The 57,671-nt window shown below is 40.0% G+C and carries 47 protein-coding genes and 3 pseudogenes (1 of these 50 running past the window's edge); 43 read left to right on the forward strand and 7 right to left on the reverse strand.

Annotation, left to right across the window (positions count from 1 at the left end; translation table 11 throughout):
• The first annotated feature begins 551 nt into the window (after positions 1-551).
• Positions 552-1,691: a chloride channel protein gene (locus tag B9P78_RS01095; RefSeq protein WP_233487636.1), complete on the forward strand. Its 1,140-nt coding sequence runs from the start codon at positions 552-554 to the stop codon at positions 1,689-1,691.
• Positions 1,692-1,862: 171 nt separating this feature from the next.
• On the opposite strand, the gene B9P78_RS01100 is transcribed toward B9P78_RS01095, so the two are convergent.
• Entirely contained in the window at positions 1,863-3,335 is a 1,473-nt protein-coding gene (locus B9P78_RS01100) for a phosphate:AMP phosphotransferase (protein ID WP_094517751.1), read from the reverse strand.
• Between the two features lie 178 nt (positions 3,336-3,513).
• Here B9P78_RS01100 and B9P78_RS01105 point away from each other — a divergent pair, with 178 nt between their 5' ends.
• From B9P78_RS01105 to B9P78_RS01140, 8 genes are all read left to right on the forward strand, one after another.
• Positions 3,514-4,137 carry a carbonic anhydrase gene (locus B9P78_RS01105; protein ID WP_094517752.1) on the forward strand — a complete coding sequence of 208 codons (624 nt, stop codon included), beginning with the start codon at positions 3,514-3,516 and terminating at the stop codon, positions 4,135-4,137.
• Positions 4,138-4,212: 75 nt separating this feature from the next.
• Positions 4,213-4,803 carry a ribonuclease domain-containing protein gene (locus B9P78_RS01110; protein ID WP_094517753.1) on the forward strand — a complete coding sequence of 197 codons (591 nt, stop codon included), beginning with the start codon at positions 4,213-4,215 and terminating at the stop codon, positions 4,801-4,803.
• A gap of 31 nt (positions 4,804-4,834) precedes the next feature.
• A complete protein-coding gene (locus B9P78_RS01115) occupies positions 4,835-5,101 on the forward strand; it encodes a barstar family protein (protein WP_094517754.1) in 267 nt (88 codons plus the stop codon).
• A gap of 59 nt (positions 5,102-5,160) precedes the next feature.
• On the forward strand, positions 5,161-5,976 hold the full coding sequence (locus B9P78_RS01120; protein ID WP_094517755.1) for a hypothetical protein: 816 nt from the start codon (positions 5,161-5,163) through the stop codon (positions 5,974-5,976).
• A 212-nt stretch (positions 5,977-6,188) separates the two neighbouring features.
• Positions 6,189-6,935, forward strand: coding sequence for a TIGR02206 family membrane protein (locus B9P78_RS01125; RefSeq protein WP_094517756.1), 747 nt, complete (start codon positions 6,189-6,191; stop codon positions 6,933-6,935).
• A gap of 171 nt (positions 6,936-7,106) precedes the next feature.
• The gene (locus B9P78_RS01130; RefSeq protein WP_094517757.1) at positions 7,107-8,288 is read left to right on the forward strand and encodes an alpha/beta hydrolase; all 1,182 of its coding nucleotides are present in this window, start codon (positions 7,107-7,109) and stop codon (positions 8,286-8,288) included.
• A 151-nt stretch (positions 8,289-8,439) separates the two neighbouring features.
• Positions 8,440-10,086, forward strand: coding sequence for a DUF975 family protein (locus B9P78_RS01135; protein WP_094517758.1), 1,647 nt, complete (start codon positions 8,440-8,442; stop codon positions 10,084-10,086).
• A gap of 89 nt (positions 10,087-10,175) precedes the next feature.
• Positions 10,176-10,310, forward strand: coding sequence for a YvrJ family protein (locus B9P78_RS01140; RefSeq protein ID WP_199445715.1), 135 nt, complete (start codon positions 10,176-10,178; stop codon positions 10,308-10,310).
• An 82-nt stretch (positions 10,311-10,392) separates the two neighbouring features.
• Here B9P78_RS01140 and uvrC read toward each other — a convergent pair whose 3' ends face one another.
• Positions 10,393-12,261, reverse strand: a complete 1,869-nt coding sequence (uvrC, locus tag B9P78_RS01145; protein WP_094517759.1) for an excinuclease ABC subunit UvrC — start codon at positions 12,259-12,261, stop codon at positions 10,393-10,395.
• A 302-nt stretch (positions 12,262-12,563) separates the two neighbouring features.
• Here uvrC and B9P78_RS01150 point away from each other — a divergent pair, with 302 nt between their 5' ends.
• The 7 genes from B9P78_RS01150 (at position 12,564) to B9P78_RS09935 (ending at position 20,087) form a co-directional block, all read left to right on the forward strand.
• Positions 12,564-13,937 carry a metallophosphoesterase gene (locus B9P78_RS01150; RefSeq protein WP_094517760.1) on the forward strand — a complete coding sequence of 458 codons (1,374 nt, stop codon included), beginning with the start codon at positions 12,564-12,566 and terminating at the stop codon, positions 13,935-13,937.
• A gap of 36 nt (positions 13,938-13,973) precedes the next feature.
• A complete protein-coding gene (locus B9P78_RS01155) occupies positions 13,974-15,344 on the forward strand; it encodes a DEAD/DEAH box helicase (protein WP_094517761.1) in 1,371 nt (456 codons plus the stop codon).
• A gap of 84 nt (positions 15,345-15,428) precedes the next feature.
• Entirely contained in the window at positions 15,429-16,808 is a 1,380-nt protein-coding gene (glmU, locus tag B9P78_RS01160) for a bifunctional UDP-N-acetylglucosamine diphosphorylase/glucosamine-1-phosphate N-acetyltransferase GlmU (RefSeq protein ID WP_094517762.1), read from the forward strand.
• Positions 16,809-16,938: 130 nt separating this feature from the next.
• Complete coding sequence (locus B9P78_RS01165) at positions 16,939-17,946, forward strand: ribose-phosphate diphosphokinase (RefSeq protein WP_094517763.1); 1,008 nt, start codon at positions 16,939-16,941, stop codon at positions 17,944-17,946.
• A gap of 138 nt (positions 17,947-18,084) precedes the next feature.
• Entirely contained in the window at positions 18,085-19,026 is a 942-nt protein-coding gene (locus tag B9P78_RS01170) for an AEC family transporter (RefSeq protein WP_094517764.1), read from the forward strand.
• 142 nt (positions 19,027-19,168) lie between these two features.
• Entirely contained in the window at positions 19,169-19,648 is a 480-nt protein-coding gene (locus B9P78_RS09930) for an AEC family transporter (RefSeq protein WP_233487637.1), read from the forward strand.
• Positions 19,649-19,769: 121 nt separating this feature from the next.
• Positions 19,770-20,087 (forward strand): AEC family transporter, encoded by a 318-nt coding sequence (locus tag B9P78_RS09935; RefSeq protein WP_233487638.1) that lies wholly within the window; start codon positions 19,770-19,772, stop codon positions 20,085-20,087.
• A 115-nt stretch (positions 20,088-20,202) separates the two neighbouring features.
• Here B9P78_RS09935 and B9P78_RS01180 read toward each other — a convergent pair whose 3' ends face one another.
• Entirely contained in the window at positions 20,203-21,159 is a 957-nt protein-coding gene (locus tag B9P78_RS01180; RefSeq protein ID WP_094517765.1) for an L-lactate dehydrogenase, read from the reverse strand.
• Between the two features lie 715 nt (positions 21,160-21,874).
• On the opposite strand from B9P78_RS01180, the gene pth reads away from it, so the two are divergent.
• The 21 genes and pseudogenes from pth to carB all read left to right on the forward strand — a co-directional run bounded on the left by pth (position 21,875) and on the right by carB (position 50,023).
• Positions 21,875-22,438, forward strand: coding sequence for an aminoacyl-tRNA hydrolase (gene pth, locus B9P78_RS01185; protein WP_094517766.1), 564 nt, complete (start codon positions 21,875-21,877; stop codon positions 22,436-22,438).
• Positions 22,439-22,462: 24 nt separating this feature from the next.
• Positions 22,463-26,149, forward strand: coding sequence for a transcription-repair coupling factor (gene mfd, locus B9P78_RS01190; protein ID WP_094517767.1), 3,687 nt, complete (start codon positions 22,463-22,465; stop codon positions 26,147-26,149).
• An 11-nt stretch (positions 26,150-26,160) separates the two neighbouring features.
• The gene (locus tag B9P78_RS01195) at positions 26,161-27,837 is read left to right on the forward strand and encodes a polysaccharide biosynthesis protein (RefSeq protein ID WP_094517768.1); all 1,677 of its coding nucleotides are present in this window, start codon (positions 26,161-26,163) and stop codon (positions 27,835-27,837) included.
• A 97-nt stretch (positions 27,838-27,934) separates the two neighbouring features.
• Complete coding sequence (locus B9P78_RS01200; RefSeq protein ID WP_094517769.1) at positions 27,935-28,213, forward strand: RNA-binding S4 domain-containing protein; 279 nt, start codon at positions 27,935-27,937, stop codon at positions 28,211-28,213.
• A 95-nt stretch (positions 28,214-28,308) separates the two neighbouring features.
• The gene (locus B9P78_RS01205; RefSeq protein ID WP_094517770.1) at positions 28,309-28,758 is read left to right on the forward strand and encodes a septum formation initiator family protein; all 450 of its coding nucleotides are present in this window, start codon (positions 28,309-28,311) and stop codon (positions 28,756-28,758) included.
• A gap of 100 nt (positions 28,759-28,858) precedes the next feature.
• Entirely contained in the window at positions 28,859-29,422 is a 564-nt protein-coding gene (locus tag B9P78_RS01210) for a S1 domain-containing RNA-binding protein (RefSeq protein WP_094517818.1), read from the forward strand.
• Positions 29,423-29,567: 145 nt separating this feature from the next.
• On the forward strand, positions 29,568-31,013 hold the full coding sequence (gene tilS, locus B9P78_RS01215) for a tRNA lysidine(34) synthetase TilS (protein ID WP_094517771.1): 1,446 nt from the start codon (positions 29,568-29,570) through the stop codon (positions 31,011-31,013).
• A gap of 182 nt (positions 31,014-31,195) precedes the next feature.
• Entirely contained in the window at positions 31,196-31,744 is a 549-nt protein-coding gene (hpt, locus tag B9P78_RS01220) for a hypoxanthine phosphoribosyltransferase (protein ID WP_094517772.1), read from the forward strand.
• Between the two features lie 57 nt (positions 31,745-31,801).
• On the forward strand, positions 31,802-33,961 hold the full coding sequence (ftsH, locus tag B9P78_RS01225) for an ATP-dependent zinc metalloprotease FtsH (protein ID WP_094517773.1): 2,160 nt from the start codon (positions 31,802-31,804) through the stop codon (positions 33,959-33,961).
• A gap of 555 nt (positions 33,962-34,516) precedes the next feature.
• A complete protein-coding gene (gene hslO, locus B9P78_RS01230) occupies positions 34,517-35,398 on the forward strand; it encodes an Hsp33 family molecular chaperone HslO (RefSeq protein ID WP_094517774.1) in 882 nt (293 codons plus the stop codon).
• A gap of 129 nt (positions 35,399-35,527) precedes the next feature.
• Positions 35,528-36,457, forward strand: a complete 930-nt coding sequence (locus tag B9P78_RS01235) for a PLP-dependent cysteine synthase family protein (RefSeq protein WP_094517775.1) — start codon at positions 35,528-35,530, stop codon at positions 36,455-36,457.
• A 27-nt stretch (positions 36,458-36,484) separates the two neighbouring features.
• Positions 36,485-36,829, forward strand: coding sequence for an ArsR/SmtB family transcription factor (locus B9P78_RS01240; protein ID WP_369824300.1), 345 nt, complete (start codon positions 36,485-36,487; stop codon positions 36,827-36,829).
• Positions 36,830-37,017: 188 nt separating this feature from the next.
• Positions 37,018-38,558, forward strand: a pseudogene (gene lysS / locus B9P78_RS01245) (lysine--tRNA ligase).
• A gap of 350 nt (positions 38,559-38,908) precedes the next feature.
• Complete coding sequence (gene rpsL, locus B9P78_RS01250; protein WP_094517776.1) at positions 38,909-39,319, forward strand: 30S ribosomal protein S12; 411 nt, start codon at positions 38,909-38,911, stop codon at positions 39,317-39,319.
• A 26-nt stretch (positions 39,320-39,345) separates the two neighbouring features.
• Positions 39,346-39,816, forward strand: a complete 471-nt coding sequence (rpsG, locus tag B9P78_RS01255) for a 30S ribosomal protein S7 (RefSeq protein ID WP_069285390.1) — start codon at positions 39,346-39,348, stop codon at positions 39,814-39,816.
• A 111-nt stretch (positions 39,817-39,927) separates the two neighbouring features.
• Positions 39,928-42,020 (forward strand): annotated as a pseudogene (gene fusA / locus B9P78_RS01260) (elongation factor G).
• A gap of 165 nt (positions 42,021-42,185) precedes the next feature.
• On the forward strand, positions 42,186-43,373 hold the full coding sequence (gene tuf / locus B9P78_RS01265) for an elongation factor Tu (RefSeq protein WP_094517777.1): 1,188 nt from the start codon (positions 42,186-42,188) through the stop codon (positions 43,371-43,373).
• A 366-nt stretch (positions 43,374-43,739) separates the two neighbouring features.
• The gene (locus B9P78_RS01270) at positions 43,740-44,564 is read left to right on the forward strand and encodes a hypothetical protein (RefSeq protein WP_094517778.1); all 825 of its coding nucleotides are present in this window, start codon (positions 43,740-43,742) and stop codon (positions 44,562-44,564) included.
• Positions 44,565-44,578: 14 nt separating this feature from the next.
• Positions 44,579-45,001 (forward strand): hypothetical protein, encoded by a 423-nt coding sequence (locus B9P78_RS01275; protein ID WP_094517779.1) that lies wholly within the window; start codon positions 44,579-44,581, stop codon positions 44,999-45,001.
• A gap of 739 nt (positions 45,002-45,740) precedes the next feature.
• On the forward strand, positions 45,741-46,829 hold the full coding sequence (locus B9P78_RS01280; protein ID WP_094517780.1) for a carbamoyl phosphate synthase small subunit: 1,089 nt from the start codon (positions 45,741-45,743) through the stop codon (positions 46,827-46,829).
• Positions 46,829-50,023, forward strand: a complete 3,195-nt coding sequence (gene carB / locus B9P78_RS01285; protein WP_094517781.1) for a carbamoyl-phosphate synthase large subunit — start codon at positions 46,829-46,831, stop codon at positions 50,021-50,023. The genes B9P78_RS01280 and carB overlap by 1 nt, the downstream gene beginning before the upstream one ends.
• Positions 50,024-50,102: 79 nt before the next feature.
• On the opposite strand, the gene B9P78_RS01290 is transcribed toward carB, so the two are convergent.
• The 4 genes and pseudogenes from B9P78_RS01290 to B9P78_RS01305 all read right to left on the reverse strand — a co-directional run bounded on the left by B9P78_RS01290 (position 50,103) and on the right by B9P78_RS01305 (position 54,225).
• Positions 50,103-50,942, reverse strand: a complete 840-nt coding sequence (locus B9P78_RS01290; RefSeq protein ID WP_094517782.1) for an energy-coupling factor transporter transmembrane protein EcfT — start codon at positions 50,940-50,942, stop codon at positions 50,103-50,105.
• Positions 50,935-52,736 (reverse strand): annotated as a pseudogene (locus B9P78_RS01295) (ABC transporter ATP-binding protein). Before B9P78_RS01295 ends, B9P78_RS01290 begins: the two are co-directional and overlap by 8 nt.
• Positions 52,737-52,744: 8 nt before the next feature.
• On the reverse strand, positions 52,745-53,308 hold the full coding sequence (locus tag B9P78_RS01300) for an ECF-type riboflavin transporter substrate-binding protein (protein WP_094517783.1): 564 nt from the start codon (positions 53,306-53,308) through the stop codon (positions 52,745-52,747).
• A gap of 74 nt (positions 53,309-53,382) precedes the next feature.
• Positions 53,383-54,225, reverse strand: coding sequence for an S-adenosyl-l-methionine hydroxide adenosyltransferase family protein (locus B9P78_RS01305; RefSeq protein ID WP_094517784.1), 843 nt, complete (start codon positions 54,223-54,225; stop codon positions 53,383-53,385).
• A 251-nt stretch (positions 54,226-54,476) separates the two neighbouring features.
• On the opposite strand from B9P78_RS01305, the gene B9P78_RS01310 reads away from it, so the two are divergent.
• From B9P78_RS01310 to rplB, 6 genes are all read left to right on the forward strand, one after another.
• Positions 54,477-54,893: an SseB family protein gene (locus B9P78_RS01310; RefSeq protein WP_094517785.1), complete on the forward strand. Its 417-nt coding sequence runs from the start codon at positions 54,477-54,479 to the stop codon at positions 54,891-54,893.
• A 382-nt stretch (positions 54,894-55,275) separates the two neighbouring features.
• Entirely contained in the window at positions 55,276-55,584 is a 309-nt protein-coding gene (rpsJ, locus tag B9P78_RS01315) for a 30S ribosomal protein S10 (protein ID WP_094517786.1), read from the forward strand.
• 71 nt (positions 55,585-55,655) lie between these two features.
• Positions 55,656-56,291 (forward strand): 50S ribosomal protein L3, encoded by a 636-nt coding sequence (rplC, locus tag B9P78_RS01320; protein WP_094517787.1) that lies wholly within the window; start codon positions 55,656-55,658, stop codon positions 56,289-56,291.
• Positions 56,292-56,314: 23 nt separating this feature from the next.
• Positions 56,315-56,938: a 50S ribosomal protein L4 gene (rplD, locus tag B9P78_RS01325; protein WP_094517788.1), complete on the forward strand. Its 624-nt coding sequence runs from the start codon at positions 56,315-56,317 to the stop codon at positions 56,936-56,938.
• On the forward strand, positions 56,938-57,228 hold the full coding sequence (rplW, locus tag B9P78_RS01330; protein WP_094517789.1) for a 50S ribosomal protein L23: 291 nt from the start codon (positions 56,938-56,940) through the stop codon (positions 57,226-57,228). The genes rplD and rplW overlap by 1 nt, the downstream gene beginning before the upstream one ends.
• Before the next feature lie 24 nt (positions 57,229-57,252).
• Positions 57,253-57,671 carry the 5' portion of a 50S ribosomal protein L2 gene (gene rplB / locus B9P78_RS01335; protein ID WP_094517790.1) on the forward strand. The gene runs 415 nt beyond the window's last position, so 419 of the gene's 834 nt are visible here — the first part of the coding sequence; it begins with the start codon at positions 57,253-57,255; its stop codon lies off the right edge, out of view.

The following is a 57,671-nucleotide window of genomic DNA, read 5'->3' on the forward strand; positions in this document are numbered from 1 at the left end:
AAAGGCGTACACAATTCTTTAAAAGAGTTGTGTACGCCTTTTACTTTGAAAAAATTCTTATAAATTTTGATTGAAATATATCATGGGAACAGGTTAAAGGACTGAAAGTGTAGTTCCTTAGCCGTGAAAGAGGATGTAATCGAGACCTTGGTTCGATTCAAATTGAAAGACCTTGGCTTTCAATGGTCCCACGGCTCACAAGGAACGTACACTGTAAGGACGAAAAATTTTTGATTTTAATTTTTTGTCCCAGCCTTTTTTGTCTAAATTGACAATGCTACCAAAGTATTAGACAATGATTGAAATAAGAGGGGAATGAATGTCTCCCACAGTTCTTGTTCAAACAGTACTTTGCTGATGACTTCTACCACTATTTTTTGTGAGTAGAAGTCATTTTTCATCTAAAAATAGCTTCATATCAAATTTGTGTAATAATGAAGTGATGGGTTGAGAAAGTTTAGGAAGAAGGAGGAAACTAATATGCATATCAATATGAAACGTATGGGAGGAATTGCCTATCTAACGGGGATGAGTGTTTTCATTGGGCTAGCGTGGGTGCCGCTGAAACGCTTTTTGGTAAAGTAATAGTGACGCTATCTGCTTTTCGTTTAGCGTATTTCTATTATCTGGTGCCTTTCTTACCAATTGTGGGGATGTTATTTGTATACATCTTATATAAGTATGGTAAAACGAGTAATAAAGGAATTGCACTACTTTTCTTAGTAGATCAGGGCAAAGAGGATAAAATCCCATTGCGTTTAGTACCATTCGCTTTAATTGGGACCTGGATAACCCATCTATTTGGGGGAAGTGCTGGACGTGAAGGTGTTGCTGTTCAATTAGGTGGGACGATTGCCAACTGGTTTGATCGTACATTTAAATTGGCTCAAAATGCGGGAGATATCATTGTGATTGGGGTAGCTGCAGGTTTTGCTGGTTTGTTTGGTACCCCTATAGCCGGCACCTTTTTCGCTATGGAAGTGCTTGAAAAGGGCAAATTGCGTTATGAAGTGATGATTCCTACTTTTATTGCCGCCTTTGTCTCGAGTAGCACGTCTAAATATTTAGGTTTAAAAACCTTCCAAATGCCGCTACATATTACGTTAGAATTGGACTATTTGCTACTATTAAAATTATTTGTTGTTGGTATTATCTTTGGATTCGTGGGCGCTAGCTTTGCAAGAATCTTGGTGAAGAGCAAACACTTCTTAGCGGAGAAAATACCTAATCAAATGATTCGGATAGGTATAGGAGGCGTAGCGTTGGCCCTATTTATCATTTTTCTTCATGAAGGACGCTATGCTGGTACGGGGAGTAATTTGATTTTAGCAAGTTTTGGTAGCGAAACAGTATATGTTTATGACTGGCTATTAAAATTGTTGCTAACGATTCTAACCGTCGGCATTGGCTTTTGGGGTGGCGAGGTCACACCACTATTCTCAATTGGGGCATCACTTGGTGCGGTTATCGGACATTTAGTGGGGTTGCCGATAAGTTTTGCTGCAGCACTTGGTTACACTAGTGTTTTTGGTAGTGCAACAAATACCTTGATCGCACCAATTTTTATTGGTGGCGAAATTTTTGGTTTTGAATACACACCATATTTTGTCATTACGAGCGCTGTGGCTTATGTGTTTAGCCGCCACCACTCAATTTATCCGTTGCAATTAATCGATAATCAAAATTTATAAGACAACATAAAGAGGCTGGGACAAAACTACTTTTGCGAAAAAAGTAGTTTTGTCCCACTTTCGTTTATTTTTATAAAGATATAGAAAAATACACGCCCACTACTGAACAAAAAAGTTCATAGTTTTGGGCGTGTATTTTTTTGAGAGACCTTTTGTCCCAGCCTCGTTTTTTTATTTTTTCTCTAAAAATGCTTCCATACGTTGAATGAAGTCTTTTAATACTGCAATACGAGCGTGACGTTTGTCTACACCGGAAATCAATTTCCATGGTGCTTCTGGGGTAGATGTTTTAAGGACCATATCGTTCATGGCTTGAACATAGTCATCAAATTTGTCACGATTACGCCAATCTTCGTCGGTGATTTTATATTGTTTGTCAGGATCTTTTTCTCGACCCATAAAACGGTCATATTGGGTGTCTTTATCAATAACAATCAAATATTTTAAAAGGAGGTAATTTTGATCAGTTAAGTTATGTTCCATTTGATTAATTTCATCGTAGGCTTCTTGCCAACGATAGGTTGGCGTAAAGTTTTCAATGCGTTCCACTAAGACACGGCCATACCAGGTTCGATCAAAAATGGTCATGCGTCCCAAACTAGGGAAGTCTCGATAGAAACGCCATAAATAATGATGGCTGGCTTCTTCAGCATTGGGTGCAGAAACGGTAGACACGTCGTAACCTCGTGGATCCATCAAACGTGTTAGGCGTTGATAGTTACCACCCTTACCAGCAGCATCGCTACCTTCATAGGCAACGATGACACCTTTATTCATTTTGTATGCTTTATATAGTAGGTCCGCTGCCCGTTGTTGGAGATTTTCTTTTTCCAATTCATAATCGGTCTCAGATATGCTTGCACTGTGGTCGATTTGACTCAAAGGCGCAACTGCCGTATCTAAACCGGCTAGGAAGTCCTCTTGCGCTGGACGGGTTAAATCCGCTTGTAACCATTTCTCAAGACTGTCGATAGAAATTTTTAAGGCTTCCCTAGATTGATCTTTTTGGCCATCCACATATAGGATATGCCATGGTAAATCGTCGGAATTGGTCTTTTCTAGAATAGTAGAAAAATGTTGATGGAAAGCTTTATAGTTTTCTAGTTGATGTTCATCGTCTTTCGTAGATAGGGCATCATAGTCGGTTTTATCGTGGCTATCCTCGATACGTTTCGCCATCTCATCTTTTGTTTGGTGGATGAAGAATTTTACAACTAGGGTATCATCATCGTGGAGTGCTTTCTCTACAAAGGAAATGTCATTTAATAGATGATCTAAGCGTTTCTCTTTGATGTCTAAATTATGGAAAAGTTCATAGTAGAAAGAGCGGTCGAAGAAAACAATCTGACCGCGTTTTGGTGAGCGCATGAAGAAACGGTATAGATAAGGACGTTTCTCATCCTGTAGAACCGCTTCGTTGAACACCGCTACTTCATAGTGTTTAGGATCGAGTTCGCGCGTTAGGTCTTTTAATAGGAAGCCTTTGCCGCTAGATTCCCAACCATCGATAATGACGAGCATACTCTTATCGGTTTCTTGGAGTTGGCGGTGGAGTTCGGCAAATTTTTCGCCGAGCACCGTGCGACTGGTATTTTGTAATTCTGTTGGAATACTTGTACGCTTGGCAGATTTTTTTGGTAACATGTGTCCACATCCTTTTTATGATAAAAATACCTGCAATTGATTAACATACATTATAAATCATAAATACAAATTTACATAATGATTGTGCTATTTTCGCATGAATAGACTAAAATTTAAAAAAGTACTAGAGTTTTATGATAAAATAATTAGGACGTCAAATGAGGAAAGGAATCGTTTAATGAAAGACTTTAAAAAAGCAATCCAACAATTTCATGATACTGATTTTCATACGCACCAAGAGACTTATGAAGCCTTAGCAAGAACACATTCACCACATACTTTGGTAATAACCTGTGGTGATTCACGCATCAATGTAGAGAGTTTGCTACAAGCGGGGCCAGGTGAGGTATTCCAAATCAGAAACATTGCCAATATTGTCCCTGCCTACGATGATCCAGATCCACTGCCATCGATTCAAGCTGGGTTAGATTTTACGGTAACCTCTCTACAAGTTGAAGATATTATTTTATTAGGCCATATTAACTGTGGTGGGTGTAATACCTGCTTAAATCCGCCAGCAAATATTGACGATATGCCACATTTAAAGCATTGGGTAGCACGTTTGAATCCAGTTAAAGAATCAATCGCATATCAATTAGCTGAAATTGATGATCCAGTGGCACAAAGCGACTTAATGGAGAAAACAAATATCATTGCTCAATATGAACATTTATTGACGCATCCAGTTGTGGCTAATCGCGTAGCTGAAGGAAAATTACGTGTACACGGCTGGCATTTCCACACTGATGAAGGCTTTGTTGAAGCCTATGACCCTGAGACAGAGACATTTGTCAGAATTTAATGTAAAATAGCATTACCGGAACGTCCTTTTGACTAAAAGGGCGTTTTATGTTGAGTAGGAAATGAGGAAGATGTCATGAGCAATCAAAAGACGCCCCAACAAATACTAGAATTATTAAAAAAGCCTAAGAGTCTCGCAGGTTTAGTGATTGTGGTGCTAGGTTTGGTCGCAACACAAGATCCCATGCAATTGTTTGAAAGTTTCACCGACCAAGGTCAAACGACAAGTGAAAGTAGTCAACAAGTCGCAAGTAACCAATCAAACGAAGCAAGCACGAGTGGTCAAAGTGTAACCAGTCAGTCAGTTAGTACAGATACGAGTGGTGTGGTCGTTGAAGAGGGGCAAGCCTATACTAGTCCAGAAGAAGTTGCCGCCTATATTGATCAGTATGATAAATTACCTGTTAATTACATTACAAAAGATGAGGCTGAGGAACTGGGATGGGTCTCAAACCAAGGGAATCTTTGGGAAGTAACCGATCAAATGTCTATCGGTGGTGATCATTTTGGCAACTATGAAGAAGTTTTGCCAACAGATGATGAATACCGAGAAGCGGATGTCAATTATGAGGGAGGTTTTCGTGGATCAGAACGCCTGATTTATTCTGATGATGGGGATATATATTATACAGATGATCACTATGAAACCTTTGAACAGTTGTATTAGCAATTTGGGAAAATATGAAAGGAGCTAGCCAATGTATAGGATTACTATTGATGGACAAGATATTTTTGACCGAACAGATCTACATGATTACCTGGCCTATGCCTTGGACTTTCCAGAATATTATGGGCGAAATCTAGACGCGCTACATGATTTATTGATGAGTCACCAAGAAAAGCTTGAAATTCAAATAATTCACTTTGATGAATTGCATGATCATTTGGGCCATTATGCTGACCGCTTTCTAAAATTATTGTTAGACATTGCAGAAAAGAATGCATTTATCACTGTTCTTCGGTAAGATGAAAATATGATTTACAAAACGTTAAGATATCAAAATATGGAATAAGGAGGGAAGATATGGGCGTAATGCTAACAACAGCTTATCAAGTAGATAGTACTAACCAAGAATTAGCTGTTGAGATTATTAATCAGGCACATAGCATGATACAAGGAAAATTTGAACCATCTTTGTTATCAGATTATCAAGCCCTTGATCAACTAGTACATAAACAATCTATGTTATTTCGTGATGCTATGACGGCTGTCCTGTATTATCGGGTATTACAAGAGGCTATTTACCCCATTCAAGTCAACGGAGGATTGGGACTTTCTGAGGATATTGCACAATCATTAACTTTTTCCGATGCAGCTTTAAAACAAGCAAGAGATTTAGGTAAAGGTTACATCCTGTATAATGCCAACTTTATGGAGGATAACCTTTTGAATATGCACCTCATCAACTGGCAGCGAACAGTTCAAGATCAAAATCCTGTGGCACGTGTCGTGGCCTTCTTGTATGAAATCCAAGCGCCGCTATGGATTAAGGGTGCGATGGTGGCGGAAGATTTTCTTGGTGAAGAGTTAATAAGCTTAAATGCATATAAACAAGTCTTATATGCCAAGGAAGAGAAATTGTTATCCATGACGGATATTACTTTTTCAGCGCGCAAACCTACCAAGTGGGTGGATATTTTCCAAGAATTGGACGCCAAAAAATTCTACGTGACAGGCCTATTCAAACGAGGTTACGCGACAGCAATCGCCGATATGACCTACATGACCCGTCAGAATATCGACTATCACTTTAAGTCAGGTCGTTTTGCTTTTGAACGGGATATGATTGCAACTATTGTCTTGCAAATGGATCGTGAGCAGGCGGCACTTAGTGGGTAAATGCTGCTTATTTATTACAAAATATACAAGGCTTAGAACGGGAAATACCGGTTTTAAGCCTTTTTTGATTGTTAATTTCCTGTAAAGGTGAATTTTACGAATACGACACGTTTCTAAGGTGCTTCTTACTTGTGAAGCATGGAAAAATTTCGTAAGATTAGGAAGGAAAAGACGCACAAAATGGAATTGAAAGGATTATGGTGGAAGTATTCATGGAATCAATGGACAAAAATGCCAGTCGCAAGGCAAAATGGCAGGCTTTGAAAGAAAAATTGTATGTAAACTGTGTAAGTATTGATGCACCCTTTATTAATGCCTTTTCAACAGCCCATATTTTATACTTGGCAGCATTCTTTGCCATCCTGATTGCAATGTTTGTCTTTAGTGATTTCATTGAAACCAATCAAGTAGTGATTGGGCGCGTATTATTTGTCATTAGTATTTTACAACAAATGCTTTTATATTCTTGGTATTACTTTGAAACTAAGTTTGATTTGAAACAGGCTTTGCCATTACATATTTGTCGATTATCTACCATTATGGGGCTAATCTATTTAGTAACAGGTGATCAAATGATTATGCAAGTTCTGTTCTACTTTGGATTATATGCATACTTCTCTTTCTTTATGCCAAGTCGTATTAATAAAATTTACCACGTATCTGGTTTGAGCTACTTCTTAAATCATGTGATTACTATTCTAATTCCTTTCTTTGCTTATTTTATGACGGGCGGGACACCAAGTCTTGAAGGGTTAGCTATTTCATTTGTAGCCTTTATCGTGTATTGGTTTGTGGCTTTATATGTAAATCGAGCTACTGGTGGTAATTACTTCTATATGAAACATCGCCCACTAGCTATTTTAGAAAAAGTACCGGCCTTAACCTATGCGATTGGAAACTTTGTTTTTACTTTAATCCTTTTCTTTCTGGGCTATGGCTTGTTTAACTTACTTGCATAGGTAACCTTATATAATGAAAATCACCTGGAACAGGGCTGTATGCTTGGTTCTGGGTATTTTTTTGCCTGTACGGCAAGTATCACGTGACAATGACGGCAACAAACCGCGAATTTCTTGAATACAAATTTTATATCCAATAGAATATAGAGAGACATAAGAAAGGAATGAATAATGGGCATATTAACAACAGTGGGTCGACAGAGACGGCCAAAAATCCAACCAGATATTCGCTACTGGGAACAAGTGGAAGCCATGAAGCACCGTTACACAAAGAAGGAATTTCCAAATGGTGAGTTCATCATTAAGAAATTGCCTAATTCTGATATCGGGGGGCAATTAGATGAACGTCTGCTAGGATCGATTAAAATTCATCGCGACCCAACACCCTTGATTCAATATTTAAACGATATTATCGAGAAACAATATAACCCCTTTCTCTTCCTATACCGTCGGGTAGTAGGAACGGCCTTAAATCGTGATATTTCAAATGGACGGATTACCATTCGTGAATTTGATTTTCCGATTGAAGAAAGAATGATGCATGCACGTGTCTTTTACCCGGATGAAGTATTACGTGCAGGAAAGCCCGCACCTGTCATTGTGTATTTGCATGGTGGCGGTTTTATTGGTACAACTTTTGATACTATCACCAATACTTGTCGGGGGATTGCCTTTAAAACGGGCGCAATAGTGGTTGCTTTTCCATATAGCTTAGCACCAGAGCACCCTTTTCCATATGCCCTTATCGATGGTCTAGCGATGCTAGGTTGGGTTAAAGATAATGCGGATTTACTGGGTGTAGATCCTGAAAAAATGGCGATTATGGGTGATTCATCTGGCGCCAATATTGCGGCAGCCTTAACGATTTATGATATTCAAGTAGGAAACTACTGGATAAAGGAACAGATATTGTTATATCCAATTGTCAATATGGCGATGAAGGAAACTAGGGACTATAAATGGTCCATTGATGAATATGATATTAAAGACCATGATGAATTGATTACCTTTATCGTGAAATCACTTGGTATAGGGGTCCACTACATTAACAAATTGTATGCTCAAAATGTGGACCTTAAAGATCCCTTGGTATCTCCGCTGTTTGCGCCGGATGCTATTATTAAACAGATGCCCCCAACAATTATTGTGACGGCAGAATATGATTTTCTGCGTTTGGAGTCTGAAGCTTACGCGAAACGTTTGATGACCAATGGCGTGCAGACATCATTTTTCCGCTATCGAGGTTTGGACCATGGTTTTGTTGATAAGATAGGTATCTTTCCGCAATCTGAAGACGCATTAAATGAAATAGGGATGCGTGTGAGAAAAAGATTTGATCTACCTAAAATGTAAAATTAATCCCAATTCGCAAGACTTATGATTTAAGGATGACTGTGCCTTTCATATATAATGTAGACATATGATTGAATGAAGGCATGTGTAGAGGAAAGTTTCCTAGAACTTGGGTACATGTTTATCAATTTATAAAAAAGGGAGTGTAGTTATGAGTTATAAAATTTCAAGAACGGCTTCGAGTATTAATCAAGAAGCCAAAGCAATTCAGAAGGGCAATACCCTTCCAATCGTAGGTGCAATGATAGTAGTTAGTGTTATTTCTGGTTTGATTACCTGGTTAGTTAGTTTGCTAACAGGTACTACAGATACTGAGTCAGCATCTGGCATCATGGTAGCAATCTCAGGGGTGATTTCAATCCTTGTAGCAATTTTTATTTCGCAACCATTAGAATTAGGTTTAAATTGGGCTACTTTACGTTTAGTAGACGAAGATAAATTCAGATTAGGAAATATCTTTGAACCATTCCAACGTAAATACATGCGTAATGTTTGGAATCAATTCTTATATAAATTAGTGATTGCATTCTGGCAATTGCTATTGCTAGCGGTAATTGGTGGTATTGGCTTCTTCTTATTTAGCGCAACTACTGATTTGGCAGCCCTATCTACTTTAGTATCAGGTACAACTGTTTCTGTAGATGGTGCTGGTGGTTTATTGGCAGGAAGTTTCCTAACGTACGGTTTTATTGGCTTATTAATCTTTATTGTATTGATTACATTCATTACATTGCGTTTAATAATGAACAACTACTTAATCTATGATAATGATCGTCTAGCTGGCTTAAAACCATTGAAGGTTTCGAAAACTATGATGAAGGGTAATGTTTGGAAAATATTCTTAATCGGTCTTCAAAATGTTATCGTACCAGTTTTAATTGGTCTAGTTGTCTCAGCAGTCGTAGGATTTGCTTTCTATGCATCGAATTCTGGCGTATTAGCGGGTATTTTGGCAGTCATTGCTGCGATTGCAAACATTGTCTTAGCTTTTGTATACATCGTTCGTCAAAACATCGCGACAGCTTTATTCTATCGTTTATTAACGGATGAACATGGCGCAGATTTAGATGCACAATTCCCAGAATTAGATCTAACACCGGATGCACCAGCAAATGAATATCACACTGAAGCTCGTCCAGCTTTCACTGAAGATGCAGCTGCAATTCATCCTGCAGAAACTGTTGCAACAGGCGTAGCTGCTAACCAAGCAGTAAATGCTGAAGATGCACCAGCGGAAACTGAAACGACTGAAGATACTACTAATGGAGATGCAGTCTTCTCTTTAGCCGATGAAGATAAAGCCGGCACAAGTGATCAAGCGCAAGCAGTAAGTGCATCTTCTGCACTTCGTGGTTCATATGTAGTTGGTCAAGGGGTTGCAGATATTGCACAGCCAGCCACTTTAACATATGCAACAGACCAAGCGGTATCAGTAATTAAAGATAGCTTCACTGTAGAGGCAAATGACTATAACCAAGCAGGCGCCCCAGCCCCAGCTGAACGCATTCAATTAGATGCGAAACCAGCTGCAGAAAGCTCAGCTGTACGTAATAGTTTTGTCATCGGTGGTACACAGGAGGCAGAAGTTGACCCCGAAACGGGAGAGCAATATAAGAAACCTTACAGCATTTCAGGTTATAATACGCCTGAACGCACTGATTTTGGTAAGGTGGAAAATGCTAAAGATGTAATTTTAGCGGCTGACCGTGTAGGCAATGAAGAAGCCGGCATGTTAAATCCGGATGACTTTGATGCTGAAGTTAACTATGATCCAGAAATCGATCCAAACAACAAATAATCACTAAATTAAAGGTGGTAAAATGACTAAGCTTCGGTCTTGTCGTTTTACCACCTTTTTTCGTTCTTCTCTATAGGGAGGTGAAGAACATGGAAACTATGGACGTTTGGATGCAACTGATTGGGAATGTTGGCTTTCCAATTTTTGTGGCAGTCTATTTGATGACGCGCACAGAAAAGAAAATTGATGATCTCATCGCAGCAGTCGAAAAATTAGCCCAGTAAGATAGGTCATACCATCAGCCACACAAAAAGCGCTTGGGACATGTAATTATGTCTTAAGCGCTTTTCTGGTGAATGACACCTGTTATTCACTTTCTTTGGTGACGGCATCAATAGTTTGGTCATCAGTCGTTGATGAGGCCGAAGATGCATCAAGCTCATAAGGATTGTCTTTTTGACCATCCCAAGCAACTTTATGAATTTCGATTGCTACTTTTTCTGGGATAGATAGGGCTTGAATATCGGCAATGCTAGCATCACGTACAGCTTTCATGGTCTTGAAGTGGCGTAGGACTTTGGTTCTTGTCTTAGGACCTACACCATCAATGGCATCCATCTTTGAGGTGAAGGATTGCTTACTTCGCGTCTTACGGTGGAAGGTAATGGCAAAACGATGGACCTCATCTTGAATACGTTGGAGGAGATGAAAAGCTTGCGATCGGGGATCTAGAGGTACAATTTCTAGCGGATCACCAAAAATCATATTCGCCGTTCTATGCTTGTCATCCTTGACCATACCAGCTACTGGGATGGCTAAACCAAGTTCATCTTCCAATACTTCGCGGGCTGCATTTACTTCAATCGCCCCACCATCCATCAAAATTAAATCAGGCATTTGCCCATTTTCTTTTAATAGACGACCATAACGGCGACGGATAACTTCCTGGGTGGTCGCAAATTCATTGGCACCTTCAACAGTTTTAATCTTGAACTTACGATATAAGGATTTGTTGGGACGACCATCTTCATACACAACCATAGCTGAAACAGGATTGGTCCCTTGAATATTGGAATGGTCGAAACTTTCGATAATTTTCAAGTAAGGTAAATTCAAAGCTTCGCTCAATTGTTCGATGGCACCAGTCGTTTTCTGTTGTTTTATGGCTAGCAAACGGAATTTGTCTAAATGTGCGATTTTCGCATTGCGTTCAGCCATCTCGAGCACCTTGTGTTTAGATCCACGTTTGGGCGTAGTTGCCTTGACTTCAATCGTTTCGGATAACAACTTATTATCTAAACCTGCTGGCACCAAGATTTCTTTTGGTTTGGTATGGTTGGCTTGTTGATAGAATTGAACGATATAAGATGTCAATTCCTCTAAGGGTTCAGCATACACGGGAAACAGGGCAGAGTCACGTTTGATAATCGAAAATTGGCGTAACATGAAGACCTGAATGGAGATCCAACCTTTGTCGAAATAATAAGCAAAGACATCACGGTCATTGTATTCTTTACTCATAATATTTTGTGGTTCCACCGTTTGCTCAATGTAGTTGATTTGGTCGCGGAATTCTGCCGCACGTTCGAATTGTAAATCCTCGGAAGCGGCCACCATTTTTTCTTTCAGAACATTCTTAATACTTCTCACGTTTCCGTTTAAAAAACTACGAATTTTCACTTTTTGCGCTTCGTATTCTGCCGGAGATACCTCATGGTCACAGCAACCAATACATTGACCTAGGTGGTAATAAAAGCAGGCGCGTTTTTCATTTTTACCACATTTACGTAAGGGATAGGTCTTTTGTAATAAATCAAGTGTTCCCGTTGCGGCATATACATTTGGATAAGGACCAAAATACTCACCACCATCATCTTCAACAATTGACGTGATAATGATTTGTGGGTCACGTTCATTGGTAATCTTGATATAAGGGTACATTGTCCCATGCTTCAACTTAATGTTGTAGTGGGGTTGGTACTTTTGAATCAGATTAATCTCCAGCAACAAACTTTCTTTATCTGTTTGGGTCACAATATAGTCAAAATGATGAATCTCACTTACTAATTGCGCGGTTTTCCCCGTATGTGAAGACTTGAAATAAGACCGCACCCGGTTCTTAAGATTCTTTGCCTTCCCAATATAGATAATGTCATCGTTGGCATTTTTCATGATATAACAACCCGGTTGGTCGGGCAGTAAGGTTAAGGCATTCTCAATTCGTTCACTGGCCATATCTTGGTCTCCTTTCCGTTCATTTACTAGGACAAATGTCCTTCACAATAGGCTATTATACCACGCTAGCCAGCATTTTGGCAGTGATAAGCCAAGTGGGTAAAAGACAAGCGTATCTTAAACAATAGAAATTCCGAAAAGACGGGAATATATGTATTTGTGTTATAAGGATTAGCCCCGATATGTTAGAATAGAGAACAAAGCAAGCGATAGTCAGTCAAGACCAGTTTGCCCATTTTCATCAACACAGTAGACGGGGTCAAACTGGGGAAGATATTTTCAGTAAACAAGGAGGATCTATGATGGCAAAAAAAGGAGCTTTCAATACATTACTAGGTATGGGGACAATCGTCTTAGGGGCGGCCTATGTGTACGGACAGAACTATTCAGTAGGGACAACGGATTATTTTGTAGAAAATCCGCGATTTGATAATGCTTTGAATGGCTTTACCATTGCCCATTTATCTGACATTCACCTACCCAATCAAATGGTAGATGTAAATGCAATTGTTAAACATGTAACTGAGATTCAACCCGATATCATTGCCTTATCTGGAGACATTATTGAGACAGATGCGACGGGCTTAGAAGAAGCTGAACTGTATACTTTCCTACATGCCTTAACAGATATTGCACCAACATTTGCAACATTTGGTAATCATGACGCGGTTTCACTTCACCAAAACATGCTCATTCGTGCTATGGCCAAAGCGGGTGTGGTGCACTTAAACGACCGCGCGATTACCTATACCTATAAAGGTCAAGCAATTACCTTGATGGGCTTGGACGATAAGGCTAACCGCCATTTCTTAAATGGCGATGCCCTACGTACAGTATCTTTGACCACGGAACAAAAATTACAGCCAAAGATTTTGTTAGCCCACCATCCGGAAGCTTTCTTGCGTTACCACGAAAATATTGATAAATCACCTGATTTAGTGCTTTCAGGGCATGCACATGGTGGACAAATTCGTCTGCCATTTATTGGCGGCCTGTTTGCACCAGGACAAGGCCGTTTCCCTAAATATACGTCGGGTGTATTCTATTTACCAGGTAACCCAGCTAAACAAATGGTAGTATCACGTGGTATAGGCTCATCTTCCTTCCCAATTCGTTTGCATAATCGCCCAGAAATTATTGCCGTACATTTAACAACAGATGTTGACCGGGCTGTTTCAGGTTTGACGGAAGCGATTGATTATGTAGCGGAACAAGAAGGTGCCGTGACAAGTCGTACACTCGAAGAAAAGCATGCTAGCAAGCAGGCGGCACGTGCCCAAGCACATGGCTACTATAGTAAACATGAGGACCTTGATTTAGTAGATGTAGCGAATACCGATAAGGGTGTGACTAATACATCTAGTAAAGCTACAACCGATAGGATAATTGCTGAATTGAATCATGCCAAAGGTGTCGATGCAATGCAGACGCCATCAGTGGCAGCTGTAGCAGAGTATGATGACGATGTAGTCGACCGTACAAGTATTGACCTGCCTAAATATGAAGTAGCCGAGGATAAAGTAACACATGCTTCAGACCTAACAGAGTCTTATATCCTATTAGACCCAGAAACAAAAGAACGCACTGTCGTCGCAGAACGCGTCGATGCAGAGCAAATCTTTTCGGACAATTTGAACGAAGAGATGTTTATTGTGGCAGATCCTAAGAAAAAATAGCTACCACAAAGCAAAAGAGAGAAATTGAGGAACAAGATGAACGAAAATGAAATGCAAGTAAGTGGTATTGTGGAAAAATTTCCAAAAGCTCTACAAGAAAAATGGCTAGCCAATGGTTTTGACCAAGCAACCGATATTCAAACGGCAAGTTTTGACCCAATGTACAATAAGGAAGCGGTTATCGGTTCAGCACCAACTGGTTCAGGAAAGACATTAGCCTATTTGTTGCCAGTCTTAAGTCGTATGGCTGATGAACGTAGCGAAACGGGGAATTTCCGTGGTGGTCTAAAATTAGTCGTTTTAGTGCCATCGCAAGAACTTGCGAGTCAAGTGGGAGACGTCGTCCAAGATTGGGCACGTGCTCTGAATTTTAAATTTACCAAAATCATTGGTGGGGCTAACGTAAAACGTCAGATTGAAAAATTAAAAGATCATCCAGATATTGTGGTGGGGACACCAGGACGAATGATTGAATTGATTGATCAACGTAAAATGAAAGTCCATGAAGTAGAAAGTATCATCATCGATGAAGCCGATGCTTTACTGGATGAAGAGCATATTAAACAGACGAAATCATTAGTGAAGAAGATGCCGGGCCAAGCACAAGTAGCCTTATTCTCAGCAACGGTACCGGATACCTTAGCTGGATTGGCGAAAGATATGTTGCAAGGACCAGCTGTAGAAATTTCTGCAGATACGATTGGCGAAGCATTTGAAAAACAACGAGTAGACGGCTATATTACTGTGCCTGTTCGTAAACGTGATGACATGTTGCGTCGCTTAGCTCAAGTGAAAGGTATGCAAGCCCTAGTCTTTGTGCGTACAATGGCTGAAATTGAACAATTACAACAAAAATTACAATTTAACCATATTGATACAGCATACTTGCATTCAAAAATGGCTGCACAAAATCGCCAGCAAGCAATTAATAAATTCGCTAAGGGCGAGTACACCTACCTATTTACTACCGATGTAGCTGCGCGTGGTTTGGATATTGATGAATTGCCAATGGTGATTCAATACGATTTACCGGCTACACCAGAACAATATTTACATCGAGCTGGACGTACAGGTCGTATGGGCAAATATGGTTTGGTAATTACCTTCGTTAATGATCGTTCATTACGTGAATTGAAGAAAAATACTGGTGACCAGATTGAATTGAAAGCTTTCTATACTTATGGCGGGCAATTGACAGATGTTTCACCAGAAGATCTACCACGTGAAGAAATCGAAGTCACTGACGATAACCATGACGGGGAAACACCACGTCAACACAAACCAAAAGCAAATCCAAGTGTCCATCAAAAAGGGCCAAAGCCCAAAGTACGTAAGAAAAACCGTAGTCGTGATAGCAAAAATAAAGGCTATCGTAAGCACAGTGGACCGAATTCCAACCAAGAGTAATTAGACTAGTCTAGTAAGCTAATCTTGGGTTACAATGAAAAAGGAGTATAAGTTATCAAGAATGTTGAGGAGTGAAGGAAAAAGATGAGCGACCGTTATGCAGTGATTCTAGCAGCTGGAAAAGGGACTCGTATGAAGTCTAAATTATACAAAGTCTTGCATCCAGTTGCGGGTAAAGCGATGGTAGACCATGTATTAACAAGTGTAAACGAGGCTGGTATTGATGAAGTAGTGACAATTGTCGGTCACGGTGCTGAAGCTGTCCAAGAATTATTAGGAGACCGTACAAGCTATACTGTGCAAACTGAACAATTGGGTACAGGCCACGCTGTTCAACAAGCAGCAGACCAATTAGCAGCTAAGCAAGGAACTACTTTGGTGATTTGTGGAGATACACCATTATTTACAGCAGAAACAATTACACGTTTAATTGATGCCCATGAACAATCAGGTTATAAAGCAACAATCCTAACTGCTCCAGCTGATGTACCAACTGGATATGGCCGTATCGTTCGCGGCAAAGATGGCCACGTAATGAAAATTGTGGAAGAAAAAGATGCCAACGATGTGGAAAAATTGATCACTGAAATCAACACAGGTACTTATGTCTTTGACAATGCTTTATTATTTGAAGCTTTGGATAAAGTTGGTAATGACAATGTCCAAGGTGAATACTACTTACCAGACGTGATTGAAATTCTAAAAGAAGATGGCCATGCTGTTGGTGCTTTCCAAATGGATAATCTAGATGAATCACTTGGCGTAAATGACCGTGTTGCCTTAGCACAAGCTAATAAAACAGCTTTCAAACGGATTAATGAAAAACACATGCGTAATGGTGTGACCATCGTTGATCCGGATGCAACATATATTGAAGCAGATGTAGTTATCGGAGCGGATACAGTTATCGAACCGAATGTCTATATCAAAGGGAAAACTGTTATTGGTGAAGATAACCACATCTACGCAGGTACTACCATTCGCGACTCAATTATTGGTAACAACGTCAAAGTACGTTCTTCAGAAATCGAAGAAAGCGAAGTAAAAGACGGGGTAGATATTGGACCAAACGCTCATCTTCGTCCTAACTCAAGTATTGATGAAAATGCACATATTGGTAACTTTGTTGAAATCAAAAAAGCACATATTGGCGCTGGTACAAAAGTAGGACACCTAACTTACATTGGTGATGCTACGTTAGGTAAAAATATCAACGTTTCATGCGGTGTTATTTTCGCTAACTACGATGGTGTGAATAAATATCATTCAACTGTCGGAGACAATTCTTTCATCGGTTCAGATGTAACGATTGTTTCACCAGTGAATATTGCTGAAAATGCCTTCCTAGCAGCTGGTTCAACGATTACAAAAGATGTGCCAAGCAAGGCTCTAGGTATTGCACGTTCACGTCAAGAAAATAAAGATGGTTTCTGGGATCACTTAGCAATATCTAAAAAAGATTAAATTTCACAAGTTTTTTCATTGAATTCACATTTTACCCATAATTATTTCACTAACAAAGCAGGGCTTTCTATGGTAGAATGGGTACGATAAAGAGTGTCTGATCATATCAGTATAGTGGAGGTAAAATATAATGTCAGTAGAAGAAGCCGATTATGGGTTAAAAATCTTTTCGCTAAGTTCAAATCAAGAACTAGCTGGAAAAATTGCAAGTTCTATGGGTGTGCCTTTAGGACAAATTTCAGTGTCACATTTCAGTGATGGTGAAATTAAAATCGCAATTGAGGAATCAATTCGTGGGGACAATGTTTACATTATTCAATCAACATCAGATCCTGTAAATGATAACTTAATGGAATTGTTAATTATGATTGATGCTTGTCGTCGTGCAAGCGCCAAAACAATTAACATTGTGATTCCTTACTTTGGTTATGCACGTCAAGATCGTAAAGCGCAACCACGTGAACCAATTACAGCTAAATTAGTTGCTCGTATGATTGAAAATGCAGGTGCAACTCGTATCTTGGCTTTAGATTTACATGCAGCTCAAATTCAAGGTTTCTTCGAAGTGCCAGTGGATCACTTATATGGTGCACCATTGTTAGCAGAATACTTCTTAAATAACGAGAAATATACTGATTCAGATGTTGTTGTTGTTTCACCAGACCATGGTGGGGTAACACGTGCGCGTAAATTAGCTGAATTCTTAAAGGCACCTATTGCTATCATCGATAAACGTCGTCCAAAAGCAAACGTTGCTGAAGTCATGAATATCGTTGGTAACGTAGAAGGTCGCCATGCGATTATCATCGATGATATGATTGATACTGCAGGTACGATTACACTTGCAGCGAAAGCAATTAAGGATGCTGGTGCATTATCAGTTGTCGCTTGTTGTACACACCCTGTACTTTCAGGTCCAGCTATCCAACGTTTAGGTGATTCAGTCTTAGACGAAGTGATTGTTTCTGACTCAATCTTCCTATCTGAAGATAAGAAAATTGATAAAATTAAACAAGTAACGGTTTCTGAATTAATTGCAGAAGCAATCGTTCGTATCCACGAAAACCGTTCAGTTTCACCATTATTCAACGAAAAATTCAAAGGTGTTCACCACGAAATCGATCGTATTGGTGAATAAGCACTATTGATATAAAATAAGGAGACCAAGACCACTTGCAATTTGTGGTTTTGGTCTTTTCCTTTGCCCATGGGTTTTGTGAATATGCTACAATTGAAGCAATGTTAAGAAAATATACTGTCAACTTGGGGGAATTTCATGTTTGGTTATTTAATGATTGGGTTTAATGCAGTTATGCCCATGGTGATGTACATGTTGCTTGGGCAAATGTTTGCCCGGTCAGGAATGATTCAAGAGTCATCATTCAAAGAGTTTAATAAAGCGATTTTTTCAATACTATTGCCAATTAATTTATTTACGAATATATACATATCTGATTTTAAACAGACCTTTAACGCGTCGACGCTAGCTTTTATTTTGATTACTGCGGCAACACTATATGCCATTTTGGCTTTCGTGATTCCCAAACTTGAGTCAGAACAAACACGTTACGGGGTAATGTTACAAGGATCTGTTCGTTCAAACGCAATTCTTTTTGGCTTACCTTTAGGAACAGCTTTGCTAGGTGAAAGCAATATGGGTATGGTGACCATCACGATTGCCATTATTGTGCCATTTTGGAATATTATGTCCGTTGTTGGTTTCTCCCTATATTCTGATAGCAAGGTGTCCTTTAAACAAATGGGCAAAACGGTTATCACTAATCCCATGGTGATTGCAACGATAATTGGGATTTTGGTTGTGCTATTCAATATTCAATTCCCAGTATTTATTAATACGACATTAACCAATATCAACCGCATGGTGTCACCACTGGCTTTGATGGTCATGGGTGGGACATTCTCATTTAAAGAAATACGAAATTCAGGGAAATCACTTATCTTTACCCTAAGCAATAAATTAATCATCCTACCGTTAATTGCCATTACCTTAGGGGCACTAGTTGGGTTTAGAAATGATGCTATTATCTCAATTTTAATTGCCTTTGCAGGCCCAACGGCAGTATCTTCATATGCACAAGCTGTTGCAGCTGGTGGGGATGGAAAATTAGCCAATCAAATTGTTGTATTTTCAACGATTCTCTCAATGTTTACTCTAGTTGTTTGGATTACCCTTATGAAAGTATTTGGTTTGTTCTAAAAATCAAATATTGTAGGATAAATAAAAACAGATCAAGTGCGTGTCATAGGCGCGACTTGGTCTGTTTTTTGTTTCCCATAGACTATTCATGGCTTGTGCTACAATAGATGTAATATCAGAAAATTTATTTGGGGGGAGTTTTATGTTTGCGTATTTAATGATTGGGTTTAATGCGGTTATGCCCATGCTTGTATACATGTTGATTGGTTTGTTTTTAGCTAAGACGTGGCTGATGCAGCAATCCACTTTCCGTGATATCAATAAGGCACTCTTTGCGATTTTATTACCCATAAATTTATTTACGAATATCTATCGCTCTGATTTCCAACAAGCCTTTAATGGTTATGCCCTAGCCTACATTCTAGGCATTGCTTTAGTAGTATTCTTTATTCTAGCCCTTATGATTCCGCACATTGAAACTGATAGATCGCGATATGGCCTCATGTTACAAGGTTCTGTGCGGTCGAATGCCATTTTATTTGGTCTACCTCTAGGGACAGCCTTATTAGGGGAAAATAATATGGGAATGGTAACCATCATTATTGCGATCATTGTGCCATTCTGGAGTATCATGTCAGTCATTGGTTTCTCGCTATATTCAGATACCAAACTTTCTGTGTAGGATATGGCGAAAACAGTGATGACCAATCCAATGGTCATCGCGACCATCATCGGCGTTATCGCTGTGTTGTTGAATATCCAATTGCCTATATTTCTTGATACTTCTTTGACAAATGTGACCCATGGTTGCTCCGTTAGCCTTGATGGTATTGGGTGGTACCTTCTCAATTGATAATATCAAAGAATCAAAGGCTGTTTTGATATTTACCATAGTTATTAAATTAGTTATTTTCCCTATGATTGCACTGCCTTTAGGTGCCTTCCTAGGTTTTAGAAACGATGCCATTATTTCAATTCTAATCGCCTTTGCTGGACCTACGGAAGTATCCTCATATGCCCAAGCAGTCGCTGCAGGCGCTGATGGAAAATTAGCCAATCAAATCGTTGTTATTTCAACGATTTTATCTATCGTTACGTTGGTATTTGGATTAGTTTATTGAAGGCTTTTGGTTTATTCTAACGACAAGTATGCAAATACAAAATGAAAATTACGATATATCAAAAAGCGTCTGGATTTTAGGTCCAGACGCTTTTTGATTGGTCTAATGAGTGGGTTTAAATGTCTAATTTGCTAAAAGCTGCTTCTAAGGTATCTTTCAATTTAGTTGCAGATAGTTCCATTTGTTGTGTTTCATGTTCATTTAAATCAGCTTCAATAACTGAGCGAACACCTTCACGGTTGATGATTGCAGGTGCACCAATGTAGATGTCTTTTTGGTTGTATTCGCCATCTAGGTATACTGATACTGGTAAGATAGCATCTTCATCGTTCAAGATAGCTTTTAAAATACGAACAAGTGAAACACCGATACCATAATATGTAGCGCCTTTTTTCTCAATAATTTTGTAAGCCTTGTCGCGAACATCATAGAATAGGTTAACTAAAGTTTCTTCATCAACGGCTGAGGTATTTTTCACCCATTCGTGAATGCCTTGACCACCAATGTTTGCATGAGACCATACTGGGAATTCAGTATCACCGTGTTCACCCATGATATAAGCATGGACGTTTCGTGCATCAACATTTAAGTGATGTGCTAATTCTTGACGGAAACGAGCAGAATCTAATGATGTTCCAGAACCAATCACGCGATTAGCAGGGAAACCTGAGAATTTCCATGTAGCATACGTTAAGATATCAACTGGGTTTGTTGCAATCAAGAATATACCATTAAACCCTGATGCAACAATTTGATCTATCATAGATTTGAAAATGCGTAAGTTTTTATCAACCAATTCTAAACGAGTTTCACCAGGTTTTTGTGCAGCACCGGCTGTGATAACAACGACGTCTGCGTCGCCACAGTCAGCATACGTAGCTTTGTAAATCTTTTTAGGGGCAGTGTATGCAAGGGCATCGATTAAATCTAGTACATCACCTTCAACGCGATCTTCTGCTAAATCGATAATTCCTAATTCTCTACCTACACCTTGAATTGTTGCTGCATATGCGAATGCAGATCCTACAGCGCCGTCCCCGATTAAAATAACTTTTTGACCATTTTTTGACATGATACATGCTCCTTATCTTTTTGTCCTTTTGTGATAAAGCAAACCATATGGTAAATCTTTCAATAACTCGTGCAAGCTAATGTTGTTACAATCTCAGAAGATTGTGTTTTTAGTTAGTGAAATATTTAACATAATAATACCTTTAAAGATTATAAAAAGCAACAGTTTTTCGTTATATTTTTCGAAAATTTTATCTATTTTTGAAACGATAAATACTTTTTCTTAAAAAACACCTATATAAAAACGTTTAAATAAAAATACCAAATAGACACACTGTAACACTTGTTATACAAAAACTGTTGCATATAACAGTAGGGTTTATTTGTGAAAAGAGACACAACATATAAAAGTTAAAAATCAAAAAAAGCGACATAATAACGAAGTAAACGTATACAAAATAGATCAATCTGTATTAGACACTTACTTATCCTTATTATGACAAAAATGTATGCGTTTTCCAAATTAAATGGATACTATTGCTTGTGATTTTCACGTGATTATAGAAAATGTCTGGTAGTAAAAGGCTTTGCTATCCTGTTTTTAATCGCAAATATGATATAATAAGCCCTGTTATATAGAAAATTGCTGTACGGGGCACCGCCAATATGGAGGTTTTCTGCCTGTACAGATTTTTGTGTGTTGCCAAACAAATCAACACGACTTAAAATTTAGAAATTTGATTAATATAAACAGAAATAAAAGGGGAATTACTGAAATGAAATTAATTGTCGGCTTGGGGAATCCAGGAAAAAAATATGAAGGTACACGTCATAATATTGGTTTCATTGCCCTAGAGGAGTGGGCAATGCGTCATAATGAATCATTTAATAAGACAGGTTTTAAGGCGGATTACTTTGAAACGTTTGTGAATGGAGAGAAGGTCATTTTCCTGAAACCAACTACATTTATGAACAATTCAGGTGAAGCTGTCATCGCTGTTGCCAACTATTATGACATTGCTTTAGAGGATATTGTCGTTGTGTATGATGATATGGACATGGATCCTGGTCGTATTCGTTTACGTCAAAAAGGGTCAGCCGGAGGTCATAATGGCGTCAAATCAATGATTGCTTATCTAGGTACGGATAAAATCCGTCGCATCAAATTAGGTATTGGCCATCCAGGTACAAGCGGTACAGTTGTTGACCACGTCTTAACGCGTTTTAGTTCAAGTGAAAAACCAGCCATGCAAGAGGCCGTAGCTAAGGCTGTTGAAGCGATTGACTTTTGGTTAGCAGGCCATACATTTGAAGATACCATGACCAACTTCAACAATTAATCTGATAAAAAGGAGGTGGCAAGTTTGGACTTACAAAGCTTTTTCTTAAATGAAGCCCACAACAAAGAATTTAAACAACAAGCCAAAAATGGACAGTCTATTTTATATTTAGGCTTGCAAGGACCTAGTCGGGCTTTTGTAGCCAAGACTTTGCTAAATCTAGCAACAGAACAAAAAGTGGTCATCGTCACCAATAATTTATTGCAAGCGGATCATTTCTACAGCGACTTGCAAAACTATTTCGAAGAGGATCAATTATATCTATACAATGTACCTGAATCAGTTGCTGCTGACTGGGCTATTGCTAGTCCCGAAGCTTTAGCCGACCGCTTAACCGTCCTTAACTGGGCACGCGACCCTAAAGCATCCGGTGTCTTAATCACGCCTATGTTTGGATTGAAACGACTACTGGCACCAACTGAAGTTTGGGATCAAACCCGCATCCGTTTAAAAATTGCCGATGAAATCGAACCGATCAATCTCGTTCAAAAACTTATCTATCAAGGATACCACCAAGCTGAAATCGTTATGACACCAGGTGAAATGAGTCATAGAGGTGATATCGTTGACTTCTATCCATTAAATGCCGAGTATCCAATTCGTGTATCACTAGGATTCGATGAAGTTGAACGCATTTCAACCTTCGACCCCAACACCCAAAAATCATTGAAAGATCAACCACACATTCAAATTCAGCCAGCCGAAGAATTCATCGTCTTGCCGCAACAATTGCAAATCCAAGCCGATGCCTTCCAAAAGCAAATGAAGAAACAAGTGGGCAAATTGAAAGATCAAGAAATTCGCGATATGGTGGAGGCCGTTGTAGCAGACGAAGTACTCGCATGGCAAAATGGCGAAACGACCAATAATTCACGGTTTTTTACCGGATACATGTATCCTCAAGCAACCACTTTACTTGATTACTTGGATGACCAAGCTTTCCTCATCATGGACGACTATGCTCGCCTCATCCAAGAAGAAGCAACCTGGACCAGTAACACAGAGATGTATCTTCAATCCATGGTTGAAATGGGGCAATTACCCCCTCAAGTCGATGTCTATGCCGATTTTAAAGCTGTCGTCCAAGCCTTTAAAGGACGTAAATTTTACTTTTCTATCTGGCAACAAGGCTTAAATAACCTAAAATTTGATGGCCTATACCAATTCCAAACGCGTTTGATTACGCAGTTTTATGATCAAATGGATGCGCTAAAAGTGGAGCTAGATGCATGGATACGAACAGGTCGGACAGTAGTCATTATGTTGAAAGATAAAGACCGTGTGAAACAAGTACAGGCCATGTTGCGGGATATCGATGTAGCGACCGAAGCTACAGACGAAGGTAACATTTTTGCTGGAAAAATTAACTTGATTGCTGGTGGTTTAGCAGCAAGTGTGGAATTTGTACAAGAGCGCTTGGTGTTATTAGCCGAAGCAGATATTTTTCATACCCAAAAGAAACGACGCAATACTAAGAAACCACTAATTTCGAATGCCGAACGTATCCAAAATTACCAACAATTGGAAGTTGGGGATTATGTCGTTCACGTGAACCACGGGATTGGCCGTTATACAGGAATTGAAACCATAGAATTTGCTGGGGTCCACCAAGACTATTTGACGGTGGTGTTTGCAGACCAAGCGGCCATCCATGTACCGATTGATCAAATTGACTTGGTACAAAAATATGTTTCCGCTGAGGGACGCGAACCCAAATTAAATAAAATGGGTGGTAGCGAATGGACCAAAACTAAGCAAAAAGTCTCTAGTAAAATTGAAGATATTGCAGATGAATTGATTGAAATATATGCCTCGCGTGAAGCGCAAAAAGGCCTAGCTTTTGGACCGGATACACCGGAACAGGCAGAATTTGAAGCGGCCTTTCCATATACTGAAACGGATGACCAAATACGGTCAATTGAAGAAATTAAGCAAGATATGGAAGTTGAAAAACCAATGGATCGTCTACTAGTTGGTGATGTTGGTTTCGGGAAAACAGAAGTGGCCATGCGAGCGGTCTTTAAAGCGCTGATGGAAGGTAAACAGGTGGCCTTCCTCGTGCCAACAACTGTCCTAGCCCAACAACATTATGAAACCTTTACCGAACGTTTCGCTGATTGGCCTTTTGAAATTGGTTTATTGTCTCGTTTCCGTTCAAAAGCGCAACAAAAAGAAACACTTGAGGGATTAAAGAAGGGGCAAGTAGATATCATCATTGGGACCCACCGTATTCTATCTAAGGATGTTGTATTCCTAGATTTAGGTTTATTGGTGGTCGATGAAGAGCAACGTTTTGGGGTGAAAGCCAAGGAAAAACTAAAAGCATTGAAAGCCAATGTAGATGTTTTAACCTTAACAGCTACGCCTATTCCACGTACCTTGAACATGTCAATGCTGGGTGTGCGGGACTTATCTGTTATCGAAACACCGCCAGCCAACCGCTATCCCGTCCAAACGTTTGTGATGGAACGGAACTTTGGTGCGGTTAAGGATGCCATTGAACGGGAAATTGCGCGTGACGGTCAGGTATTCTATTTGTTTAATAATGTTGCGCAAATCGAAGAAAAAGCCGCCTTTATCAATGAATTAGTACCTGAAGCGCGGGTGGCAATTGCCCATGGTCAAATGACTGTGGTGCAATTGGAAAATGTCATGATGGACTTTATTCTAGGTGAATTTGACGTTTTAGTGACTACGACGATTATCGAAACCGGGGTGGATATTCCAAACGCCAATACCCTAATCGTTGAAGGGGCTGACCGCATGGGACTATCTACCTTGTACCAACTACGAGGCCGTGTCGGACGCTCAACCCGTATAGCCTATGCCTACTTCATGTATCGTCCAGACAAGATGTTGTCAGAGGTTTCTGAGAAACGTTTGATGGCCTTACGCGATTTCACTGAATTAGGATCTGGATTTAAGATTGCCATGCGTGACTTGTCTATTCGTGGTGCAGGGAATCTTCTAGGTAAGCAACAACATGGTTTCGTAAACTCGGTTGGTTTTGACCTGTATTCACAAATGCTCCGTGAAGCAGTCCAACGTAAGCGTGGTATTTTACCTGCTAAGAAGACAGAGCCAGTAGAAATTACGCTGGGTATCGATGCCTATATTCCACAAACCTATATCAAGGACGAACGTCAAAAAGTGGAAATCTACAAACGCGTCAATGCCTTGGCAAATGTCGATGCCATGTGGGATTTAGATGATGAATTGATGGATCGTTACGGTGAGCCACCTGTAGAAACACAAATGTTACTACAAGTAGGTGCCATAAAATCGGCCGCTGATAGTATTGGCGTCAGCAAAATTAAACGAAATAGTGATGCCAAGACAATTGAAGTGGTCTTCCATGACAACTTAGATCAAAAAGTCATGACACCGGCGATTTTCAAAGCCTTGGAAGATAACCCCTTCCGTTTAGCCATTAAGCAATCTGGTAAGGCACTCGTTGTGACCTTAGGTTTAGGAAAATTAACGACAGAAGAATGGTTGGATTACCTCTTACAATTTATGACCAAATTAGCAAGTGATGAAATGGTTGAACAAATGAAGGCAGATCAATTGGCTCGTGAGAAAGAAGCCTATGAGCAAGCCCAAGCCCGTCAGCAAGCCGCTGAAGCCGCAGCAAACGAAGCAGCTGTTGACGCGCAAGTCAAGGCGGCCCAGGCAGAAGCAGATGAAGCCAATCAATCGAAGGAACATTAGGGGGTGGTGACATGTCTAAGAAAAAAGTCCATACACATGCTGGACAAGCCACAACAAGTACCCAAAAAGCGCTGCAAGGTGCGGCTATCCTGACTTTGGCAGCTTTTGTCGCCAAGATTTTATCAGCTATTTACCGCGTCCCCTTACAAAACTTGGTAGGGAATACGGGTTTCTATGTCTATCAACAAGTTTATCCAATATACGGGATTGGCATGACCTTTGCTTTAAATGGACTGCCTTCATTTATTGGTAAACAAGTAGCACTAGCACCGGATGCCTCCGGTCAAAAACAGGTCATCCAACGATATAGCTTGATTGTGACGATTTTTGCCGCCATCTGTTTTGCAATTATCTATTTTGGTGCTGGTCAAATTGCAACCATGATGGGGGATGTCCAACTGGCACCTGTTGTACAAAGTGTATCCTATATGTTTCTATTGATGCCCATTTTGCTTTTGAGTCGGGGATATTTGCAAGGACTTAACGATATGGTCCCAACAGCAATTTCTCAAGTGGTAGAGCAATTCGTACGTGTGGCAGTGATATTGACTGTCGCCTACTTATTTGCTCAAGCACAGCAAGAAGGTTTGCAACCGGATGTCTATATGATGGGCTTTTGGGCCATGCAGTCGGCGTGGATTGCGGCAGCTGCTGCGTCAGTAGTGATGATGTACTATTGGTTGAAGACGCGTGAAAAGCATCTGTACCAAGATTTCTTGTCCGGTCACTATGGGTTAGACCAAGGGGGTTCTGCTAGGAAACAATATCCTGGCTATGGCTGGGGACATTTGACCAAAGCTTTTGTGACAGAGGGCTTTGTGATTTGTTTCTTTTCCGCCTTGCTGGTTTTCTATCAATTAGTAGATGCATTTACAATATACGATCAATTGATTGCCAATGGTATGCCAGATGGTGTAGCGAAGAATGTAAAAGGCATTTATGATCGCGGCCAACCGATTGTACAATTAGGTATGGTAGTGGCAACAGCTTTGGCAACCTCATTCTTACCTACATTGGCTAAGACCAAACAAATGGCTGCCAAAGCTAGTCGGCAGTTTGAAACCGTAGCGCGCCAATATTTACGGGTAACCCTGGTCTTTTCAATTATCATTACAGGTGGTTTGGTGGCGATTATGCCCCAACTCAACCATTTTCTTTTTGCGAGTCGTGAAGGATCTGGTGTCTTAATGATCTACGTCTTGATGGTTGTAATGGCCAGCTTCGTCTTAGCACAAAATAATGTGTTGCAAGCCATGAATCGGTGGTATGTGTCAGGAATTGCCTTTGTTATCGGTATGGTGGTCAAAATGATACTCACCCCGTGGTTGGTGGCCATGTGGGATACCATGGGTGCAGCCTGGGCAACCAATATTGGCCTCGTAGTGATGGTTGTCTATTTAGAAGGTCATTTACCACAGTTACTGCGGGTGAATAGTCGGCATAAGGCCATATTATCAGCAAGTGCCCTAGGTATTGGTATGATAGTGGTCACAGCCGCCTTAGCCTTCTTATGGCATAGTGTTTTGGGGATGGCACCGACGAGATTTTCAGACACCATCTTGATGGCGGTGCAAATCTTTGCGGGTGTGGTGAGTGCGTGGTTCTTTTTACGAAAAGAACCCATCCTCACTCAAGAAGAGTGGTCAGCCTTACCAAAAGGGGATTGGATTTGGCGGATGATTGGTTAAAGGCTTACTTTTTCCGATTAGTTGTGTGGCGTCTCATGGTATAATAAGATTAAGATGAATGACAATTAGAATGATAAATGAAAAGGAGCGCGAATTTTTGCGATTAGATAAATTTTTAAAAGTTTCTCGAATTATTAAACGTCGTAGTGTTGCGAAGGAAGTTGCCGACAAGGGCCGAATTTCGATTAATGGCCGTCCAGCTAAATCGGGTACGGATGTCAAAATTGGGGATGAGTTATTGATTGCTTTTGGTAGCAAGGATATGACAATTCGCGTGGATGATATTAAGGAAACAACGCGAAAAGATGAGGCAGATAATATGTTTACGGTGATTTCAGAGAAATACCGTGAGGATAAGGAAAAAGATAATTTATAATCCTGATTTTTGATGGCATAGGGTCTGAATTATTGTTATACTAAAAAGGTATAAGTAAGTCGGATTCAATAGTATGTCAAAAGGAGGATTTTGCTATGCGGGAAACAAGTCGTCCAGATAGTGAAAATAAGAACATAACATCATTAGAAGACCACCGCAAAGCGAAGGGCAAGAAGAAAGCAAAGGCTAAGCGCTTGAGCTTTGGTAGCAAGGTGATGCGGAGTTTCATAGCGGTGTTCGCTGTTGTGATTGCGTTTTGTGTCTATGGTATCTACGATGCCAACCAAGAGCAACAAGCTTTGCAGGAACAGATTGCTTTAACTCAAGATGAGATTACTGGTGAACAAAAGGCCATTGATACTTTAGCACAACAAGCAACTTTGCTAAAAGATGATGAATATGTGGCAAAATTAGCCCGTTCTCGTTATTATTTAAGTAAAGAGGGCGAAATCATCTTTAGTGTGCCTGAGGATAATGCCTCTAAACAAGCTGAAATTTTGAATAAGGCATATTTGCAACAAGATACAAAAACAGATAGTGAGTAATGAACGACTCGTCTTGAGCCTTTCGGGCTTACAAGCAAAATGATTGATTGATCATTGGTTCAATCGTAACCAAGCAATTCAAGGAGGATATTTGGAATTCATGGCAATTGAAGTAGGAAATAAAATTACTGGTAAAGTAACTGGTATTACAAAATTTGGTGCATTTATTGATTTAGGCGAAGGGAAGAATGGTTTAGTTCACATTTCTGAAATTGCTGAAGGCTACGTAAAAGACATTAACGATGTACTTTCTGTTGGTGATGAAGTGACAGTTTTAGTAACGTCTGTTGCTGACGATGGCAAGATTGCTTTATCTATTCGTCGTTTAAATGCTGACGGTACTGTAAAAGCTGAAGCACCAAAACGTGAATTCAGTAAACCTCGCGAACGTTCTAATAATTCTAACTACAACAAAGACAAAGATGATGACCGCGGTGGACACAATGGTGGTGGTTACCAAGGTAAACCAAAATCAAACTATAGCGCAGGTCGCCCAAGTAATGATCGCGGTAATAGCTTTAAATCAAACGCTGGTTCACAAGTGGGTACCAAAGATTTCGATAGCTTAATGAGTTCATTCCTGAAAGATAGTGATGACCGTTTAACTTCGTTGAAACGCAATACTGAAGGTAAACGTGGCGGACGTGGCGGACGTCGCAACTAATATAAACGTCAACCCAGGTCGGAGAAATCCGGCCTTATTTTAGTTGTTTGTTTTTGTTACGATATGACGTTTGAACGTAGTAATTGTCATGTTGATAAGCAAACTAAGACGCTTCAAATGTAAATCAAGAAAGGAGGCATCTATTATGGGACAAACCCTTACTTTAACCAAACAACTTTTAGCATGGCTAGACCAACATGAGCCAAGTCTTCGGCAACAAATCCCTCAAGCCTACCAAGTAGCAATTGGTAGACCTCGTTTTCTATTGGCAGTATCAGGTGGCGTAGATTCAATGGTCTTGCTAGCGGCTTTTGCCGACCTAGCCAAACAAATTGACCTGGAATTTTCCGTTATTCATATTAACCACCATCTGCGCAAGCAGTCGGATGATGAACAAGCGATGGTCATCGACTTCTGTGAAGCACGAGCAATCGACTTACAGGTAGTAGAATGGACACATGCGGATCCGGCAAATCCAGAAAGATCGGAACTAGCGGCCCGTGAATTCCGTTATGCCGTATTTGAAAGAATCATGGTGATGAAGTGTGCGCCTTATTTAGTGACCGCCCATCATTTGAATGATCAAGCTGAAACAATCTTGATGCGTTTGGTTCATGGGGGCCGTATAGCAAGCGTGGCGGGCATTCACCCCACACGACCAATTGCCCTTGATGGCACGAGTAAAAGCGGCTTTGTCTTACGTCCCTTACTAGATGTGCCCAAAGCCGATTTATATGACTACGCAGCAGCCTATGATATTCCCTATCAAGAAGACGCCAGCAATCATGACTTAGCCTTTACCAGAAATCGTTTTAGGCAAACAATCATCCCATCATTGATGATAGAAGACGACAATCTATTGGAACATTTGGGTCACTTTGCCGAGGCCAGTCAAGCAAGTCAGGACTTTGCCCAGGCTTATATGACGCAAATCCTAAAAAAGGTGACGAGTAAACGTGACGAGACCTGGCAGATTGATTTGGGACAAATGACGGCCTTTAACCAAGTGAAACAAATCTTGTTGTGGCAAAGCCTTTTTGACAAGATTGATCCGTCTCTGGCTAGTTTTACACAGGTGGGATTTGAACGGATGGTCAACTTTCTCAACCAAGATACAGGGCAGGGTGAATGGCAATTGCCAGGGGATTTACGCTTGGTAAAGGTGTATGATACAGCGTATATTCTACCCAAAAATCAACAAGCGTTTTTTGAAGGGGATCATCAGCAAGCGGCAAAATACCAACAAATACTTACCTTAAACACTTGGCATCAGCTGGGTGATCATGTTCAGCTTGGTCGATTTAATCAGGCATTAGACCTTAGTTCAGGTGGACAGCTTGTGACACAGGTGCCTGCAGGAGTTGAACTAGTGGTGCGAGGGCGACAAACGGGTGATTTTATTCAATTATCAAATGGACATAAGCAAAAGCTAAATCGTTTTTTTATCAATGAAAAGATTCCTGCAAGTGTGCGCGACCGGGTGAGGGTAGTTGTGGATGCACAGCAGTTGGTATGGGCAGTCCTTGATGTGGGGCATGTGCTCTACGCAAAACCGGCTCATTCAGGAGATAAAGTATTGGTAAAATTTTGATTGAATTTAACGCAAATGTTGGCTAATAATGTTAAGATTGATATAATACTTTCCTAATTAATGAAATAGTAAGTGAGGTTTGGGACATATATATGCTTTCCAATCGTTATAATTGCTATTAAATCAAGTTATTTGCTAAAATAACTTAGAATTATGAGAAATGAAATGTGGAGGACTAATAAATGCATAACGATGTAGAAGAAATATTATATTCAGCGGAGGATATTGCCGCGCGTATTAAAGAGCTAGGCCAAGAGTTGAGTGCTGAATATCAAGATAAAAACCCAATTGTTGTTGGGATTTTAAAAGGGTCAGTTTTATTCATGTCAGACCTTGTACGTGAAATGGATGTGAAGTTGCAATTAGACTTTATGGATGTTTCTAGCTACGGTTCTGGTGTGGAATCTTCTGGTCATGTCAAAATTATCAAAGATTTAGATGCAGATGTGGCTGATCGTCATGTCATTATCGTTGAAGATATTGTTGATACTGGTAATACTTTGGCAAAAATTTACGACTTATTCCAACACCGTAATGCGGCGAGTGTAAAAGTGGTCGCTTTGTTAAATAAACCAGAACGTCGTGTAGCTGATGTACAAGTTGACTACACAGGTTTTGAAATTCCTGATAAGTTTGTAATTGGTTACGGTATGGACTTCGATGAAGATTACCGTCAATTGCCTTTCATTGGTATCTTGAAACCAAGTGTATACGCACATTTATTACATTAAGAATAGTCTTCCAATTGTATGCTACTTAAGAACAAATAGTTAGAACGGGGAAAACGAATGCAACAAAAGAGACCTAACAGACCAAATAGAAATACCTTCATCCGAAGTGGTTTGCTATGGCTGATTATGTTCTTTGCGTTGATGGCACTAGTTAGAACGCTTACGAGCGACTCAACCAGCGGCACGACCGAAGAGTTGACACAATCAGAATTCATCCAAACGCTTTCTGATGGAGATGTAGAATCATTTTCAATGCAATCGAATGCTGGTGCTTACCAAATTCGTGGTAGCTACAAGTCTTCTGATGCAAGTTCAAGTGAAGCATCTTCTTCAACAAGTGATGGCATCCCTATTTTCCAAGATTTACAAGCTGCAACAGCTTCTGAATTTGTGGTAAATGTTTTGCCTAATGATGATACGCTAGCGCAAATTACCAATGCTGCTAATAGTACCGATACAGAAATGACTGCCCTTGAAGAAGACCAATCAGGTATGTGGTTGAGTTTATTATTCACTGCTGTACCAATTATCTTCTTCGTAGTCATCATGTACATGATGTTTAGCCAAAGCCAAGGTGGCGGCCGTAATAACCCTATGTCAATGGGTAAATCAAAAGCAGTCGACCAATCTAAGAAAGAAGTGAAAGTTCGCTTCTCTGATGTAGCCGGTGCTGATGAAGAAAAACAAGAATTAGTTGAAGTGGTAGACTTCTTGAAAGATCCACGCAAATTCCAAGCCTTAGGTGCTCGTATTCCAAAAGGGGTACTTTTAGAGGGTCCTCCAGGTACTGGTAAAACCTTACTAGCCAAAGCTGTAGCCGGTGAAGCTGGCGTTCCTTTCTACTCAATCTCAGGTTCTGAGTTCGTAGAGATGTTCGTAGGGGTTGGGGCAAGTCGTGTACGTGACTTGTTCGAAAATGCCAAGAAAAATGCGCCATCAATCATCTTTATCGATGAAATTGATGCCGTGGGTCGTCGCCGTGGTGCTGGTCCAGGATCAGGTCATGACGAACGTGAACAAACCCTAAACCAATTGCTAGTTGAAATGGATGGTTTCTCTGAAAAGGATAACGTAATTGTTATCGCAGCAACCAACCGTTCAGATGTCTTAGACCCTGCCTTACTTCGTCCAGGTCGTTTTGACCGTCAAGTACTTGTTGGTCGTCCAGATATCAAAGGTCGTGAAGCAATCTTGAAAGTCCATTCTCGCAACAAGCCATTTGGCCCAGACGTTGACCTGAAAGTATTGGCACAACAAACACCTGGCTTTACAGGTGCTGAACTAGAAAACTTATTAAACGAAGCGGCTTTAGTAGCTGCACGTGTCGATAAACATCAAATCGACATGGTAGATATTGATGAAGCACAAGATCGTGTCATTGCTGGTCCAGCCAAGAAAGATCGTGTTATTTCCAAACAAGAACGTCGTATGGTTGCTTACCACGAAGCCGGACATACTATAGCTGGTTTAGTCTTAAGCGATGCACGTGTTGTACATAAAGTTACGATTGTACCTCGTGGTAAAGCTGGCGGTTATGCTATCATGTTGCCACGTGAAGATCAAAGTCTTTACACAACCAAAGATTTACGCGAACAAGTTATTGGCTTATTAGGTGGACGTGCTGCGGAACAATTAGTCTTCAACACACAAACCTCTGGTGCCTCAAATGACTTCGAGCAAGCCACAGGTATTGTTCGAGCAATGATTACCGAATATGGTATGAATGATGTCCTAGGACCAATTTCTTACGAGGGTAACCACTCAATGCGTGGTGCTTCAAGCGGATACGCAGCAAACAAAACATATTCAGAACGTACTGCAGGTCAAATTGATGATGAAGTACGTAAATTCATGGAAGAATGCCTAGAAGAAGCAGAACGCATCTTGGCTGAACATCGTGACAAGTTGGATATCATTGCTGAGAAATTACTAGAACTAGAAACATTAGACGAACGTACAATTAAGACTTTATTTGAAACAGGTCAAATGCCTGAATCACATGATGCTGAAAAAGACCGTGAACCAGAAGCAAAATCTTTTGAAGAAGTGAAGAAAGACTTGCAACGCGGAGCGGAACAACGTCAATTACGTAACGGCGACTGGAAAGCCGACGAAACGGATGAAGAGTCAATTACTAATACGTCTGATGATAGTGATGACGATGATGACCAAGAAGGTCGCAACGCACACATTCATCAAGACCGAGATAATCAATAGAGTGTAACTAGAACCGTTCAGCCCTCAACCAGTGGAAGATTAGTGCCAGTGATGACGGTAGTCATCGCCAGCTAATCTGAAGTGGGTAGAGGGTTGGTTCTGGGAACACGTTTCAATAGAGTGTAACAAGAGGCGGTTAGATTTGAACCGTTGGAAGAAAATGAACTTAAAGCCCGTACTTTGGGATTTAAGGATTTTTCTGAAACGCAGTCAAATCTGCCTCTGGGAACACGTTTCAATAGAGTGCGACAAGAACCACTCTTATGATAATGAAAAAGCCCTAAGTTCCTAGCGACTTTAGGGCTTTTTGCTTGTTCTATAAATTGATTCATCAGGGGTAGTTGCAGAGTAGAATTTTGACTAGTGGTTGATCAGACTGGGAGATATTTCTTCTGTCAGGGCTGGTTTTTTGTTAAAATGGGTCAGTGAGCCATACTGAGCGTGTTTAAATTTTTACAAATGAGCCAGATGGATTAAAATGAGAATGAATACCAGCTACCCAGGCATATTTTGCCTAGGATACAGGAAATACGAAGAGTGATGGAGTGAAGGTAAATGTTAGATAAATTAGTAAAAGCTGTGGCTTTAGATGGGCAAGTTAGAATTTCGGCAGTAGATGCGACGGGTGTTGTACGTGAAGCACAAAACAAGCATGATACATGGTCAGCATCGAGTGCGGCTTTGGGTCGTACGCTAGTGGGTACCTTGTTGTTAGGTTCTGATATTAAGGACGATGCACGCATCTCCGTGCAAATTTCTGGTGATGGTCCGGCAGGTAAGATTATTACAGCTGTTGATGGCGAAGGACATGTCAAAGGTTACGTGCAAAATCCACATGTGAGCCTAGAAGCAAATGACAAAGGTAAAATCGATGTTCGTGGTGCAGTCGGCACAACGGGTGTGTTCAAGGTAACGAAAGACTTAGGCTTAAAAGAACCATTTTCAGGTCAAGTACCGATTGTATCGGGTGAGATTGCTGAAGACTTCACTTACTATTTGGCCTATTCAGAACAAACACCGTCTGCTGTTGCCTTAGGTGTTTTGGTGGATACAGATGAAACCATCATCAATGCAGGAGGATGGATGTTGCAATTAATGCCTGGTGCGACTGAAGAAACCATCGTAGCAGTGGAGCAAGCCATTGCGGATATCCCACAAGTAACGCAATTATTGAGCGAAGGGGATACACCAACTGACATGATTAACCGATTATTCGGCGAAGAAAATGTGAAATTCTTAGATGAACGAGATGTAGCCTTCCAATGTGACTGTAGCAAAGAACGTTTCGCGGCAGGTTTAGCTACCTTACATGGCGATGAAATCACAGCAATGATTGAAGAAGATGGCGGTGCAGAAATTGTCTGTCAATTCTGCAACAACCACTATCACTTCTCAGCAGATGATTTACGCGCAATTCACTCGCACGCTTCTAAATAAGTTCTTTATAGTGTAATGGCCTTCAAGTCGCCATGCATAGGCTGAATTTGTTATACTATATAAAGAATAAAAGCGTAGCTTGTTGCAAATCGCACACAAGCATATCAAAAGAAAGGTTCGTGATGACTGATGGAAGTCACAAAATATACGAGTAGCTTGATTGGAGAAACACCACTAGTACAATTACAACGTTCAATTCCCTACAAGGCAGCGCAAGTTTTCGTAAAATTGGAAACAGCCAACCCAACAGGATCTATTTATGACAGAGTGGCTTTAAACATAGTTGAAGTAGCGGAAAATGACGGTCGCTTAACAAGTGGACAAAAACTTGTGATCGCAGCGACTGCTGAAATTGCCGCATCTTTTGCCTTGTTAACAGCTAGTAAAGGCTATGATTTAGTGGCCTTTATTCCAGACACGGCGACCCAACATGATTTAACAGTTCTACGTGCGTACGGCGTTAAGGTCAATCTTGTTGCGGGTGGTCAGGGCGTTGCAAATGCGATAAAACAAGCACGTGACTTAGGTCAAACCAGTGGCCATGTGTTTGTTGATGTGTACAATGATGAAGCAAATGCAGCAGTCCACGAACACACTACAGGGCTTGAAATTATTGAAGCGCTAGGTAGTGCCCCGGATGCCTTTGTGACGACGGTAGCAACAGGCGGTACGATGACTGGTGTCGGTCGCGCTTTGCGTAAGGACAATCAAAAGGTTCAATTATTCGCAGTCGAAGACAAGGATGCAAAGTTTCTAGGCGGTGAAATTGCATTTCCAAGTAAACAAACTGGGTTCAATGCAGGCATATTACCCCTCAATTTGGATACAAGCTTGTATGATAGTATTATTGATCTTGATTTAGCCAAAGCAGCTGAAATGACCCGACTGTTAGCTATTAACGAAGGTCTGCTTGTTGGACTCGCTGGCGGTGCTAGTGTAGCAGCAGCAATAGCAGTTGCGCAGACGCTTGGCCGTAACCAAAAGGTAGTGGCTGTGGTACCGGATGATGGGCGACGTTTTATCGCGCAAGGTATTTTTGACTTCAAACAAGAACTTTAAGGAAATTTTGATAAAGGAAGTCGTAGAATGAACGAAGATATGCAAGAATATGGTGCGGGCAGTGTTTCAAGAGAGACGGTTGATCCGCAACAAATCGAACATTTGAGTAAGATGTTTAAGGCTCTAGGGGATCCGACGCGCTTGCGGATATTATATTTACTTGGTAATGGTGAAATGATGGCGACCAAAATTTCGGAAGAACTTGGTTTAGAGCAATCGGCTGTGTCGCATCAATTGAAGAAATTATTTGATTTACGTTTGGTGAAACGACGTAAGGAACGCAACACGGTGATTTATAGCCAGGCGGATAGTCATGTGCTTCAAATTTTGACGGACGCCTTTACTCATATCAAGGAAGAAGATGCACACTAGCGGAGGATATCAGAAATTTGGGTTTTCATATAGCTCAAAATTTGGTACAATGCTTGTGCTTTCCAATTCTTTTAAAAGGAAATAACAAAACCAAAACAGTAGATGTAAAATGAGCAAGGCAACTTGCTTTTTTTACTTGATATTGTCAACATTAGAAAGTATTTAACGGATTAAATGAACCGTAAATAATGATAGGAGTGTATACAGTGACTGAAGAAAATAATCAAAATCAAGCACAGGACTTAACTGAAGGCTTAAATGATCAACTACAAGTCCGTCGCGAAAAAATGCATGAATTAGAGGAAAATGGCTATAATCCATTTGCTTCAGGTTTTGAACGTGATGCGTTAGCAGCAGATTTACATGCTGATTACGAAGCTTACGACAAAGACCAATTACATGAAATGGGTAAATCAGTAGCCATCGCCGGTCGTTTAGTAACAAAACGTGGTAAGGGTAAAGCTGGTTTCGCCAACATCCAAGACATGTCAGGCACAATTCAAATTTACGTACGTCGCGATACGATTGACGAAAATGATTACGACTTTATTTGGCGCAAAGCTGACTTAGGGGATATCGTTGGTGTTGAAGGTACTTTAATGCGTACAAACACTGGTGAATTATCTGTTAAAGCAACGGAATTTGTGCATTTAACCAAAGCACTTCGTCCATTACCAGACAAATATCATGGTTTAACTGACGTAGAACAAATCTATCGTCACCGTTACCTTGATTTAATTGCTAACCGTGAATCTTACGACCGTTTTGTGAAACGTTCACAAATCATCCGTGAAGTACGTCACTACTTAGATAGCAACAACTACTTGGAAGTAGAGACGCCTGTATTGCATAATATTGCCGGTGGTGCGTCTGCACGTCCATTCATCACCCATCATAATGCCTTAGACATGGAACTTTACTTACGTATCGCCTTAGAATTACATTTAAAACGTCTAGTTGTTGGTGGTATGGAACGCGTATACGAAATTGGTCGTGTATTCCGTAACGAAGGTATCGATACGACACATAACCCAGAATTCACCATGCTTGAAGTATATACAGCTTACAGCACCATGACAGATGTGATGGATTTAGTAGAAGGTCTATTCCAAACTGTTGCTCAAAATGTATTAGGTACAACAAGTATCGAATATGATGGACAAGCTGTTGAATTGGGTGGTAAATGGCGTCGTGCCACATGGTTGACCTTGTTAAAGAAGCATCAGGTGTGGATTTCTGGCAAGAAATGACAGATGAAGAAGCACGCGAAATTGCCAAAGCACATAACGTACCAGTTGAGAAAAACCATACTGTTGGTCACGTAATTAATGAATTCTTCGAAGAATTTGTTGAGGATACCTTAATTCAACCAACATTTGTATATGGACATCCAACGGCAATCTCTCCATTAGCACGTAAAAATGAAGAAGATCCACGTTTCACTGACCGTTTTGAAGTATTCATCGTTGGTTCAGAAGCAGGGAATGCCTTTACGGAGTTAACTGACCCAATTGATCAACGTGAACGTTTTGAAGCACAATTACGTGAAAAAGAACAAGGAAATGACGAAGCACATCCATTGGACGAAGAATTCTTGGAAGCTTTGGAAACAGGTATGCCACCTACGGGAGGTTTAGGTATCGGTATTGACCGTATGGTAATGTTATTAACCAATGCACAATCAATTCGTGATGTCCTATTATTCCCTACAATGCGTAATGTAGACTAATTTTGTCCATTGTTGCTTGCTTGATTGAAGCAGTTTCAATGTGTATTGAAAATTCCTCGGCTGAGTATAGTGCACTCAGCCGAATTTATTTAAAATAATACAGATTAAAAGTTGACGATTGCAAGTGGATGTGCTAAATTTATTAAGGTGCTTTTTGTATGCAGATTCCTGTATTTGTATCCAAATCGAACAGTCGTGCTGACTGGTACATTAGCACACAAACATTGAATAAAGACGAATCGTAGCGTTAAAGCGATTTTTATTTTTTCAAAAAAAATATGACACGCTTGGATGTGTGAGCATAAAAAACACAAAAAATTCACCCATTATGGGAAGGAGGAGCTATAGTTATGCCAACTATTAACCAATTAGTACGCAAACCACGCCAAAGCTCAACCAAAAAATCTGGTTCTCCAGCATTAGGCCGTGGCTACAACTCAATGAAACGTCAATCTACAAATACAAACTCTCCTCAAAAACGTGGAGTTTGTACTCGTGTAGGTACTATGACACCAAGGAAACCTAACTCAGCGTTACGTAAATACGCTCGTGTTCGTTTATCAAACATGATCGAAGTAACAGCTTATATCCCAGGTATCGGTCACAACTTACAAGAACATAGTGTTGTTCTTATCCGTGGTGGTCGTGTTAAGGACTTAGCTGGAGTTCGTTACCACATCGTTCGTGGTGCGTTAGATACAGCTGGTGTTAATGACCGTAAACAAGGCCGTTCTAAATACGGTACTAAAAAACCTAAATAATTTAAAATTCGAAAGGAGGAACTCTAATGCCTCGTAAAGGACATATTGCAAAACGTGACGTATTACCAGATCCAATTTATAACTCAAAATTAGTTACTCGTTTAATCAACCGTATCATGGTAGATGGTAAACGTGGTAAAGCAGCTACTATTTTATATACTGCATTCGACAACATTAAAGCTGAAACAGGTAACGATCCAATGGAAGTTTTCGAACAAGCTATGGAAAACATCGCACCAGTTTTAGAAGTTAAAGCTCGTCGTATCGGTGGTTCTAACTACCAAGTGCCAATCGAAGTTCGTCCAGAACGTCGTCAAACACTAGCATTACGTTGGTTAGTATCATACGCTCGCCTACGTGGTGAAAACACAATGGAACAACGCTTAGCACATGAAATCATGGATGCTGCTAACAATACAGGTGCTTCAGTTCGTAAACGTGAAGAATCACACCGTATGGCAGAAGCCAACAAAGCATTCGCGCATTTCCGTTGGTAAGAGTTTTCTAATTGTCGATAAAAAATATTGTCGACTTTTCTCTAAAACCGTTATAATAAATGGTGTACACCAATTGTTATACGCATCAAAGAAAAAAGGAGTAAAGATAAGATGGCTAAAAGAGAATTCCCTCTTGAAAAGACTCGTAATATTGGTATCATGGCCCACATCGATGCCGGTAAAACGACTACAACTGAACGTGTCTTGTACTATACAGGAAAAATCCACAAAATCGGTGAAACACATGATGGTGGTTCACAAATGGACTGGATGGAGCAAGAACAAGAACGTGGTATCACCATTACATCTGCTGCAACAACAGCACAATGGAAAGGTCACCGTGTAAATATTATTGATACACCGGGTCACGTGGACTTCACTGTTGAAGTTGAACGTTCATTGCGTGTACTTGATGGTTCAGTTGCTTTACTAGATGCCCAATCAGGGGTTGAACCTCAAACTGAAACAGTTTGGCGTCAAGCTGATACATACAAAGTACCTCGTATCGTATTCGTAAACAAAATGGATAAAATGGGTGCAGACTTCTTATACTCTGTAGACACTATCCGCGACCGTTTACAAGCAAACGCTCAACCTATCCAATTACCAATTGGTGCTGAAGACTCATTTGAAGGTATCATCGACTTAGTTGAAATGAACGCCGAAGTTTATACATCTGAAGATGGTACTGAATATGAAGAACGCGAAATTCCTGAAGAATACCGCGAAGAAGCTGAAAAATGGCATACAAACTTAATCGAAGCAATTGCTGACGTTAACGAAGACATCATGGAAAAATATCTTGAAGGTGAAGAAATCACTAAAGATGAATTGAAAGACGCTATTCGTCGTGCAACAATCGACGTAGACTTCTTCCCAGTTCTTTGTGGTTCTGCATTCAAGAACAAAGGTGTTCAATTAATGCTTGATGCTGTTATCGATTACTTGCCAGCACCAACAGATGTACCTGCTATCCAAGGTCACAAAGCTGACGATCCAGATACAGTTATTGAAGTTGAAGCAACTGATGATGCACCATTCGCAGCATTAGCGTTTAAAGTTATGACTGACCCATTCGTAGGTCGTTTAACTTTCTTCCGTGTGTATGCAGGTACATTACAATCAGGTTCATACATCCAAAATGCTACTAAAGGTAAACGTGAACGTGTTGGTCGTCTATTGATGATGCATGCAACTCTCGTTCTGAAGTAGATGAAGTATTCTCTGGTGATATCGCTGCTGCTGTAGGTCTTAAAGACACTACTACAGGTGATACTTTATCAGACATTGATCACCAAGTTATCTTGGAATCAATGGAATTCCCTGAACCAGTTATCGAAGTTGCAATCGAACCAGATACTAAAGCTGACCAAGACAAAATGTCTATCGCTTTAGGTAAACTAGCTGAAGAAGATCCAACTTTCCGTGCGTCAACTGACCACGAAACTGGTCAAACAATCATCGCTGGTATGGGTGAGCTTCACCTTGACATCATCGTTGACCGTTTGAAACGTGAATTCAATGTTTCTGCAACAGTAGGTGCGCCTCAAGTATCTTACCGTGAAACATTTACAAAACAAACTTCTGTTCAAGGTAAATTCGTTCGTCAATCAGGTGGTAAAGGTCAATACGGTGACGTATGGATCGAATTCACACCTAACGAAGAAGGTGCTGGATTTGAGTTTGAAAATGCAATCGTCGGTGGTGTGGTTCCTCGTGAATACGTACCTGCCGTTGAAGCTGGTTTGAAAGATGCAATGGAAAACGGTGTATTAGCTGGCTTCCCATTAATCGATGTTAAGGCTAAACTATATGATGGTTCTTACCACGATGTCGATTCATCTGAAACAGCCTTCAAAGTTGCTGCTTCATTAGCATTACGTAATGCTATTAAGACTGCTGGTCCTGCTATCCTTGAACCAATGATGAAAGTTGATATCCAAGTACCAGAAGAGTACTTAGGTGATGTTATGGGTCACGTATCAGCTCGTCGTGGACGTATTGAAGGTCAAACACCACGTGGTAATGCGTTAATGATCAACTCAATGGTTCCATTATCTGAAATGTTTGGTTATGCGACTACATTGCGTTCTGCAACACAAGGTCGTGGTACTTTCACAATGACATTTGATCATTATGAAGCTGTACCAAAATCTATTCAAGAAGATATCATCAAAAAATTTGGTAAAGGTTCAGAAGATTAATTTTTAAATTAATTTATGAATCCGTCAATGCTAGAGGAAATCAAGTATCTGCTAGGTATTCCTAATGCGTATGCTTGATTTCTGAATCTAGTTTGACTATAATTAACTTATTGAAAATCTATAAACTTAGGTTTAATATTTTCTATTCTTAGGAGGAATAATAAAATGGCAAAAGAAACATACGAACGTACAAAACCCCATGTTAACGTGGGTACATTAGGTCACGTTGACCACGGTAAAACTACTTTATCTGCAGCTATCGCTACTGTTTTAGCTAAAAACGGTTTCGGTGAAGCTAAAGACTACGCTTCAATCGATAACGCTCCAGAAGAACAAGAACGTGGTATCACAATCAACACTTCTCATATCGAATATGAAACAGCTAACCGTCACTACGCGCATATCGACGCTCCAGGACATGCTGACTACGTTAAAAACATGATCACTGGTGCTGCTCAAATGGATGGTGCTATCTTAGTAGTATCTGCAGCTGATGGTCCAATGCCACAAACTCGTGAACACATCCTTTTAGCAGGTCAAATCGGTGTTCCTTACTTCGTAGTATTCTTAAACAAAGTTGACCAAGTTGACGATGAAGAATTACTAGAATTAGTTGAAATGGAAGTTCGTGACCTATTATCTGAATATGGTTACCCAGGAGACGACCTACCTGTAATCGCTGGTTCAGCTTTATTAGCATTGAACGGTGACGCAGATCAAGAAGCTAAAATCTTAGAATTGATGGAAGCTGTAGATTCTTACATCCAAGAACCAGAACGTCAAAACGACAAACCATTCATGATGCCAATTGAAGACGTGTTCTCAATTACTGGTCGTGGTACTGTTGCTACTGGTCGTGTAGAACGTGGTGAAGTACGTACTGGTGACGAAGTTGATATCGTTGGTGTTAAAGACGAAATCGGTAAATCAGTTGTAACTGGTGTTGAAATGTTCCGTAAAACATTAGACTACGCTCAATCAGGTGACAACATTGGTGCCTTATTACGTGGTGTTCAACGTGAAGATATCGAACGTGGTCAAGTATTAGCTAAACCAGGTTCAATCACTCCACATACTAAATTTAAAGCACAAGTGTACGTATTGTCTAAAGAAGAAGGTGGACGTCATACTCCATTCTTAACTAACTACCGTCCACAATTCTACTTCCGTACAACTGACATCACTGGTGTTATCTCTTTACCAGAAGATGTACCAATGGTTATGCCTGGTGACAACGTTGACATGGACGTTGAATTAATTCACCCAGTTGCGATCGAAAACGGTACTAAATTCTCTATCCGTGAAGGTGGCCGTACTGTAGGTGCTGGTACTATCACTGAAATCGAAGCTTAATTTTAACAATTAAACTTTAAAAACTAAATTTGCAAATTGGAAGAAGATCGAGTGACGACTCGGTCTTCTTTTTTTTGTGCTTCTATAATAAATGGTTCTATAATAAATAGTGTTGGTGAGATTTCATGTTGAATCTCATTGACACTATTTTTGTGTACCCCAAAAGGCCATGCTATCTTTCATGCATGCAAAACAGTTACCTAACGAAATATCATGAATGATGTAAACAAATAGCAAAAAATTTTACCATAATATCTTTTTTTGAACTAAGGGAGTATACTTATGGCAGCGAAATTTAAATGAAATTTGGTGTTTTATGCATAAAAAATATTCGTTTATTTACTTTGTATTGGAGGTTTTATCCTTTTGGCTTTTATTTTATTTAACCAAATGATAAATTCACGGCGTTCTACAACAGCCGTTTATTCATGGGATACGGTTCAGGTGGAAAACCCAGATGATACTGTGAGTACCTTAATTTCATTAGACATCGATGACATTTACCAATACGCTTCAGAAGCATACTTGAATGATCCCGTATATTTAGATAATATCATTGCTTTCATTCAAAAAACGGAACAGGCTAATAAAGGGGTATATTTGTTAAATGGCGAACCGGAATGGGCGATGGATCCTGACGCAAGGGAGCTTATTCAATATATCAACACTGTGGATGAATTGAACCAATCGTTACCTAAGGATCAGCAGATTAAAGGAATTGTTATTGATATTGAACCACAAAGCCTGCCAGAATTTGAGTCTAATCCAGACTTACTGATGAGGCATTTTACAGAAGGATTGACTGCAGCGTATCAAGTTGCTAATCAAAAAGGATTAGAGGTCATCGTATGTCTACCGTATTTTTTTGATACGGAAGGATTTAGCGATGAATTAGCGACCATTGTTCAAAGAGCCTCCGATCAAGTGGCCATCATGAACTATTATAGAGGCAAGGAAATCGACCATATAAGCAATGAAGCTAGTTTAAGTAAGCAATATCATAAACCCATTCAAACGATTTATGAGTTACAAGCACCAGGTCAATTTGATTTGGCGGAAATAAATACTTATCATCATTTATCTTTGGATGCTGTGGTAGAGAATTTTAATCAATTAAAGACGCACTTTAGCGACCAACAAGTTAATTTGGGTTTACATGAATACAAGAGTTTGGTGAAGCTGCTAGAGTAAAATGGGGAGAGGACATGAAGTATAATTTTATATATTTGTATTTAATTTTTATTGTTGTATTAAGTGTAGCGATGATGCTCATTGTGTTGTGCCATAGAATATATGTCCATTTTACAAAAGCAAGATTCGAAAAGAGAAAAGACCAATGGCGTGATTATTATGCTAGTGACAATTTTGCAGGCAATCAGGTCGCTATTTATGAAAAGTTAAAACAGGTAAAACAATTAGTAGCTTTTGAAGCTGTTATCCAAGAACTGAAAAACATGGATAGTCAAGCAGACAAAGTTAGATTGAATGATTTTACATCTAGCATTTATCAAGTATGGGTGCCTTTATGCAAATCCTACTTAAAGCGGCCACTTATCTCAGGCTTATTTTGCCTATATCTCTTGTTTATTGCCTTTTCATCAAGTAAACCACGATACCAAATCACTTGAAGCAATTTTATTAAAAATAGTTGCGCAAGACTCAGCCTATTGTCAAAATTATGCCTTCAATACTTTAAACAAAATTGGTAACGCTGATATCGTTATTCAAGGACGTGGGCAGATATTTTATCCAAGACTATCAATTTTTCCGCGGGGATACCTTAAAAGCTTTTGGTATTACAATTCTAGATTCGATCTTCTATAGACCCTATCTACTATTTGTTCGTTTATATGCTGCGATTACTTATAGTAGCCATTTGCATAGTTGGCATAAGATAGAATGAGAGGCATTCGATAAGATAAGTTAAATAAGGTAGGGCATTTGTAAAGAGACAAGTAGCTTTAAGGAATAAGGATTTGTGCCTGCTTGTTATCTTTTCATTTTTATACAATATTTGCACATTCTAACATAAGTTAATATAGTAATGAAATTTCAGAAGACCGGATTCAAGGGACTCTTATTAGAATTCTATGAGTGGATTGTATATAGAATTGTGAAAAATGATAAATTTTTTACATGATTTTGTTGACTTTGCATAGTCAATAGCGTAATCTTAGAAAAAATAAAGCAACCTTTAAATCAAGTCCTGTGAGGCTTTCAAGGGGTCAAGTGAAACCATGCGAATGGTTTGTTTACTATATCTTCAATTTACTTGTAGTGTCGTAAAGCGCTTAGCCCTCGGGCTAAGTGCTTTTTTTATAGTATAAATGGTCATAATCGGTGTGTTCGTTGAAGGTGAGTGAAAAAATGGAAAAAATATTGTTGTTAGAAACTGGTGAAACATTTTATGGTGAAGCTTTTGGTGCTACGAAAGAGGTCATTGGCGAAGTAGTCTTTTCGACAGGAATGACAGGTTATCAAGAATCATTAACTGACCAGAGTTATAACGGTCAAATGTTAACATTTACCTTTCCATTAATTGGAAACTATGGTGTAAATGCTGATGATTTTGAATCTGTAGACCCTACAGTGAAGGCTATCATTTGTCGTGAAGTTGCACGTTTCCCATCTAACTGGCGATCAAAAATGAGCTTGGATGAGTTCTTAGTGGAATATGATATACCAGGCATTAAACATATTGATACGCGTCAATTAACCAAAACAATCCGTAGTCACGGAACGATGAAAGCTAGTTTACTAAATGAGGGGACTGACATTGAAGCTGCGCTTGCGACACTTCGCGCGACAGACTTGCCTACAAATCAAGTAGCGCAAGTATCAACAAAAACGCGCTATGTGAATCCAAATGTTGGTAAGAATGTGGTCGTAGTAGACTTTGGTTTGAAACATTCAATTTTACGCGAATTAAACAAACGTGAATGTAATGTAACGGTGGTACCATATGATACAACTGCCCAAGAAATTTTACGTTTAGCTCCTGATGGCGTCATGTTAACCAATGGTCCTGGGGATCCAACGAGTATTCCAGAAGCTTTAGACATGATTAATGAAATTCAAGGCAAAATTCCTTTGTTTGGTATCTGTCTAGGTCACCAATTATTGTGTTTAGCGAATGGTGGCGAAACCTTCAAAATGAAATTCGGCCATCGTGGCTTTAACCACCCTGTACGTGAAATTGCTACTGGTCGTATTGATTTTACTTCTCAAAATCACGGTTATGCGGTAGATGCTAATTCACTAGTGCATACAGATTTAGAAATTACTCATATCGAAATCAACGATGAAACGGTAGAAGGTGTGCGCCACAAAACCTTACCTGCTTTCAGTGTGCAATATCATCCTGATGCAGCACCAGGACCACATGATGCAGACCACTTATTTGATCGATTTATTGAATTAATGGATAACAACAAGAACTTGGAGGGGACTATTTAATGCCAAAACGTACTGATATTCACAAGATTATGGTTATCGGATCTGGACCAATTATCATCGGACAGGCAGCAGAATTTGACTATGCTGGTACACAAGCATGCTTATCTTTACGTGAAGAAGGCTATGAAGTTGTATTAGTTAACTCCAATCCAGCAACTATCATGACTGACACGGAAATTGCTGACAAAGTATATATTGAACCGATTACGCTAGAATTTGTATCACGCATCTTACGTAAAGAACGTCCAGATGCGATTCTACCTACTTTAGGTGGCCAAACAGGTTTAAACATGGCGATTGAATTAGCCAATGACGGTATTTTAGATGAATTAGGTATCCAATTATTGGGTACAAAATTATCAGCTATCGATCAAGCTGAAGACCGTGACCTTTTCCGTAATCTAATGCGTGAATTGAATGAACCAGTTCCGGAGAGTGATATTGTACATACAGTTGACGAAGCACTAGCTTTCGCAGAACAAGCTGGTTATCCAGTAATTGTACGTCCAGCCTTTACCATGGGTGGGACAGGTGGGGGGATTTGTAATGACCCTGCTGAATTACGTGAAATTGTTGCTAAGGGCCTTAAATTATCGCCTGTAAACCAATGTTTGATTGAAATTTCAATCGCTGGTTACAAGGAAATCGAATACGAAGTAATGCGTGATAGCGCAGATAATGCTTTGGTTGTTTGTAACATGGAAAACTTTGACCCAGTTGGTATTCATACAGGAGATTCAATTGTTTTCGCACCGACCTTGACCCTAACAGACCACGAGAACCAAATGTTACGCGATGCATCATTAAAGATTATCCGTGCCTTAGGTATTGAAGGTGGTTGTAATGTGCAATTAGCCTTAGATCCAAACAGCTTCAATTACTACGTTATTGAAGTAAACCCACGTGTGAGCCGTTCTTCAGCGCTTGCATCTAAAGCAACTGGTTATCCAATCGCCAAAATTGCAGCCAAAATCGCAGTAGGGTTAACACTTGATGAAATGATCAACCCTGTAACAGGTACAACCTTAGCCGAATTTGAACCAGCTTTGGACTATGTGGTTGCGAAGATTCCACGTTGGCCATTCGATAAATTCGAGAAAGGTGATCGTCAGTTAGGTACGCAAATGAAAGCTACTGGTGAAGTCATGGCTATTGGTACGAACCTTGAAGAAGCGCTGTTAAAAGCTGTCCGTTCACTAGAAATTGGTGCTGAACACATGGCAACAACTGCTAGTCGCGAAGCCGATGAAGTAACCTTAATTGATAAGATTACACGTGCACAAGATGACCGTATCTTCTACTTAGCTGAAGCTTTGCGTCGCGGCTATACCATCGAACAATTGCATGACATGACAAAAATTAATCTCTACTTCCTAGATGTTTTAATGCACATTGTAGAATTAGAAAATACACTTGAAGCCAATAAAGAAGATGTTGCTGTCTTAAAGGAAGCAAAACGTTATGGTTTCTCTGATTTAGCCATCTCTAGACTATGGGAAAATGATTTAGCAGATGTACGTGACCTACGAGCTGCAAACGACATTCGCCCAGTCTACAAAACAGTTGACACCTGTGCGGCCGAGTTTGAATCGAACACACCGTACTACTATTCAACCTATAGTGCTGACAACGAAAGTATGCCTTCAGACAAAAAGACTGTTTTAGTATTAGGTTCAGGTCCCATCCGTATCGGTCAAGGGGTAGAATTTGACTACGCCACAGTTCACTCTGTTAAAGCAATCCAACAAGCTGGCTACGAAGCGATTATCATGAATAACAACCCAGAAACAGTTTCAACTGATTTCTCTATTTCAGATAAACTTTACTTCGAACCACTTACTTTGGAAGATGTACTACATGTCATCGACCTTGAACAACCAGAAGGGGTTATTGTACAATTTGGTGGTCAAACAGCGATAAATTTAGCTGAGCCATTACATGCATTAGGTATTCCTATCTTAGGGACAACCGTGGAAGACTTAGATCGTGCTGAAGACCGTGACTTGTTCGAACAAGCCTTAACAGACTTAGGGATCCCTCAACCAGAAGGATTTACAGCAATGTCTGTAGAAGATGCTTTACAAATCCCAAGTAAGATTGGCTATCCAGTCTTAGTACGTCCAAGTTATGTCTTAGGTGGTCGTGGTATGGAAATCGTGGATAACGATGCCGACTTACGTAGCTATATGGAAGATGCCATGATTGCCTCTCCAGACCGTCCAATTCTGATTGACCATTACGTAGTGGGTACCGAAGTCGAAGTCGATGCAATCTGTGACGGCGAAAATGTCTTAATCCCAGGAATTATGGAACATATCGAACGTTCTGGGGTCCACTCAGGTGACTCTATGGCCGTTTATCCTTCACAAAGTCTATCTGATGAAGTGAAGGCGACCATCGTCGACTACACTGAACGTCTATCCTTTGGCTTAAATTGCTTGGGTATGATGAATATTCAATTCATTGTTCAAGATGACCAAGTTTATGTGATTGAAGTAAATCCACGTGCCAGCCGTACAGTACCTTTCTTGAGTAAGGTAACGGGTATTCCAATGGCACAAGTAGCAACGCGTGCTATTCTAGGCGAAAGCATTATTGACCAAGGTTACCAACCAGGTCTTTACGCTGAAGGCAACATGGTTCATGTAAAAGCACCAGTATTCTCATTCACTAAATTGAACCTAGTTGATCCGCAATTAGGACCAGAAATGAAATCAACTGGTGAAGTGATGGGATCAGATATCAACCTTCAAAAAGCACTATACAAGGCCTTTGCAGGTAGCAACATCCACGTCAATGATTTCGGTAACGTCTTGTTCACCATTACCAAGGCCGACGTAGCAGAAAGTTTGGCATTGGCACAACGTTTCCGTCAAATAGGCTTCAGTGTCATGGTAACGGGTGACATGCAAGCAGAATTTGAAGCTGCAGGTATTGATACTGTTGCGGTGACCTCGAATGAAGTAACAGACGAAAAAGAAATTGAGCAAACATTAGTGAACCTGATTACCGAAGAACGTGCACAAATTATCATTAATACATGGGGGCGCGCACGACACGATCAAAACTCGGGTCAATTAATTCGTAAAGCTGCCATCGAGCGTGGTGTGCCACTATTAACATCCATCGATACAGCAGAAGCAATTCTATACGTATTGGAAGACCGCGGTTTCCAAATCAATGCGTTAGTATAAACCGCCATCTGATTTGAAACTTTAGGCAAAATAAAAAGGTAGTCCGAAAGTACATGAAACTTTCGGGCTGCCTTTTTTGTTATTGAAATGGATTATAGAAACGACCACCATTTGTAAAGAATAGATATATACCAATCGCTACAATGATGACTGTCACAAACAGGGCAAGGAAATCCCCACTCTTGAAGGGGCGTGTGCTATACCATGTACGCCGATTTTCTTTACCAAAACGACGCAACTCCATCGCTTGGCTAATCACTTCAATGCGGTCGAGACTAGAAAATATCAAAGGCATGATAACCTGAGCCGAACGCTTAATACGTTGGAAAAAGGGCGCCTTTTTTGACATTTCAATCCCTCGCGCTTGTTGGCTTTGACGAACAGCAAAGAATTGGCTTTGGATATCCGGAATATAGCGCAAGGCTAAGGCCACAGCATAGGCAATACGGTAGGAAACCCCAATCCGGTTTAAGGAAGAAGCAAACTCACTAGGGTTTGTCGTTAAGATAAAAATTAAAGCCAGGGGTATGGTCGAGAAATATTTAACAAACAGATTAAACTCATAGAATAGTTGTTCCTGAGTGATGGTATAACGACCAATACCTTCAGCAATCACCGTACGTGATCCATAGAGTTGAACCCCGTATTCTGGTTCGAAAATATAGATCGTAATCAGGTTCAAAATAGAGAAGAAGAGGATAAAGTAAATGACTGTATTCACTTCAGACCATCGAATCTTCGAAAGCCAAAAGAGTACAAGCGACAAAATACCCAAGCCAATCAGAAATCTTGTATCGTAGGATGTCATGGCAATAACCGAAAGGGCGATAAAGGCAATTAACTTGGTTGCACCAGATAAACGGTGAAGTGGCGTGTCATGGGCAATGTAGCCTAATGTTTGGGCTTGTGTTTTAGCCATAGTCAGTCACGCTCCTTTCTATACCTGCTGTCGTTGGGTTAACTGCTTGAAGATTTCGTTCAAAGCGAATGAAGGTATCAATAAAGTTTGTCGGTGCGATATTTGGCAATGTCTTGGCCAACTGATAAAGGCTAGTCGGTGCCAAATGTGCTTGCTTCATCAAATATTCATTAGAAAGCACGGCAGAAGGTTTATCATCTGCTAGAATTTTTCCGTCATGTAGTACGATGGTTCGATTAGAATATTCCTGCATCAAATGCATATCGTGGGTAATCATCAATATGGTGATTCCTTCTGTAGCATTCAATTCTTGAATAAATGTCATCATATCCGTGTAGTGCTTATAATCTTGTCCAGCCGTCGGTTCATCCAAAATCAAGAGCTTTGGATTTAAGACTAGAATGCTTGCAATCGTTGCGCGTCTTTTTTGCCCATAAGATAGTGCCGAAATTGGCCAATTACGATAGGGATATAGACCACAAATGGACAACGCATGACCCACACGTTCCTGTAAGGCCTCATCCGTTGCATCCTGGTACAAACCGCGATTGATTAAACCCGCAGCCACCTCATCCGCCAGAATATTCTTTGAAATCATCAAATTTGGATTCTGCATGACATAGCCTATATTATCTGCAATTTCCTTAATCGATAGATTTGCCGCATCTTGACCGAACAAGGTAATTGTCCCTGCATCAGGACGCTCAAAACCACACAGGAGCTTAGCAAGCGTTGACTTGCCAGCCCCATTCGTCCCGACCAACGAAATGAGTTCACCATCGTAGATTGTCAGATGCATATCGGCAATCAGAGGCGCATCTTGATAGCGAAAAGCAACATCACCAAGTTGAACAATTGGGGTCTGTTGGACATCTTGGCTCGTTTCAACCTGACTATCATACCAAGTCGTTAATTCCTGCGCCACCTTAGGCGTTACTAGGTCAGGTGTAAAGGCACCAAGGCGTTGAAATTGATCCAAGGAGACCCCAGCATAAGCAAAAGCATCCAAATAGAGGGGTTGACGAACCCCAATTTGGTCCAACAAATCAGAACGTAGCAACGCGTCAACGGACATATCGCCCACCAAATGGCCGTCTTCAATCACGATGACGCGATCAATATCAGCAATCAGGGTTTCCTCCAAACGATGCTCGATCACAATCGTCGTTAATTGTTCAGACGCATTTAGCTGACCAATGAGTGCCATGGTTGCTAAGCCCGATGCTGGGTCTAGATTAGCTAATGGTTCATCAAATAGGACAATCGGTGATTCGTCAATTAAAACCCCACCAATAGCTACCCGTTGTTTCTGCCCGCCTGACAAGGCTTGAGGTTTGGCATTTATTAAGTCATGAAGATCTAATGTAGTAGCCCAGGCATTTACCTTGTTTACCATTTCTCCTTGATCAACATAATCATTTTCTAAAGCAAAGGCTAGGTCTTCAGCTACTGTTAAGCCAACAAATTGACCATCGGTATCTTGCAAGACGGTACCAACTTGTAGTGAAAGGTCAAAAATTGACTGTCCTTTAATTGATTGCCCGTTAATAAAAATATCACCTGTGAAATCACCGTCAAAGGTATTGGGGATTTGCCCATTAATCATTTTTCCGATAGTGGATTTCCCAGAACCTGAGGTCCGATAATAAGTACTTTCTCACCAGGATAAATGGCAAATGACAAATCGTGTAGATTTAAATCCGCTTGACTCGCATAGCGAAAAGATACATTTTTAAATTCAATAGCCGGTGTGACATTCAAGTCCACCGGCTCTGTTGTAAATACGTTATTCATAATAAAAACTACTTTCTATTATGCTCTTTACGCAAACTTCCTGATTTCGTACGTGTAGAAGCATATCCTTTAAGTAACAATGTACCAATAATACCAACAGATAATGCGTTAACAAGTGCAGAAACACCACCTTGTAAGAAAACTTTGTTGGCAGGTTCAGAATAAATTAAAATGTCTAAGACTGGTGCAATGACAACCCATGATAACACGTTCACGATAACTTGACCAATATTGAATTGAATTGCATCTTTCAGTGTAAAAATACCTTCATTTACTTTTAAACGACGACCTACGATACCAAAACCAAAACCAGCAAAACCAGATGTTAGTACCCATGACCACCACAAACCGTATGTTAATAGGTCTTTGATAGCGTGACCGATTAAACCAATGAACAGACCAGCAAATGGTCCAAAGATAGTAGCCATTAAAGCTAAGAAGGGATAGGTTGTTTCAATACTTGTATTTGGAATACCAGTCGGGATAGATAGGAAGCGACCTAAGATAAAGAATACGGCTGCACCCACACCGATAGCAACTAGGGTTGTAATAGATGATTGTTTTTTATTCATTTTTATTCTCCTTTGAATGTTTCTTCTATATAATATAGGGTTTTACTTATGGTGATTTAAATGGAAAAATAGCTTTAAATTTTTCGAACTTCAATTTGCCAATCAATTCCGGTACCAACACCGTAAGTTTCAGCAAAGTTCTTTTGATTAATTGCGACACCTAGATTTAATAATGAATTGATATAACCGATTGGTTCACCAACAAGCACGTCCGCAAATGAATGGCCAAATAGAATATAATTTTGATAATGTTTGATGCCGTTATGGTAAATGGTTACGCTGATCGTATCGCCGTTTTCAATCCCAGCTGTTTTTAAGGTACTTGAAGGGATATTCGTCCAAAGTGAGCCAAATCGGATATCAAGAATATCTACGGTACCGTGGATAACACCATCGGCTTCATACAGTTCCCCTAATTCGAAAGTAGTAACATCTTCCACAGCGACAGTTTTTTCTAACTGATTGAAATAATCAGCATTATTCGCTAACATGGCGCCGTTGTACACATACACATCGCGTCCATGGAAGGTGTGTGATTCTTCTGAATGCGGCAGACGATTTTTGATCTCGTCAATCTCTTTAACAGCTTCTAGTCCCAAGTGTGCAGCTACATGTGTCAAAGTACCATTATCTGGCGTAATGATGTAGTGACCTGTTTTAGTTTTGGCTACAACTGATTTACGAGCTGAACCAACACCAGGATCTACTACAGATACGAATACTGTTTCCTCAGGCCAGTATTTAATCGTTTGTAATAAGCGATATGACGCCGCAAAGATGTCATATGGAGGAATCTCGTGTGTCAGGTTTGAAATTCTTAGTCTGGGATCTACGGTATAGGCAACACCGTACATTGCTGCTACAGCACCATCCCCTAAACCAAAGTCGGTTTGTAACACTAAAAAATGATTTGCCATAAAAAAGTCCTCCAATATATGTATTTCCTTTATAAATCAATCTTACTGAATTTATACCTTAATAACAATCGTCAATAAAGGGTGGGGAAAAGAAAAAATAAATCGCCAGTGATAGTTGGAAGTGAACACAAGGTGGCTAAAGGATGCATCTAAGTAAAGAGTTTGATAAAATAGGGACACTCATAGTTAATCACCAAGTCGCATATAATTACTATACATATAGAAGAAAGATAGAGGAAAGAAGGTGAATCATGGAAAAAGACAAGACAGCGCAGTCCTTGGTTGTATTGTTAGACCAATATAAGGCTGATCGTAACCCGTTGACAACATTAGCTTTAATGACTGGTATGCCAAAGGCAACATTCTATCTAATTGAAGAGCACCACAATGGTACACCGAATCAGACGGCCACGAAGAACAGTCAGTACTGGCGAACCTTCCAAACAAAGGATGATAAGCAATACTTACAGACTTTTACTAGTTTGGATAAGGCTTCGGCGCAATTGAGTGAGGGAGCCGATGCAAACGTACAGCATTTAAATTTCAATCAAATTGCTTTGATGGTGATGAATGATGCCAACGCACTTGAAGGGTATGTAGTAGACCCTGAACATTCAAATGCAAAATTTAATAGAAATATCATTGAAAAAATATGGCGTTACGCATGAATCATGTATAATAGACCTAGTTAACAAAGATACACTAGGACGCGTTGCCGAGATTGAGGGCAGCGCACTAAAAAATACAACAAAAGACACACTAGGGAGCGTTGGCATTCAATCGCGAAAAACAGTCTTTTTTCAAGAAATCGCGAAAAAACGCCACTTTTTTTGAAAAAAGCCGAGAAAAAGCTTGCACTCCCTAGTGAAATTTTGTATACTGATTGGGTGCCGTTTTATAGGACACCAACGTGTCAACCGTCAAAACGTTGATACACCAATAAGCAGTGATGTATGAGGTTGCGACACACCCGGGAGCATTGCCATAAGGGTGGCCGGTAATTCATACGGAGCAAGTCAAATTTAAAATATGACGAGGAGGAAAAAAATCATGGCAAAACAAAAAATTCGTATCCGTTTAAAAGCTTACGAACACCGTGCTTTAGATCAATCAGCAGCTAAAATTGTTGAAACTGCACAACGTACGGGAGCAGAAGTTTCAGGGCCAGTTCCATTGCCAACTGAACGTTCTCTATTCACAGTGATCCGTGCAACACATAAATACAAGGATTCACGTGAGCAATTCGAAATGCGTACGTACAAACGTTTAATCGATATCGTTAACCCAACACCAAAAACTGTTGATGCGTTAATGAAATTAGATTTACCATCAGGCGTAGACATCGAAATCAAATTATAATTCCAGAATCATCGCAATCAAGTGATTAACCCAATATTAATAAAAAATAAAAATTATACGGAGGTGTACTCATGACTAAAGGAATCTTAGGAAAAAAAGTAGGTATGACTCAATTCTTCACAGAGTCTGGTGAATTAGTACCAGTAACAGTTATCGAAGCACAACCAAACGTTGTTTTACAAGCTAAAACAATCGAAACAGATGGCTATGAAGCTATCCAAGTTGGTTTTGAAGACAAACGTGAAGTGTTAGCAAACAAACCTCACAAAGGTCATGTAGCAAAAGCAGAAACTACTCCTAAGCGCTTCATTAAAGAATTCAAAGATGTTGAGCTAGGAGAATACGAAGTTGGATCAGAAATCAAGGTTGATATCTTCCAAGCAGGAGACATCGTTGATGTTACGGGTACTTCAAAAGGTAAAGGATTCCAAGGTGCTATCAAGCGTCATGGTCAATCACGTGGTCCTATGTCTCACGGTTCTCATTATCACCGTGCGCCAGGTTCTATGGGTATGGCATCAGATGCTTCTAAAGTATTCAAAGGTAAAAACTTACCAGGTCAAATGGGTGGTCAACAAATCACTATCCAAAACCTAGAAATCGTTAAAGTAGATGCAGAGCGCAACGTCATCTTAATTAAAGGTAACGTTCCAGGTTCTAAAAAATCTATGGTAACAATCAAATCTGCAGTTAAATCTGCTGAATAATACCAGGAAGGAGGAACAATTTCATGGCAAACATTACATTATTTAAACAAGATGGTTCACAAGCTGGCGAAATCACTTTAAACGATGATATCTTCGCAATTGAACCAAATGAAAATGCAATTTACGATGTAGTAATTATGCAACAAGCTTCTTTACGTCAAGGTACTCACTCAGTGAAAGGCCGTTCAGAAGTTCGCGGTGGTGGTCGTAAACCATGGCGTCAAAAAGGTACAGGACGTGCTCGTCAAGGTTCAATCCGTTCTCCACAATGGGTTGGTGGTGGTCGTGCTTTCGGTCCAACACCTCGTTCTTATGCTTACAAATTACCTCGTAAAGTTCGTCGTTTAGCTTTACGTTCAGCATTATCTAACAAGGTTGCTGAAAACAACTTCATCGTTGTTGACGATTTAGCATTCGAAACACCAAAAACACAATTATTCCAAGAAGTGTTGAATAACTTACAAGTTGAAAATAAAGTTTTAGTTGTTATTAACAAAGACAACGACAATGCACAATTATCAGCTCGTAACTTACCAAACGTAAAAGTGGTTGATGAAAACAACGTTAACGTATTCGATTTAGTTAACGCTGAAAAAGTAGTCATCACTAAAGCAGCACTTTCTACTGTAGAGGAGGTACTAGCATAATGTTGGCACACGACATAATTATTCGCCCAATCATCACTGAAGAATCAATGAAGATCATGGAAGATAACAAATACACTTTTGAAGTTGCTACTAAAGCAAACAAAACTCAAGTGAAACAAGCAATCGAAGAATTATTCAATGTAGACGTTAAAAACGTAAACATCATGAATGTTCGTGGTAAATTAAAACGTATGGGTAAATTTGCTGGCTATACTCGTAAACGCCGTAAAGCAATCGTAACCATCTCTGAAGAACAATCAATCGAAATCTTCGGCAACGAAGCAGAATAATAAATAAGATAGGAGGAAATTCGCGTGGCGATTAAAATCTATAAAGCAACGTCTAACGGACGTCGTAACATGTCAGGTTCTGATTTCTCAGAAATCACTAAAACTACTCCTGAAAAAACTTTACTAGAATCTCAAAGCAAACGTGCTGGTCGTAACAACAACGGTCGTATCACTGTTCGTCATCAAGGTGGTGGACATAAACAAGCTTACCGTATTATCGACTTCAAACGTAACAAAGATAACGTCGAAGGTGTCGTTAAAGCAATTGAATACGATCCAAACCGTTCAGCTAACATTGCATTAATTCACTACACAGATGGTGTGAAAACTTACATCCTTGCTCCTAAAGGCTTGACTGTAGGTACTCGCATTTCTTCTGGTGAAGGCGCAGATATCAAAGTTGGTAACGCAAAACAATTAAAAGACATCCCAGTGGGTACTTT

Origin of the sequence: Aerococcus sp. 1KP-2016 (genome assembly GCF_002252085.1) — a bacterium.
GTDB lineage: Bacteria > Bacillota > Bacilli > Lactobacillales > Aerococcaceae > Aerococcus.

What these genes read in the sequence shown, in the direction of transcription:
- B9P78_RS01100 (WP_094517751.1), bottom strand. Translation starts at nt 3,335, where the DNA reads ATGTTACCAAAAAAATCTGCCAAGCGTACAAGTATTCCAACAGAATTA.
- B9P78_RS01105 (WP_094517752.1), top strand. Translation starts at nt 3,514, where the DNA reads ATGAAAGACTTTAAAAAAGCAATCCAACAATTTCATGATACTGATTTT.
- B9P78_RS01110 (WP_094517753.1), top strand. Translation starts at nt 4,213, where the DNA reads ATGAGCAATCAAAAGACGCCCCAACAAATACTAGAATTATTAAAAAAG.
- B9P78_RS01115 (WP_094517754.1), top strand. Translation starts at nt 4,835, where the DNA reads ATGTATAGGATTACTATTGATGGACAAGATATTTTTGACCGAACAGAT.
- B9P78_RS01120 (WP_094517755.1), top strand. Translation starts at nt 5,161, where the DNA reads ATGGGCGTAATGCTAACAACAGCTTATCAAGTAGATAGTACTAACCAA.
- B9P78_RS01125 (WP_094517756.1), top strand. Translation starts at nt 6,189, where the DNA reads ATGGAATCAATGGACAAAAATGCCAGTCGCAAGGCAAAATGGCAGGCT.
- B9P78_RS01130 (WP_094517757.1), top strand. Translation starts at nt 7,107, where the DNA reads ATGGGCATATTAACAACAGTGGGTCGACAGAGACGGCCAAAAATCCAA.
- B9P78_RS01135 (WP_094517758.1), top strand. Translation starts at nt 8,440, where the DNA reads ATGAGTTATAAAATTTCAAGAACGGCTTCGAGTATTAATCAAGAAGCC.
- B9P78_RS01140 (WP_199445715.1), top strand. Translation starts at nt 10,176, where the DNA reads ATGGAAACTATGGACGTTTGGATGCAACTGATTGGGAATGTTGGCTTT.
- uvrC (WP_094517759.1), bottom strand. Translation starts at nt 12,261, where the DNA reads ATGGCCAGTGAACGAATTGAGAATGCCTTAACCTTACTGCCCGACCAA.
- B9P78_RS01150 (WP_094517760.1), top strand. Translation starts at nt 12,564, where the DNA reads ATGGCAAAAAAAGGAGCTTTCAATACATTACTAGGTATGGGGACAATC.
- B9P78_RS01155 (WP_094517761.1), top strand. Translation starts at nt 13,974, where the DNA reads ATGAACGAAAATGAAATGCAAGTAAGTGGTATTGTGGAAAAATTTCCA.
- glmU (WP_094517762.1), top strand. Translation starts at nt 15,429, where the DNA reads ATGAGCGACCGTTATGCAGTGATTCTAGCAGCTGGAAAAGGGACTCGT.
- B9P78_RS01165 (WP_094517763.1), top strand. Translation starts at nt 16,939, where the DNA reads ATGTCAGTAGAAGAAGCCGATTATGGGTTAAAAATCTTTTCGCTAAGT.
- B9P78_RS01170 (WP_094517764.1), top strand. Translation starts at nt 18,085, where the DNA reads ATGTTTGGTTATTTAATGATTGGGTTTAATGCAGTTATGCCCATGGTG.
- B9P78_RS09930 (WP_233487637.1), top strand. Translation starts at nt 19,169, where the DNA reads ATGTTTGCGTATTTAATGATTGGGTTTAATGCGGTTATGCCCATGCTT.
- B9P78_RS09935 (WP_233487638.1), top strand. Translation starts at nt 19,770, where the DNA reads ATGGTTGCTCCGTTAGCCTTGATGGTATTGGGTGGTACCTTCTCAATT.
- B9P78_RS01180 (WP_094517765.1), bottom strand. Translation starts at nt 21,159, where the DNA reads ATGTCAAAAAATGGTCAAAAAGTTATTTTAATCGGGGACGGCGCTGTA.
- pth (WP_094517766.1), top strand. Translation starts at nt 21,875, where the DNA reads ATGAAATTAATTGTCGGCTTGGGGAATCCAGGAAAAAAATATGAAGGT.
- B9P78_RS01195 (WP_094517768.1), top strand. Translation starts at nt 26,161, where the DNA reads ATGTCTAAGAAAAAAGTCCATACACATGCTGGACAAGCCACAACAAGT.
- B9P78_RS01205 (WP_094517770.1), top strand. Translation starts at nt 28,309, where the DNA reads ATGCGGGAAACAAGTCGTCCAGATAGTGAAAATAAGAACATAACATCA.
- B9P78_RS01210 (WP_094517818.1), top strand. Translation starts at nt 28,859, where the DNA reads ATGGCAATTGAAGTAGGAAATAAAATTACTGGTAAAGTAACTGGTATT.
- tilS (WP_094517771.1), top strand. Translation starts at nt 29,568, where the DNA reads ATGGGACAAACCCTTACTTTAACCAAACAACTTTTAGCATGGCTAGAC.
- hpt (WP_094517772.1), top strand. Translation starts at nt 31,196, where the DNA reads ATGCATAACGATGTAGAAGAAATATTATATTCAGCGGAGGATATTGCC.
- ftsH (WP_094517773.1), top strand. Translation starts at nt 31,802, where the DNA reads ATGCAACAAAAGAGACCTAACAGACCAAATAGAAATACCTTCATCCGA.
- hslO (WP_094517774.1), top strand. Translation starts at nt 34,517, where the DNA reads ATGTTAGATAAATTAGTAAAAGCTGTGGCTTTAGATGGGCAAGTTAGA.
- B9P78_RS01235 (WP_094517775.1), top strand. Translation starts at nt 35,528, where the DNA reads ATGGAAGTCACAAAATATACGAGTAGCTTGATTGGAGAAACACCACTA.
- B9P78_RS01240 (WP_369824300.1), top strand. Translation starts at nt 36,485, where the DNA reads ATGAACGAAGATATGCAAGAATATGGTGCGGGCAGTGTTTCAAGAGAG.
- rpsL (WP_094517776.1), top strand. Translation starts at nt 38,909, where the DNA reads ATGCCAACTATTAACCAATTAGTACGCAAACCACGCCAAAGCTCAACC.
- rpsG (WP_069285390.1), top strand. Translation starts at nt 39,346, where the DNA reads ATGCCTCGTAAAGGACATATTGCAAAACGTGACGTATTACCAGATCCA.
- tuf (WP_094517777.1), top strand. Translation starts at nt 42,186, where the DNA reads ATGGCAAAAGAAACATACGAACGTACAAAACCCCATGTTAACGTGGGT.
- B9P78_RS01275 (WP_094517779.1), top strand. Translation starts at nt 44,579, where the DNA reads ATGAAGTATAATTTTATATATTTGTATTTAATTTTTATTGTTGTATTA.
- B9P78_RS01280 (WP_094517780.1), top strand. Translation starts at nt 45,741, where the DNA reads ATGGAAAAAATATTGTTGTTAGAAACTGGTGAAACATTTTATGGTGAA.
- carB (WP_094517781.1), top strand. Translation starts at nt 46,829, where the DNA reads ATGCCAAAACGTACTGATATTCACAAGATTATGGTTATCGGATCTGGA.
- B9P78_RS01290 (WP_094517782.1), bottom strand. Translation starts at nt 50,942, where the DNA reads ATGGCTAAAACACAAGCCCAAACATTAGGCTACATTGCCCATGACACG.
- B9P78_RS01300 (WP_094517783.1), bottom strand. Translation starts at nt 53,308, where the DNA reads ATGAATAAAAAACAATCATCTATTACAACCCTAGTTGCTATCGGTGTG.
- B9P78_RS01305 (WP_094517784.1), bottom strand. Translation starts at nt 54,225, where the DNA reads ATGGCAAATCATTTTTTAGTGTTACAAACCGACTTTGGTTTAGGGGAT.
- B9P78_RS01310 (WP_094517785.1), top strand. Translation starts at nt 54,477, where the DNA reads ATGGAAAAAGACAAGACAGCGCAGTCCTTGGTTGTATTGTTAGACCAA.
- rpsJ (WP_094517786.1), top strand. Translation starts at nt 55,276, where the DNA reads ATGGCAAAACAAAAAATTCGTATCCGTTTAAAAGCTTACGAACACCGT.
- rplC (WP_094517787.1), top strand. Translation starts at nt 55,656, where the DNA reads ATGACTAAAGGAATCTTAGGAAAAAAAGTAGGTATGACTCAATTCTTC.
- rplD (WP_094517788.1), top strand. Translation starts at nt 56,315, where the DNA reads ATGGCAAACATTACATTATTTAAACAAGATGGTTCACAAGCTGGCGAA.
- rplW (WP_094517789.1), top strand. Translation starts at nt 56,938, where the DNA reads ATGTTGGCACACGACATAATTATTCGCCCAATCATCACTGAAGAATCA.